Source organism: Clostridium lacusfryxellense, from assembly GCF_018861735.1.
Classification (GTDB): Bacteria; Bacillota; Clostridia; order Clostridiales; family Clostridiaceae; genus Clostridium_AD; species Clostridium_AD lacusfryxellense.
In genome coordinates this window covers 1-57,671 of the sequence record NZ_JAHLEB010000031.1, presented here as the reverse complement: position 1 = coordinate 57,671, position 57,671 = coordinate 1, and the positions used below count along the sequence as shown (strand labels likewise).

Below are 57,671 nucleotides of genomic sequence, written 5' to 3'. Positions count from 1 at the left end.
CTTTTTGTTTTTAGTTTTTTATAAAAAAAAATCGCCATCTTTAATTTGATGACGATTTTTCATATAGTTTTTCAGTGGCCTCATTAAAGGATATCTTTTTTTATGTTTTAAACTTATTTACCTGAACCTAATTCAGCAAGACAATCTTTACAAATATTTTTACCTTTGTAATTTACAACGTCTCTTGCATTTTGACAGAAAATACAAGCTGGTTCATATTTTTTAAGAATGATTTGATCACCGTCTACATAGATTTCTAAAGCGTCCTTGATATCTATATCCAAAGTTCTTCTCAATTCTATAGGAATAACAATTCTTCCAAGTTCGTCCACTTTTCTTACTATACCTGTTGATTTCATATAATTTCCTCCTCAAACATCTTTCGACTTATTTATAATTAAATTGTAGCAAATAATACATAAAACGTCAATAGGTTTATGAAAAGATTTAAGAATAAAAATAAAAATTAACAAACTTTTACGTATTATGCAAATAAAATATAATGGCATGTCACTTTAAACGTTATTATAATAGCTTCTGCATTATACATAAATTTTTAATTATTACAATATTCATAATTGTATGTAAATAGTGTAAAACATAATAATACATAAATTTCAAATTTTAGTACAAATAAAAAAGGGCTAGTATAATTAATACTAACCCTAAAAACTAAAACTACCTATAATTAGTGAATTGAAGCGCAATATCAAAATCCTTTGATTTTACAAGAGCCATTACTTCTTGTAGCGAATCAAGATCTTTGCTAGTAACTCTTAATTGATTATCCATAATTTGAGCTTGAACTTTAAGTTTACTAGATTTAATTTCAGCAATTATTTTTTTGGCTTTTTCTGTAGAAATACCTTTTATAATTTTAGCAGTTTGTCTTGCAGAACCTAATGTTGCTTCCTCTTGTTTATCAAGGTCCAATGCTTTACCAGATATACCTCTTTTAATTAACTTACTTACAAGAACTTCTACAACTGATTTTAATTTAAAGTCATCGTCTGATACAATTTTAATATCCTCTTTTACTAGTTTTATTTCAGTAATAGTATTTTTAAAATCATACCTTTGTTTGATTTCTTTTAATGCTTGGTTTATTGCATTATCTACTTCTTGTAAATCTACATCTGATACTATGTCAAACGAATGTGCACTTGCCATAATTAAAAACCTCCTCTATATTCTACTATTAATAGAATTCTCTTAATTAATAGTAGGTTAATAATTTGAAAATGTCCAGTAGTTAATGAGTAAAGAGTATAAAAACTGGTTATATTACCTGTTTTTAATGCAAATTACATTAATATTAATATTTTATACACTTTATTAGAATTTAAAACCACCTTTTACTAAGGTATCCAGGAAATCAATCGATATACATATAAGAACATAAAAATAGGATGATTCAATATTCTATTGCGATACAGTTGATTATAATGATAATAACGCATGGATGTTTAGAAGGAGAAAAAAATTGATTCTAATAGATGAAGATATTATAATAAATAAAGATATAGTAATAAATAAAGATATAGTAACAAATAAAGATCAAAAAAACCAAAGTAAACAAATTGAAACTTATATTAATCAACATTTTCTCTTTAACACCCTAAATAGTATATTGTCACTTTGTAGAGAAAATTCTGAGGAAGCTAGAAATGTTGTTTTAGAACTTAGTAGTTATTTAAGATTTAGTCTTAATGTATCAGATGAAATTGTTTTTTTGAATGAAGAAATAGATCACATAAAATCATATTTGTATATTCAAAAAGTTAGATTTGGAACAAGGTTAAATGTCAATTACATTATAGAGAAGGACTTGAATTTTTTAATACCAAAAAACTCATTATATAATTTAATAGACAACGCGGTTAACCATGGAATCTTAAAAAAGGCAATAGGTGGAACAATAACATTAATAGTTATCAGTGACAGAGAAAAGATAGTTATAGAGATTAAAGATGATGGTGTTGGTATGGAAGATGAGAAAACAATGAAGATGCTAAGCGATAATTTTGGATCTCTTTCAATTTCAAAGGGTCAATATGAGGATTTATATAAGGGGAATTTGGAAGTGATTAGCAAATCACAAATTGGTACATATATAACTATAAGTATACCAATAAAAAATATAAAATTAATTTAATAATTAAATTTAAGTATGGGCGGGGTGTATATGCTAAGAGTAGTTCTAGTAGATGATGAAAAATTGGCTTTAGACGAATTGAGTTTTATTTTAAGTAAAAACAGTGAAATAGAAATTATAGGTAAGTATGAAAGTCCTTTAGCAGCTTTAGAATTTATAAAAAAATCCGAACCCGAAATCGTCTTTCTTGATGTGAAAATGCCGGAAATTGATGGGTTTACTTTGGCAAAAGAGATAAACAAACTTGATTTTCAAGTGAATATTGTATTTGCAACAGTATTTGATAAGTATGCTATAAGGGCATTTGAAATGAATGCTATAGATTATGTTTTAAAACCTTTTTCAGAGAAAAGGCTAGATCTTACTATGGATAAAATAAATGAAAAATACAGTAATAATAAAAACGCACTTCTAAAAGAAAAATCTATTGAAGGTATGATAAAGATACCACTTTGGAAAGATGAGTGCATATATCTTGTACACCCACAGGATATATTATATTGCACTGTATTAAATAAAGAGGTGTTTGTTTTTGCTAAAGAGGCTACGTTCACAACACATGACACGCTAAATCAATTAGCCAATAAACTTATAAATCATAATTTTTTTAGGAGTCATAAAAGTTATTTAGTTAATTTAGATAGAATTTATAAAATAGTTCCGTGGTTTAACAGTACTTTTGTATTGCAAATAGAAGGATTAAAAGAGGAGGTCCCTGTAAGCAGACATTATGTTAAGGATTTTAAAAAAATACTTAATATGTGATTTTAGAAGGATAGAGAGGTATAAATGAAAAAGATATTAATAGTAGATGATGAAGTTAACAATAGATTATTACTTGAGGAGATACTTGAAGATTTTAAAGAAATAGGAGTAGAAATACTTCTGGCAAGTGATGGAAAGCAAGCTTTAGATTTAATTGAAAGCGAGAGACCGAATTTGGTATTTTTAGATATAATGATGCCTACAATAAATGGATATGAGGTATGTAACGTAGTAAAAAAAGAATTAAAGCTGATTAATATATATATAGTATTGTTAACAGCAAGAGGACAAAAAGATGACAGAGACAGAGGGTTTGAAGTTTTATGTGACAAATATATTACTAAACCTTTTTATTTTAATGAGGTTATAGGAATAGCTGAAGATGTACTAGAATTAAAAATTCATTAGTTTTATGTTTTCATAGATATACTATTTTAAAATAGTATATCTATTTTTTTTATAATTGCTATGATTTAAATCTTATAAAGTTGACGAAAATAAATAATGACACATCTTTTCCTAAGTTATAAGATGAAATATTCTCAATTTTAAACAAATATGAACTTCGTGTTATAAAGGTACAAATATTTTAAAATAATGTTATACTATTATAAGTAATTATTACGGATGAGAGGAAGAAATATATGTTGCGTGAAGCACAAGAAAAATTAAAGAAGTATTATGGATATGATGATTTTAGAAAAGGACAAGGAAGTGTAATAGAGAGTATTATGAGTGGACATGATACCTTTGCTGTAATGCCTACAGGAGCTGGAAAATCTGTGTGTTATCAAATACCTGCTCTAATGCTTAGTGGGGTAACGCTTGTTGTATCACCACTTATATCCCTTATGAAGGATCAAGTAGATACATTAAATAGTATAGGAATAGCTGCAACATATATAAATAGCTCACTCAGTATTAATGAGGTTAATGATAGAATTGATAAGGTATCTTCAGGGGAGTTTAAGCTTCTTTATGTTGCACCAGAGAGGCTAGAATCAGACTTTTTCTGCAACATGCTAAATAGATTAGAAATATCGCTATTGGCAGTGGATGAAGCACATTGTGTATCTCAATGGGGACATGATTTTAGACCTAGTTATGCAGCAATTTCTATTTTAATAGATAAATTACGGACTAGGCCAATTATAGCAGCATTTACTGCTACTGCAACGCAGGAAGTAAGAACTGACGTTATAAAGTTACTAAAATTAAGAGAGCCAGATGTTTATGTGACTGGCTTTAATAGAGAAAATTTAAGTTTTACCGTTATTCGCGGAGAGAACAAAAGAGATTTTGTTTTAAAATATATTCAAGATAATAAAGATAAAGTAGGAATAATATACACGGCTACAAGGAAGGAAACGAACAATCTTTATGAACTTCTACATAAAAAGGGATATAATGTAGGTAAATACCATGCGGGGCTTAATGATGAAGAAAGAAAACAAAACCAAGAGAAATTCTTGTTTGATGATATAAATATTATTATAGCTACAAACGCATTTGGAATGGGAATAGATAAGTCAAATGTTAGATACGTAATTCATTATAATTTGACTAAAAGCATGGAGGCTTATTATCAAGAAGCTGGGCGTGGAGGTAGGGATGGCGAACCTAGCGAATGTGTATTATTATTTTCAGCAGCAGACGTTTTGCTCCAAAAATTCTTTATAGAGCAAAGTGGCGCAATCCCCGAAAGAAAGGTAAATGAATATAAGAAACTTCAGGCAATGGTGGATTATTCACATACTACTAGATGTCTTAGAAAATTTATTTTAGAGTATTTTGGTGAAGAAAATGTAATAGATAAATGTGATAATTGTAGCACCTGCAATGATGAAAGTGAACTTGTAGATATAACTATTGAAGCACAAAAGATATTTTCTTGTATATTTAGGATGAAAGAGAGATACGGTACTTCACTAATTGCAGAAGTGCTCAGAGGATCTAAGAATAAAAAAGTTTTGGAGCTTGGATTTGATAAGTTATCAACATATGGAATAATAAAGCAATATACTGTTAAAGAAATAAGAGATCTTATAAATGTGCTTACAGCAGAAGAATATTTATCCCTTGCAGATGGCCAGTTTCCGGTTGTTCATTTGAAAGAGAAAGCAGTTGCAGTTCTCAAAAATGAAGTAAAAGTGTATCAAAAAGTTGAGAAAAAGAAAGCTAAAGTTATTAAGGATACTGGCCTATTTGAAATACTTAGATCGCTTAGAAAAGAAATATCTGAGAGAGAAAAAGTTCCACCATATATTGTGTTTGCGGATAGTGCATTAAGGGAGATGAGCGAGTATTTTCCAGTAAATGAGAAAGAAATGCTCAATATCAAAGGTGTTGGAGAATCTAAGCTTAATAAGTATGGAGAGGAATTTATTTCGGCTATTAAAAAGTATATGAAGGAAAACAATATAGAACTTAAGGAAGAAATACTATATAATGAAGGGGACGATAAAACGGAAGTGGCAGTAGAACAAGATTCTAAAAACAATGATAAGGTGCCTAGTTATATTATTACATATAATATGTATAAAGAAGGCAAAAGCATTGAGGAAATAATCAGTGAGAGACAACTTAAAAGCCTCACGGTTCAGGAACATATATTTAAATGTGCTTCTGAGGGTTTTGATGTTAATTTAGATGATTTTATTCCCAAAGATCATGAAGCGCTTATTATTGAAGTTATAGAGAAAATAGGAGCCTCAAAACTGAGACCTATTAAAGAAGCATTACCAGAAGAAATAGATTATCTAGCTATAAAAGCAACTATTTTTAAATATGCTAATACTAGAATTTCTTAGAATAAAGGAGAAAACATGGAGAAATTATTTAATGAACTAGGATTAAAAGAGAACCTTATTGAAGGTCTTATTAAGCAAGGAATTGAAAGCCCTACAGAAATTCAAGAAAAGGCTATACCAATAGGACTTGCGGGACTTGACATTATAGGAGAATCAGAAACAGGTACAGGTAAAACATTAGCTTACTTATTGCCAATATTCCAAAAGATAGACGTAACATCAAAGGATATTCAAGCAATAATACTTGCGCCTACGCACGAGCTTGCAATGCAGATACATAAGCAGATAGAATTGTTATCGGCAAACTCTGGTAGCAACGTAAAGTCTACAAGTATAATAGGAAATGTTAATATTAAAAGGCAGCTAGAATCCCTAAAGGAAAAACCACATATAGTAGTGGGATCTGCTGGAAGAATTTTAGAACTCATTACTATGAAGAAACTAAAATCTCACTTCGTTAAAACAATAGTAATAGATGAAGGCGATAGAATGATAGATGAGGATAATATAGAGGGTGTAAAATCAATAATAAAAACTACACTTAGAGATAGACAAATTATGATATTCTCAGCTACGATTTCACTTAAGGTTGTAGAGATTGCTAAAACTTTAATGAAGGACCCAGAGATTATTAAAGTGGGAGATAAAAGTGTTGTAAACCCTAATATAGAGCATATATATTTTGTAGTTGAGCAAAGAGATAAACTTACGCTACTAAGGAAACTTATAAGTGCTACTAATCCTGAAAAAGCAATAATATTTATAAACAAAAGTGATGAAGTAGAAATCACAACTTCAAAACTTAGTTATCATGGACTCAAGGTAGAGGGCATTCATGGATCCTCTGATAAAGAAAATAGAAAAAAGGCTCTTGAGGATTTTAATGAAGGTAAAATTCAACTCTTAGTGGCTTCTGATTTAGCAGCTAGAGGGCTTGATATAGCTGGAGTAACACATATATTTAATCTTGATATACCAGAAAACTCTAAGGACTATTTACATAGGGTAGGTAGAACAGCAAGGATGGGTAGACGAGGCCTTGCATTATCCATAGCAGTAGAGAGAGAACTCGATCTTATCAAAAGTTATGAAAAAGATTTTAATATAGAAATATTACAAATGGATATCGCAAGAGGTATGATTTCGCCACATAGAGAAATGCCTCAATTTGAAAAAAGAAGAGCAAAAAAGGAAAAATAAATTACATTAGCCTAGCTACATTCAGTATGGTATAATGGATGAGTGGTTTCCACTAGATGAAATTACTTAGTATATGGAGGTATTTATAAATATATGATTAGTTCAAACAATATAAGTTTAAGATATGGTGCACGTAAATTATTTGATAATGTTAATATAAAGTTTATGCCCGGTAATTGTTATGGATTAATTGGCGCTAACGGCGCTGGTAAATCAACATTTCTTAAAATATTATCAGGTGAAATTGAAGCAAATACAGGAGAAGTTTTTATAACCCCTGGAGAAAGACTAGCAGTACTTAAGCAAGATCATTTCGAATTTGATGAAAATCAAGTTCTTGAAACAGTAATGATGGGTCATGTAAGACTGTTTGAAATAATGAAAGAAAAAGATGATTTATATGCAAAACCAGATTTTACAGATGAAGATGGTATGAGAGCTTCAGAACTAGAAGGCGAATTTGCAGAACTTAATGGATGGGAAGCTGAATCTGAGGCATCAACACTACTTATGGGACTTGGAATAACTGAAGAGCTTCAAAATAAAAAAATGAAGGAACTTACAGGATCAGAAAAAGTTAAAGTGCTTCTCGCTCAAACTTTATTTGGAAAACCTGATATTCTATTACTAGATGAGCCTACAAATAATTTAGATATTAAATCTAAAAATTGGCTTGAAAGTTTCTTGCTAAACTTTGAGTCAACAGTTATTGTTGTTTCCCATGACAGACATTTTTTAAATAAAATATGTACTCATGTTGCAGATATAGATTTTAGCAAAATTCAATTATTTGTTGGAAATTATGATTTTTGGTATGAATCTAGTCAGCTAGCTCTTCAAATGGCTAAAGATCAAAATAAGAAAAAAGAAGAGAAGATTGCAGAACTTCAAAACTTTATTGCTAGATTTAGCTCTAATGCTTCAAAGGCAAAACAGGCTACTTCACGTAAAAAGCAATTAGATAAATTAACACTAGATGATATAAAACCATCTTCTCGTAAATATCCATTTGTCGGATTTAAGCCAGAAAGAGAAGCTGGAAATGATTTATTAACAGTTGATAGTCTAAATAAAACTATTGATGGTGTGAAAATTATTGATGATTTAACTTTTATAGTTACTAAGGGAGATAAAATTGCTTTCACAGGTGCAAATGAAATAGCTAAAACTACGTTATTTAAAATATTGATGGGTGAGATGGAGCCAGATAGTGGTGAGATTAAATGGGGAGTTACTACTTCAAAAGCCTACCTTCCAAAGGATAACACAGAATATTTTTATGGAGTAGAGGATACACTTGTTGATTGGCTTCGTCAATATTCAGATGATAAGGCTGAAAGCTTCATTAGAGGTTTTTTAGGCAGAATGCTTTTCTCAGGAGAAGAAGCGCTTAAAAAAGCTAGTGTATTATCTGGTGGAGAAAAAGTTAGATGTATGCTTTCTAAGATGATGCTTAGTAGTGCTAATGTACTAATTTTTGATGAGCCTACTAATCATTTAGACTTAGAGTCAATTACTGCTTTAAACAATGGATTAACTAGCTATACTGGAACAATGTTATTAACATCACATGATTCTCAGCTAATTGCAACTGTTGCAAATAGAATAATAGAAATTACTCCTAAGGGAATAATGGATAAACAAATGGGTTATGAAGAATTTATAGAAAATGATGAGATCCAAAAAGAACTAGACCTTATGTACAAATAAAAAAGAGGCGCTTCTAATAATATTATTAGAAGCGCCTTATTTAATTAATTAAAATAAGCCTCCGAAACCGCCGCCGCCGCATCCACGTCCACAACCACGACCTCCGCCAAAACCACCAACGCCTAATAGTAAAAGAATTATCCAGATACCACTTCCACCACCGCAACCGCCGAAACCGCCGCCAAATCCACTTCCACAGCTGTTTCCACAAGTAGGCTGACAACAACTAACAGGTTTACACCTAGGCTCACAACAACAATCTCTATGTCTATGACTCATATTAAGAACCTCCTTATTTGATAAGTAAAAGTTTAAAAGTACACTAAAAAAACTAAATAACAACTTTAGTGATAAATATACACTTTTACTTAAGTATCGGAGTTGGCTTGCAATATAAACACGATATATAAGTGATGAATTCCTTTTGCGTGCTAATTCAATTAAGTTGTATCTGTACTTTAATATATTCGATGATATTTTAAGTGTGAACACAGATTGAAGTAAAGTTTTAAAATAAATAAAAAAATATATATCTTCATACAATCTTCATAAGGTTTATTTATTATATAAGTAGATATTAAGAAACACATTCAGGGGGTTGTAATTATATGAAAAAAACTAAGAAGTTAGTAGCTATACTTTTGTCGTCTATATTAGTATTGTCATTTGCAGGATGTTCAAGAACGGTAACAGGAACTAAAGATGGTGATAATGCTCTTAAAGCTTTTAATGTTATTGTTAAGACATATCCTAATAATAAAGGATTCCATAAGGCACTACAGCATTGGGGATTTAAACTTCCCACTGGAGAAAAATTTGAGTGGACTAAGGATACATCAGCAAATAAGGCGGATTTTGCTATGGTAATGCTTGCGGATCCACTTATAAAGGCTGGAGTAGATGTAAGCAAATTAGATAAAAATGAGTGGTTATATGAACCAGCAGCGAAAGAAGATGGAGTAGATTTACCTAATCGTTTAATTAAAATCTACAACGTAAGTGACAAAAAAGAAGTCTCAAATGGTTCAGAAGATGCACTAAGAAGACTTTTAAAGCAAGATAAAAAGTTAGTTGCATATATTAAAGATGAGAAGCATTATATGATAATGCTTGGAGATGGTTATGCAGTACACTTTGCAGAGGTTTTAGGAGCGACAGAGGAGGATATGGAATTTGCACTTAAGGCGGAACCGCTAATTAAAGCAGGGTTAGATGTTAAAAAACTTGAAGGTTCTGGGTTTAAATTAGAGAAAGCTGGAAAAGATAATATGGAAAGTAAATATGATCAAATAGTTAAAAGGTTTAAATTAAAATAGCAAATTGAACTCTCTTGCATTATACACTTTTAAGTGTATAATGTAATTATAGGACACCCCCCCCTTGGGGGGTAATAGGGAGACGATTATATGAATGTAGAAAAGGTTAAAGCCTTACAAGCATTAAAAACCTCTAAAGGACAAATTGAGGGAATTATAAAAATGATGGAAGACGAAAGGTATTGTGTTGATATATCTAACCAAATAATAGCAGCCCAGGCACTATTAAAAAAAGCGAACATGTTAATCTTAAAACAACATATGCACCACTGTGTTAAGGATGCTATAAAGAACGATAATGGAGAGGAAAAAATAGATGAGATTATAGATATTTTATCTAAGATAATGGATAAATAAATTTAATATCGAATTATAGGAGGGGAAATTATGACAACAAAGTCATTAAAAATAGAGGGCATGACTTGTACTGCTTGTTCTAAAGCGGTAGAAAGGGTTACTAAAAAATTGGATGGAGTAATTGAGTCAAGCGTAAATTTTGCTACAGAAAAGCTTACTATAAACTATGATGAAGCAAAAATTACTTTGCCAGATATACAAGTAGCTGTAGAAAAAGCAGGATATAAAGCAATAGTTGAATCAACGAACAAGACTTTTAAAATTGAAGGTATGTCTTGCTCTGCTTGTTCTAAAGCAATAGAAAGAGTTACTAAAAAGCTAGATGGAGTAATTGAGTCAAATGTAAATTATGCAACTGAAAAACTAACTATATCATATGAACCATCAAAGGTTAGAATATCAGATATAAAAAAAGCAGTAGAAAAAGCTGGATATAAAATTGTGATGGGTGAAACTACTGTGGATGTTGATAAAGATAGGAAAGAAAAAGAAATAAAACTATTGTGGAAGAAATTTATTATTTCTGTAACGTTCACAATTCCACTATTAATTATATCTATGGGACATATGGTAGCAGAAAAATTTGGCTACCATCTTCCAAGTTTTATAGATCCTATGAGTAGTCCTAAGTTTTTTGCAATAATGCAATTGATTTTAGTAGTGCCAGTTATGATTGCAGGTAATAGATTCTTTAGGGTGGGGTTTAAGTCGTTAGTTCGCCGAAGCCCGAATATGGATACATTAATTGCGATGGGTACCTCAGCAGCATTTTTGTATGGTATATTCGCTATAGTGCAGATTTTTGGTGGAGATGTGGATTATGCATATGACTTATACTTCGAGTCAGCAGCAGTTATAATAACTCTTATTACATTAGGTAAATATTTAGAGTCAGTCACAAAAGGAAAGACATCAGAGGCTATAAAGAAGCTTATGGGACTTGCTCCTAAAACAGCTATTATCATAAGGGACGGAAAAGAAGTAGAAATGCCTATAGAGGAAGTTGAAGTAGGTGACGTAATTGTAGTAAGGCCTGGAGAAAAAATGCCTGTAGACGGAGAAGTAGTTGAAGGAATTACAGCTGTAGATGAAGCTATGATAACGGGTGAGAGTATGCCAGTCGAAAAAACTATTGGTGATAAAATCATAGGAGCTAGCATTAATAAAAATGGATCAATTAAATACAAAGCAACAAGAGTTGGAAAAGATACAGCCTTGGCTCAAATTATAAAACTTGTAGAAGATGCTCAAGGATCTAAAGCTCCAATTGCAAAAATGGCTGACATAATCTCAGGATATTTTGTTCCAGTAGTTATGGGGCTTGCACTTATATCTAGCATAAGTTGGTATATGTCAGGAGAAACAGCAATTTTTGCTCTAACTATATTTATATCAGTTCTCGTAATTGCTTGTCCTTGTGCATTAGGCCTTGCAACTCCAACGGCAATAATGGTGGGTACTGGAAAAGGCGCAGAATATGGTGTTCTAATAAAGAGTGGAGTTGCATTAGAAACTGCTCATAAAATTAAAACAATAGTGTTTGATAAAACGGGAACTATAACAGAAGGCAAACCAAAAGTTACGGACATTATTGTTACAAACAGTGTAAGTGAGGAATATTTGCTTCAATTAGCAGCTTCAGCAGAAAAGGGATCTGAACATCCTCTAGGCGAAGCGATAGTAATAGATGCTAGTGAAAAGGAAATAGAATTAAAGACACCTGACTTTTTTAAAGCAATACCAGGGCATGGAATTGAAGTTAAAATCGATGGTAAAAATGTTTTACTTGGTAACAGAAAACTTATGACAGAAAGAGATATATCTTTAGAAAATTTAGAAGAAACTTCAAATGATTTAGCTAGGCAAGGGAAAACTCCAATGTATATAGCTATAGATGCTAAAATAGCAGGAATTATAGCTGTTGCTGATACTGTAAAAGAAAGTAGTAAAAAAGCTATTGAAAAACTTCATGAAATGGGTATTGAAGTAGCGATGATAACTGGGGATAATAAGATAACTGCAAAAGCTATAGCTGCGCAAGTAGGAATAGACAAGATTCTTGCAGAAGTTCTTCCTGAGGATAAAGCAAATGAAGTTAAAAAACTTCAAGCTGCAGGCAAGAAGGTCGCTATGGTAGGTGATGGTATAAACGATGCCCCAGCACTAGCACAGGCAGATATAGGCATAGCTATAGGTTCTGGTACAGATGTTGCAATTGAATCAGCAGACATAGTTCTTATGAGAAGTGATTTAAGGGACGTTGCAACTGCAATAGAGTTAAGTAAGAAGACAATAACAAATATTAAGCAAAATCTATTCTGGGCCTTTGGATATAATACATTAGGTATCCCAGTTGCTATGGGAATTTTATATGTATTTAATGGACCATTACTTAGCCCAATAATTGCGGCTACCGCTATGAGTTTTAGTTCAGTATCAGTATTATTAAATGCATTAAGATTAAAGGGATTTAAACCTGTTAAATAATTTGATTAAGCATATATATTATTTGTAATGGTGAGGGAGGTGGTGCAATATGTATGATGCACTTGTTAAACTGGTTAGTACAGTTGGCTTCCCTATAGGTGTGAGCATATATCTGCTAGTTAAATTTGAAAAGAAAATTGAGGATCTCAATAAATCAATTTCGTTTTTAACTACAGTTATATCCACTGTTATAGGAAAATATGAAAAATAAGGATGCCGATTGGTATTCTTATTTTTTTTATGAATAATTAACGGAAAAGAATAAATCTATATCAGTAATAAAGCATAATTATGTATTTAATAACAAATATAGTAATTTATTGTGTTTTGTGGTATAATATTATACATAATAAAAAACTAATATGAAGTTTTAGTTAATACTTATGTAATAACCTGATTATTTAAATAAAGTTTTATAAAAATGGATTTTGTAAAAAAAATATAATATAATTAGGAAACATGAAAAAATTTATAAACGGGGGGAAAATGATATGGAAAAGGATAATATCATAAATTCTGATAAAGAAGTAAAGAGTGAGGATGCAGAACAGGCAATAACAATGGTATCTGACGCTACAAAAGAAAATGTTGAAAAAACTCTTAATGTGGTAAAGGACATTGCTAAAAGTGTTAAAACAAAAACTGTAAAGGTGGCAACTGCTGCAAAAAAAACAATAACTAAAAAAACAATAGCTAAGAAAGTTAATGTTGGCTTTTATGTCCAATATCAGGGAAAAGAGGTTTCCAAAGCAACGTTACTCGAAAAAGTGTATGAAGAATGGATAAAAGATCATAAGAGTTCAGAGCTAAAAACATTAGATGTATACTTTAATGTTGATGAAGATACAGCTTATTGCTTGGTAAATGGAGATATTAAAGTAGATATTAAATTATCTTAGCACGATACTTCAAATTAATTAAGAAGGCTTTTGGCCTTTTTTTATTTTGGGAAGAAAATCATTATAATATCTTAAAATAGTGTACATTGTTAAATTTTTATGGTAGATTGAAGGAGAAAATAAGATAATATATCTATTTATATTATCGTTGTATTAAATAATTATAATATTTTTGGAGGGGATTTTTAATGTTACAGAAAAGACTTAACAAAGTTCTAAAGATCATGGAAGAGAAGAAAATACCCCAAATGATTGTTTCTGATAGCGCTGCTATATTCTATCTTACAGGAAAATGGATTTTATCTGGGGAGAGAATGCTTGTACTATATATTAATTTAGATGGACATAACAAATTAGTTATTAATGAGTTGTTTCCTATAAGTGAAGATTTAGGGGTAGAAAAAATATGGTATAACGATACTCAGAGTCCAGTGGAAATCCTTGCAAAAAACATAGATAAAGATAAGGCAATGGGGATAGATAAGAACTGGCCAGCTCATTTCTTAATAAAATTAATGAAGCTTAAAGGTGGAAGTTCTTTTGTTAATGGATCTGAAATTCTTGACAGAGTAAGAATGTGCAAGGATGAAGATGAAAAAGAACTAATGAGAATAGCTTCAGCACTAAATGACACTGCAGTGGATAAAATGATAAAACTTATTCCTAAAAAACATTCTGAAAAGAAAATGGGAAAGTTATTAGGTGATATATGGGAGAAAATAGGCGCAGAGGGACATTCATTTGATCCAATCATAGGTTATGGTGCAAATGCTGCTGACCCTCATCATGAAATGGATAACTCAATAGTTAAAGAAGGGGACAGCATAGTTATTGATATTGGATGCAAAAAAGATTCATATTGCTCGGATATGACTAGGACTGTTTTTTACAAAAGTGTATCAGATCACAGTAGAGAAGTTTATGAAATTGTAAAAGAAGCAAACAAAAGAGGAATTGAGAAAGTTAAAGCGGGAGTTAGATTTTGTGATATCGATGCTGCAGCTAGGGATTATATTACAGAGAAAGGTTATGGTAAATATTTCACTCATAGATTAGGACATTCAATAGGAATAGAAGTTCATGATTTTGGGGATGTTTCTTCAGCTAATACTGATAAGGTTCAGGTAGGACAAATTTTTTCTATAGAACCAGGAATTTACCTTCCAGGTGACGTAGGAGTTCGTATTGAAGATTTAGTAATAGTTACGCAGGATGGTTGTGAGGTCTTAAACCATTATACAAAAGATTTAATTATTGTAGAATAGTATAAAAAAATTAAAAGCGCCCCTTATTTAGAAAAACAAAAAAGCAATCTTAATATAGGTTGCTTTTTTTGTGCTCAAAAATCAATAAAAATAATGTGTAATTTTGAAACTATGTAAAATTAGTATATAATGTAGTAAATAGGACAAGTTACAATAAATTATAAACTTTAGGAGGATATATAAATGAGGAGATTAAGACTAAAAACTGTAATAATACCAATAGTTTTAATATGTGCAATAGTCGGTGGGGTTGCCTATTTTACTATTGTAAATAAAATTAAGAAAGAAAATGCACTACAGGTTATACAAATTAATAAACAAAAGGCTGATGATAAGAGAGCAGAGGATAAAAGAGTAGCTGATGCAAAAGCAATAGCTGAAGCAAAGGCAATAGCCGATGCCAAAGCAGAAGAAGATGCTAGGGTTAAGCAAGAGGCTAAGGTTAAAGAAGAGGCTGATTTGAAAGCGCAAGAGGTTGAGGAGCAGCGAGTTTATATTAAAATGCATGAAATGATTAATTCTAAAATAGTAGCAGAGGATGGACTTAAATATGGTGTGCAAGACATAACTCCTGCGGATTGCGACGAACTCTTAAAAATTGTAAAAGTTAATAATTATGCTGACAAGAATACATTAACAACATATTTAAACAGTTGGAAAAAGAATGACTTCTCAAATGGCGTTGCACAACATAATTACATATGGGATAAATTAGGTAGAGGAGAAGGTAAGGCTATTGGTTTAGCTAAATAAGGTGATTATTAAATTGAAACAATTTTACACAAAAGGTAGTAATTAAAAATAGAGAGGTTAAAAAGAAATATAAAAGGAAAGAATATATAAGAGTAATAGGTAAAATTATTGTTAATGATGTTAATGGAGAGTATGATATAAAGATACTAATAAAAATGCTGACAAATTTCTACGATTTGTCAGAAAATATAATGACATTATGGAAATTAACTTAAAGATAAAATGGGTTGGTAGACTCAATGGAGGTAGATTAAATGTTAGATAACATAGGGGTTAAGACACCTAGCAACCTAAAGATAGGTTGTCATTTATCAGTATCAAAAGGATATAAAGCTATGGGAGAGGATGCCCTTAGTATAGGCGCTAATACATTTCAGTTTTTTACTCGTAATCCTAGAGGAAGTAAAGCAAAGGAAATTGATCCAGAGGATGTTGCGCAACTACTCCAAATATTAAAAGAAAATAAATTCGCTACAATTCTAGCACATGCCCCATATACATTAAATGCTTGTTCAGCTGAAGCGAAAACAAGAGAATTTGCAGTGATGATAATGGAAGATGATTTACATAGAATGGAATTTTTCCCTAATAGTTTTTATAACTTCCATCCAGGTAGCCATGTAAAACAAGGCGTTGAGGTGGGAATAGAATACATTATAAATATGTTAAATTCTATACTAAAACCAGAACAAACTACCACAGTACTTCTTGAAACAATGTCAGGTAAAGGAACGGAAGTAGGTAGGACTTTTGAAGAATTAAAACAAATCCTAGATGGCGTAAAACTCAAGGGTAAAATGGGTGTATGCGTTGATACCTGTCACATATATGATGCTGGTTATGATATTGTTAATGATTTAGATGGAGTAATAGATGAGTTTGATAGAATTATTGGGCTTGATAAGTTATATGCTATTCACTTAAATGATAGCAAAAATCCATTTGCAAGTCATAAAGATCGCCATGAAACTATAGGTGAGGGTTCTATTGGACTCGAGGTAATCACTAAAATTATTAATCATCCTAAACTGCGGCACTTACCATTTTATTTAGAAACCCCAAATGAGCTGGAAGGGCATGCAAAGGAAATTAAGATATTGCGGGATGTTTATGTGGAATAATATGCTGGAGTTTTGGGTTAACTACATCAAATGAATTATATATATGGAAAAGAGTTAAAGAGGTGCAGAAGCACCTCTTTAACTTTTGTTATTAGATATATTGTGTTGGGCCCGATCTTAGATAAACTAAAACACGAAAAATTAATTATAAATTTATACAATTAATCTATTGACAATGTAATTAGTAGGTGCTAAGATTAAACGAGAAAGTGTGAATACGTATTCACGAGTTAGGAGGGGGATTAAAATTGATTACAATGAAGGACATAGCTGAAAAAGTAGGCGTATCTCAATCTACAGTTTCAAGAGTAATAAATGGTAGTTCTTCAGTAGCTCCTGAAATAAAGATGAAGGTGATGGAGTGTGTCAGAATACTTGATTATCATCCAAACGTTATTGCTCAAAGTTTAGTTGGCAATAAAACTTTACTTATAGGAGTTATAATTACTGATATATCAAATCCATTTTTTTCAGATATAATTAAGGCGGTTGAAGCAGAGGCTTCGAAATATGGATATAGTATTATTTTATGCAATACAGGTTGGAATGCTGAAAAAGAAAAAAATTATATAAGTATATTAAAAAGTTATAAAGTGGATGGAATATTAATAGTTCCAAGCGATGTTAGAGGTAAATATTTTAGAAGCTTAAAAAATAGTGAAATACCTATTGTTGTAATTACTCAAGATGTACCTGAATTTAGTTGCATTTCTATTTCTCATTATATATCTGGAGTAGAGGTAGCTAAACATTTAATAAATATGGGATATTCTAAATTTGTTTTTGATGGTGTTGAACATGATGAAAAGGCTAAAGGATTTAAACAAGAAATAATAGATTCTGGCTTTAATATTAATACAAATCTTTTTTTCACTAATGAGGAAAAATACGATTCACCTACAGCTAATTTAAAAGAATTTATAAGTAACAATTATAAATCCGAGAGAATTGGAATATTTGCATTTAATGATATAGAAGCATTAAAAGTATTACATCTTCTAAAGGAAATGAAAGTAAAGGTTCCTGAAAATGTAGGGTTGGTGGGTTTTGATAATACTTTTATAAGCAAAGAAACCAGCCCAACTATTAGCAGCGTTGCACAACCTATTGAAGAAATTGGTAGGCAAGCTATAGAAATATTAGTTGATAAAATATGTAAAAATAATAATATGGATCAAAAACATGTAGTATTAGAACCAAGGATTGTGGTTAGAGAATCAAGTGTAAAGTCAACAATGTATTAAATATGCAAAAAAGAGTATTAAATTCAATATAAATAATAAGTAGTAGGTATATAATAAAACGACTTATTATTATGATGTTTGTGAATACGTATTCTCATATTCTTTAAATATTCCTAATGGGTATTAACCTATTTAATTTAATAGATATAGTCTAATTTCATAAAGTTAAAATGGGTATAATATTTTATGAAAAAGTACTCAAAATACAAATAAAAAGGTGAGGTGAAAATATCAAGTAATAATATGGACCTGTAATTTAGTTATTGCTTATCAAAATTTGTGTTAAGGGGGAGTTCGATGTCTTTAATTAAACTCAATAATGTAAAAACAGTAAATAACCTAAAAACAGTTAATAATCTAAGGTATATGAAAGAAAATTATCAATTGTATCTTTTTATTCTTCCGGCACTTGTGCTTACAATTATTTTTAAATATGTACCTATGTATGGTGCTTTAATAGCTTTTAAGGATTTTAATGGGTTAAGGGGTATTATGGGAAGTCCATGGATTGGGCTAGAAAATTTCCAAAGATTTTTAAATACACCGGATTTCTGGCAATTGTTAATGAATACTCTAAAGTTAAGTATTTATGGATTAATATTTGGGTTTCCCATTCCAATTATCCTAGCACTTATGATTCATCGAATTAAAAGCGCAGGATTAAAGAAAAAAGTTCAACTCATTTTATACGCACCAAATTTTATTTCAGTTGTAGTTATTGTAGGTATGATTTTTATATTTCTATCTCCAATAGGCCCAATAAATCATTTAATAAATCTCTTGGGTGGAGAGAACATTTCATTTATGACAGAGCCTCGTTATTTTAGGTCAATTTACATTGTAAGTGGTATTTGGCAAGGTGCTGGATGGTCATCAATAGTGTATCTTGCTGCACTCTCAAATGTTGGACAAGATCTCATAGATGCTGCGGTTTTAGATGGAGCAAATATATTACAAGTGATTAAACATGTGGATTTGCCAACAATTAAACCTATTATGGTTATAACATTTATTTTAGCAGCAGGAAATATTATGAGTATTGGGTTTGAAAAGGCTTTTTTGATGCAAACATCCATGAATATTCCTTCTTCAGAAATTTTACCTACTTACGTTTACAAAATAGGAATGCAACTAGGAGACTATGGTTATTCAGCAGCAGTAGGATTATTTAATTCTGTAATTAATGTGATATTACTTTTAACTGTTAATGAAATAGTAAAAAGATTAAATGAAGGAGAAGGAATATAATGACAAAAGTATTGGAGGAGAGAAATGTTTAAAAAACAATCAAAATTAGACATATTTATATTGATTTCAAGTAATATACTGCTAGGCATACTGGTTATTGCTGTTTTGATACCTTTAATATATGTAATAATAGCATCTGTCACAGAGCCAACCTCACTAGTTAATAATGGAATAAGTTTAAATCCGACTAAATGGATGCTTGATGGTTATAAACGTGTGCTTAAAGATGGATCACTTTTGCTAGGTTTCAAAAACTCATTGGTTTATTCAGTTTTATTTGCTTTTATTTCAGTTGTTGTGACCTTATTGGTTGCTTACCCACTATCAAGAGCTGGATTTGTAGGTAAAAAGTTCATTATGTCGATCTTTGTTTTTACAATGTTTTTCGGCGGAGGACTTATACCAACTTATCTTCTAGTTAAAAATCTAAATATGTTGGATACTATGTGGTCAATTGTGTTACCAGGTGCTGTTAATGTATGGAATATTATACTTTGTAGGACTTATTTTCAAGGAATACCAAAGGAGTTAAGAGAGGCAGCTATAGTTGACGGTTCTTCTGATATACAGTATTTTTTCAAAATATTATTACCTCTTTGCAAACCTATAATAGCAGTGCTAGCTTTGTGGCAATTTGTTGCCCAATGGAACTCGTTTTTCGATGCAATGATGTACCTAAAAAGTGCAACTCTACAACCATTACAAATTATACTTAGATCAATTCTAGTTCAGATGCAGCCGAACCCTGGAATGATATCAGATACTGCGCAAGATACAGCCCAAAGGCAGCAGATATCTGAACTAGTAAAATATGCATGTATTGTGATTTCAAGTTTACCATTAATGTTAATGTATCCTTTCTTTCAAAAATATTTTGAAAAAGGAGTTTTGGTGGGATCTATTAAGGGATAACAGCAGGATTTTATATGTTAATAACTTCTTTTGTAATTTTTGTACTTAGAGTGAAGCAAGAGAAGTTTTTATAAAAGCTAATGATTTTTAAATTAGCAAAATCAATAATTGTAAAACAATGATATTAATTTTAGGGGGTTTTAAAATGAAAAAGACCAGAGCATTAGTAAGTATTTTATTAATTGTAAGTGTATTATCTACAGGGTGTGGTAGTAAAAATTCATCAGGTTCTGATACCAAAGCAAAAGGAATAAATTCATCAGCGAATTATGGACTTAAAGATGTGAAGTTTCCTTTAGAAAAAAAGGAGAATTTAAAATTTATTACTCAGAGTTCCCCACTTGCTCCGAAAAATCCTAACGACAAATTAATTTTCCAGAGGTTTGAGAAGGATACTAATGTTCACATTGATTGGACAAATTATACTAATGACCAATTTGCTGAAAAGAAAAATTTAGATATTGCTAGTGGAGACCTTCCAGATGCTATTTTTGATGCTGGAATGTCTGATTATGACCTTTTGAGGTATGGTAAACAAGGAATAATTGTTCCACTTGAAGATACAATCAATCAGTATATGCCAAACCTAAAAAAAATACTTGATTCACATCCAGACTATAAAAAAATAATAACAGCTCCAGATGGACATATCTATTCATTGCCGTGGATTGAGGAACTTGGAACAGGAAAAGAAGCAATTCAAGCTCTAGATGATATACCATGGATTAATAAGAAGTGGTTAGATGAATTAGGACTTAAAATGCCAACAACTACAGATGAATTAGAAAAAGTACTTATTGCTTTTAAAAATATGAAACTAGAGGTCAAGACTGATGTAATTCCAATGTCTTTTAGGGTTAACGGTGGTGGTGAAGACTGTTCAATGCTCCTAGGATCATTTGGATTAGGTGATAACTATGATCATTATGTAGTTACAGAAGATGGAAAGGTAGTTTATACATTAGCTCAGGATGGATATAAGACTGGAGTACAATGGCTTAACAAGTTACAAAAACAAGGGTTAATAGATAAAGAAGCATTTACTCAAGATTATAATACTTATGCTGCAAAAGGTAAAAATAATCGTTATGGATTATATTTTACTTGGGATAAAGCAAATATTTCAGGAAATAATGAAGACTATGTTGCTATGCCTCCATTAAAAGGACCAGATGGAACAGTAAATGTAGCCCGAACTAATGGTATCGGTTTTGATAAAGGTAGAATGGTATTTTCAAGTTCAAATCAGAATATCGAGTTAACAGCTAAGTGGGCTGATAAGTGTTATGAAACAGTTCAATCAGTTCAAAATAATTGGGGTACTTATGGGGACACAAAGCAAGGCAATATTTTTAAACTTACAAGTGAGAAAACTTTAAAACACTTACCACTTGGAACTAATACACCTGTTGGACTAAGATCAATGACAAATACAGGTGGGCCTTTAGCTATATTGAATGAATATTATGGTAAATTTACTACAATGCCAGATGATGCAGCTTGGAGACTAGATATTTTGCATAAGACATATGTACCAGCAATGAAAGCTACTAATAATTATCCTCCAGTGTTCATGAGTGAAGAAGACCAAACTCAATTAACACAACTTGAAACAGCTGTAAAAACGTATTCAGAAAGAATGAAAGCTGAATGGATATTAAAAGGCGGAGCTGAAAGCCAATGGGATAATTATCTAAAAGAATTAGAGAAAAATGGTCTTTCTAAGCTAATTGCAATAAAGCAGAAATATTATGATGTAGTTTACAAAAAATAAAAATGTTATAGATATATCTATTTAAACTAAAAACGAGTAAGTATATAAATTTCTTTTAAAATATACTTACCCGTTTTTTAAAGGTATAAAAGCATATTAAATATATAAAATTTTTATTGCAGTGAGAAAAATAAATAATTAGGGGCGTCGACATGATTTTAGTTGCAAACAAAGAACAAAATATGAAAAAACAAGAAATAACATCAATAGAAAAATATCGCCCAGTGTATCATTACACGCCAAAGAAAAATTGGATGAATGATCCAAATGGAATGGTATATTACGATGGTGAGTATCATTTATGCTATCAGCATGATAGTAATGATATAATTTTTAGTGATATGTCCTGGGGGCATGCAATTTCAACTGACCTTGTTCAATGGGAAGAATGTGCGAAAGCGATAGTTCCAGATAACGATGGGTTAGGGATGATATTTTCTGGAAGTGCAGTGGTTGATAAAAATAATTGCGCTGGTTTTGGGGTAAATACTTTGGTAGCATTCTATACTAGTACTAAGCCAAGGCAGCAGCAGAGTATGGCATATAGCATAGATAGAGGAAGAACATGGATAAAATATATAGAAAATCCAATTATTAAAAATGAGGAGTGGGATAGCATTCCAGATGATTTTAGAGATCCAAAAGTAATATGGCATAAAGATAGTCAAAAATGGATTATGTCGCTAGCAGTAAAAGATCATATAGAATTTTGGTCATCCTGCAATTTAAAAGATTGGACAAAAGACAGTGAGTTTGGACAAGGGGTAGGATCTCATGGTGGTGTTTGGGAATGTCCTGACTTTATTGAACTATCTGTAGATAATGATCAAACCAATAAAAAATGGGTTTTATTAGTTAGTATCAATCCTGGTGGTCCAAATGGAGGTTCAGCAACCCAGTATTTTGTAGGTGAATTTAAGGATGTAGATGGTCAAATGACTTATATAAGTAGTCAAAAGGATGAAAAATGGATTGATTATGGGACTGATAACTATGCTGGAGTTACATGGTCCAATGTAGAAAATAAAGCAATAGCTATTGGATGGATGAGTAATTGGGATTATGCAGATAAGGTACCAACTAATAATTGGAGAGGTGCAATGACTATTCCAAGAGAACTTGAACTTAAAAACATTGAAGGTGAAATTTCAATTACCAGTAAGCCTGCATTCGCTTTGAAACAAATAATAGGAGCAGCAATTGCTACAATAGACGATGCTAGCATTAATAGTAATATTAATGTGGGGGAAGAATTATCATCTAGTAGAATAAAAGTTAAAATGGATATTTGTGATATAAAGGATGTTGGAATAGAGATAGGAAATAGTAAAGGTGAACATGTTAAAATTGGCTACAATAAGTTAGATACATATTTTTATGTTGATAGAAGCAACTCTGGAGAAAATAGTTTCAAATCAGGATTTGCTAAACTTCACAAGGCAAAAACAAATAGAAATCTGGAAAGCTTGGATATGGAAATATTTATAGATAAATCTTCAGTAGAAGTGTTTTTTAATAATGGGGAAAGAGTAATGACCGAGATTATTTTTCCAACAGAAGATTTTAATATGGTGAAAATATTCTGTGATAATAAGATAGAAATTAGAGAATTCGATATAAAAAGAATTAGCCTGATTTAATTTAAGAAAAGGGGTGGAGATATGTCCAATATATTTACTATAGGAGAAGCATTGATTGATTTTATCCCTGAGCAAAAGGGGGTTGGACTTAAAGATGTTGTCTCATTTGAAAAGGCTGCAGGAGGTGCTCCTGCCAATGTTGCGGCTTGTGCTGCAATACTAGGCGCACAAAGTTACTTTATCGGTAAATTAGGACGAGATGCTTTTGGTGACTTTCTTGTAGATGTTTTGCGAAATGTGGGAGTTAATACTGGTTATATTCAAAGAACGGATAAGGCAAATACTGCTCTTGCATTTGTTTCACTAAGTGAAAATGGAGATAGAGATTTTTCCTTTTACCGTAGTCCTAGCGCTGATATGCTTTTGGATGAAAAAGAGATAAATAGTAAGTGGTTTAACTTAGGTGATATTCTTCATTTTTGTTCGGTAAGCCTTATTGATGCTCCAGTTAGAAAAGCTCATATTGCAGCTATTAAAGCTGTAAAAGAGGTAGGTGGTATAATATCATTTGATCCAAATATCAGATTGCCATTATGGAAAGATCATAATGAATATAAGAAGGTAATTTGTGATTTTATTGAATACGCAGACATATTAAAAATTAGTGAAGATGAAATTGAGTTTATTACTGGAGAAAAGGATGAAGCATTAGCAATTGAATGGCTTTTATCCTTCAAAATAAAAATACTTATTATTACCAGAGGGCATAATGGAGTTAGTGCTTATTATAATAATCAGGTGATGAGAGTTCCAGGATATAGTGTGAGTGTTGTGGATACTACAGGTGCAGGTGATGCTTTTATTGGATCATTTATTTATAAGATATCAACAAGTAATCACGGCATTAGCTGTATTACTAATGAAAATATGAAAGAAATATTATCTTTTTCAAATGCAGTTGCAGCACTAACAACAACACGAAAGGGTGCAATAAATGCAATACCTTCTAGGGAAGTTGTTGAGAAATTTAGAACTAAATTTTAAATAAATATAGATTATAAAGAAATTAATAAAAAATCCTTCCTACAAGCATTAATTTGATAGATTAAGCAAAAGATATAGTATAAGTTTGCTGTAATCGTAGGAGGGATATATTTGAATAAAAATTATATATTAAAAGCAATAATACTATTTTCTTTTATTATCTTTTGTCCGTATAGAGAAGTCTTTGGAAAAGATATAACATCAGATGTAAGAGGTAATCAAAGTTATAACACTAGCCAACAAGACATAAGTGTAATTAAATTTAAAGATAATAATCTAGAAATAGGAATAAGAAAAAAATTAAATAAACCTAAAGGTGACATTACAAAAGGTGATTTAGGTAATATAGTAGAACTAACGTTAAATCATAAGTATATTTCTTCTTTGGATGGAATCCAGTATTTAACGAATCTTAAAAAATTAGATTTAGCATTCAATAAAATCAGTGACATAAGTCCTTTGAGTTCATTAACTAATATAGTGAATTTAAATTTAGGATATAACCAAATTGAGAATATTAGCATTCTAAGCAATTTAATAGATTTACAAGAATTAAATTTGCAAAGTAACAAGATAAGCAATATAAGTGCATTAAAAAATCTTATAAATTTAAAAATATTAAGTTTATATTATAATAATCTAACAGATTTGAATCCTTTAAGTGGGTTAATCAATTTAGTTGACCTCGATTTATATCTAAATAAAATAGAGGACATTAAACCCCTAAGACCTTTGGTGAATTTGACTAAACTATCACTAGGAATGAATAAGATAACAAACGTGGATTCCTTAAAAGGCCTAACAAAATTAAAAATATTAGAACTAGATGAAAACAAAATTATTGATATTAGCCCATTAAGTAAATTAACAAAGTTAAATGATTTATATTTGTATGGAAATAAAATAAAAGATGTTTATCCGTTAAAAGCACTGACAAATCTAATAAATTTGGAATTATCAAATAATGAAATTATTAATATTAAAGGATTAGGAAAACTTATAAATTTGAAAACTCTGAGTTTGGATAATAATAAAATAAATAGTCTTAAAGGGTTAGGTTCTGCAATAAATTTAGAAAGTATAAGAGTAGCATATAATGAAATTTCTACTATAGAGGATTTAAGCCTACTTAAGAAATTGAATTCTTTAAATTTAGGAAATAATAAAATAGTTGATGTAAAACCACTAAGATTATTATATAAGTTAAAATCATTAGATATTTCACATAATAAAATAAATGATATAAGTTCATTAAGAGAGTTACCTGAATTAACTTTAACAAACATCGAATTTTCTGGAAATCCATTGCCAAAATATGTTTTCATGGATAAACTTAATGAAAAATATACTTTGAGCACTCTATCACCGTATATTGAATCTGCTATAAAACAATATTATGGTGAATATAGATTATACATGAATGAAGGGATTTTAAGCATTCAACAGGTAGATGGGGATTATAAGCTTAAGATAAGAGTTGTAACATTTGTCGGACCTCATAACCCACCATATGGAATAGAAACCATAACGATAACGCAAGATATTTCGGGAATAAAAGTTGAAGATTTTAAACATGAAGATGAAAAATAAACAAACAGCCATAAAAACATCTTATGGCTGTTTGTTTTGATAACTATTAATTATAAGTATGTTTTTACTTTATCCCAAAGTTCTGAAAAGTCTTCGAATTGTATAAAATCTTTTTTTGCTTCTTTAAGAAGAGCTATTAATTTATCTTTGGCAAAAACCACATCTGACACTAAAGCAGGTTTAAGGTCCGGACCACTATCTCCAGCATAGAATATTTTTTTATAATTAACTTTTAGCTTTTCAACTACAATTAATTTATCTATGCCAGAAAGATTTGAATAAAATTCATTATGTTCATCTAAATCAAGATGAATTCCATTATCTTTAAAAACACCCTTATTTGAGTAAACATCAACTCCTTGTATATTATTCTCTTCAAGTACCTTATCTATGTAATAAGTGCTTCCTGCACTAATAATAATAAAATCTCCACCGGCAGCTTTAACCTGATCAATAAAAGTTTTAGCGTGAGGGTCAAAGGATATACTTAAAACATCCTCAAGAAGCTCAGATTCACTTCTATGAACATTACTAAAAATATAACCTAAATATTCTATATCTTGTATTTCTCCATTTTTCCATGAATTAAAAATAGGCACAAGTTCTTCTTTATAATATGTTTCAGACAATATTTTATAAAAATCTTTTTTTGTAAGAGTACCATCAAAATCAGATATAAATGCAAAATCTTTCATTATATTAATCTCCTCGTTGGTTTATTATAGATTTAGTTTGTGTAACTTTATGAATAGTATAACAAAAATATAGATATATGTAATGTTTTATTAGTAACATTTAAATAAGCTTTAATCTTAACATTTACACAAACGATTATTTTAAGTTATATTGCTATTGATAAGTTTGCATATGTTTGATAAAATAGATTTGAAGATGTATTTCAATTATTGACCCAGTGGGATTTTTTAGTACCCACTAAATATAAAACTCAAATTACAATCTACATAAGGAAGGAGATAATATTATGATTTATACAACAGAAGTTTCAGAAATGATGTGTGTTGCTAAAGGACCTAATCATGGTTCAGCACCAATTCCTGAAGAAGGAAAATGGGTACAAAGTAAAGAAATTAAAGATATCTCAGGTTTAACACACGGAATTGGTTGGTGTGCTCCTCAACAAGGTGCCTGTAAACTTACATTAAACGTTAAAGAGGGAATAATACAAGAAGCATTAGTTGAGGTAATAGGATGCTCAGGTAGTACTCACTCAGCAGCTATGGCTTCAGAAATACTTCCAGGAAAAACTATACTAGAAGCATTAAACACAGATTTAGTTTGTGATGCAATAAACACAGCTATGAGAGAGTTATTCCTTCAAATAGTATACGGAAGAACTCAAACTGCATTCTCAGAAGGTGGACTACCTATCGGCGCTGGACTTGAAGATTTAGGAAAAGGCCTTAGAAGTCAAGTTGGAACAATGTACGGATCACTTGCTAAGGGACCAAGATACTTAGAAATGGCTGAGGGTTATGTATCTAATATAGCACTTGATGAAAACAACGAAATAATAGGTTACAAATTTGTTCAACTTGGAAAAATGATGGATAGCATAAAAAAGGGTATGGATGCTAATGAAGCTATGGAAAAAGCTACTGGAACTTATGGTAGATTTGCAGAAGCAACAACAGTAATCGACCCAAGACATAAATAATATAAAAAGGAGGAATAATTAAATGGCTTTATTTGAAAGTTTTGAAAGAAGAATAGATCAAATATTACCTGTGTTAAGTAAACACGGAATAAATTCACTAGAAGAAGCAAGAACAATATGTGAAGAAAAAGGTATCGACGTTTTTGGAATAGTTAAAGGAATTCAACCAATAGCATTCGAAAATGCTTGCTGGGCATATGCAGTTGGAGCAGCAATAGCAATTAAAGAAGGATGTACTAAGGCAGCTGATGCTGCAGTATACATAGGAGAAGGTCTTCAATCTTTTTGTATACCTGGTTCTGTTGCTGATGATAGAAAAGTTGGAGTTGGTCATGGTAACTTAGCAGCTATGCTACTAAGAGAAGAAACTAAATGTTTTGCATTCCTAGCTGGACATGAATCATTTGCTGCTGCTGAGGGAGCAATTGGTCTTGCAAGAGCTGCAAACAAAGTAAGAAAGGTACCACTAAAAGTAATATTAAACGGTCTTGGAAAAGATGCCGCTTATATAATTTCAAGAATTAATGGATTCACTTATGTTCAAACTAAATTTGATTACTATACTAGTGAATTAACAGTAGTTAAAGAAACAGCTTATTCTACTGGAGAAAAAGCTAAAGTAAGATGTTACGGAGCAGATGATGTACGTGAAGGCGTTTCAATATTGCACTCTGAGGGAGTAGACGTTTCTATTACAGGAAATTCTACAAACCCAACAAGATTCCAACATCCAGTTGCTGGTACTTATAAGAAAGAATGCCTAGAACAAGGCAAGAAATTCTTCTCAGTAGCATCAGGTGGCGGTACAGGAAGAACTCTTCACCCAGATAATATGGGAGCAGGTCCTGCATCATACGGAATGACAGATACAATGGGAAGAATGCATTCAGATGCACAATTCGCAGGATCTTCATCAGTTCCAGCTCATGTTGAAATGATGGGATTAATAGGTATGGGAAATAATCCTATGGTTGGAGCTTCTGTTGCAGTTGCGGTTGCAGTAGAAGAAGCAATGGGTAAATAAGATTTATTTTTGTACCATAATAATAAAATTTTGTAAAGACTGTACAAGCAGTGAGAGTTTTTCTTTCACTAATTGTACAGTCTTTTTTTTACAATATATCCTGCTATATGAAGAGTTTAAATAGTATATTTTGATTGCATTATTCTAAAGATAAATTGAGTGGAAAATAAATAATCTTAGGATGGTGCGAGATGAAAACTACAAAAAATATTTCAATATTTATGATATTTACTCTATCCATTATGTTATTTTCCGGTTTTAATTCTACTGCTAAGAAAGCAGCGCAGAATACCAAAACTATGATTAATGATACTGAAAAAGGGATAAAAAATCCTAGTTTCGCAGAAGGAGTAGATAAACATACAAGTAATGTTACCAGTAAAACTTTTAATACATTAGGTCATAGAATGGATAATACGGATACTTCAATCATGGCTATTAATAAAACTAACACACAGACAATTGCAGATATAAAAAAGAATGTAACTGGAATAAGTGAATACTTTCCAAGATATACATTTGATGGATTTATACCAGCTTTATACGGTAATCAGTCAATGCAATCTATAATTTATATCCCAGAAGATGACGTTATTATTTCAGGATACAAATTATATTCTGGAACAGAAGGACTATGCACGTTGAGGAAATGGAATAGAAAAACTAAAAAGTTAATAGCAAATTATGATAATTTAAATCTTTATCATTGCTCCGATATGACATATAACCCAAATACAAAAGAAATATTTATATCAACAAATACTGACCCGCGAGCAAGAAATTACATATCAGTATATGATTATACAACTATGAAATTTAAACGTGAATTTCAATATACTTATAAGTCGAGAGTTTATGGAATTGCATATTCAACGTTACATAATCAATTTGTTTTCTATGATAATTCTGATATTCGTATATGTGATGTAAATATGGTTTCACAATCATTTTTTAATGTCCCAAACCTAGGTATGAATTACCAAAGTATAGAGGTTTATAAAAATTATGTTTACATTTATTATGATATAGCAATTCAAGTTTATGATTTTCAAGGTAATTATATCACAACATATAAAATTGATGTAGGCGATGAAGGAGAGGGGATTTGTTATATTGGAAATGGAAAATTTCTAATTGGTAGGGTAATAAATACTCCTATGGAAACGGCTTCTATTTCATCGAGAGTATACATATTTGATACTTTAACACTTTAAAACACACATTTCTATTTTATGAACACTTATGTATAGTTAACTATTGTATATAATGGTATAATTTATTTATTGGAAATATTTAATAACCATAAATTATATAAATAGGAGCGTTCTTTTTATGAACTTAATAGAACTGTTTACAACAATAATAATTGCGACATTGCTCCACGAATTTGGACATATGTTGGGCGCAAAAATAGTAGGGATAAAAATTAGTGAATTTTCACTTGGGTTTGGACCTACTATAACAAAATTCTCTTTTAAAGGGACAACCTATAAAATAGCTTGGATATTATTGGGGGCATATGTTAAACCGGAAAAAGATGATGATGATTATTTAACTTATTCAAGAATAAGTAGGATAATATTCACGGTATCAGGATTAGTAATGAGTATTTTTATTTTGCCTATGATATGCATTATAATACTAAGTATTTTACAGGAAAGTGAACTTAATATTTTTTATGCATATGTTAATATGTTTAGATATATGTTCCATAATCCATTAAACTATTTATATAACGGAATAATGCCATTTCCAACAGTGATATTTGCAAACAAATACTATACTTATTTAAGTTGCCTGGGTGAAGTTAGTTTATTTTTAGGAATAATAAATGCATTACCAATTCCAGTTACCGATGGTGGACAATTGTTAATGGGTCTGTTAGAAAATAAATTTGCAGACTTTAAAACTAATCCTCTAAGATATAGAAAATTGGGATATTTAGTTATACTTATTATTTTTATGTCGCCAGTAATGATAGCTTTAGCCCAAAGCATAAAAAACTCGTGGCCAATTCTACCAGTAATAGGTTATATAATATACAAGTTTATCACAGTGAAAGTATAAAACTATATCATAAAAAGAGTTTCAAATAGTTAATCGTATTAAACGTCACAAATGATAATAATTTGTGGCGTTTATATTTTGTTATGCGATAGGTGGAGTAGATAATAAAGTTTAAAATTATCCTAATGTTTATTTTAATGTTAGGTTATGGTAATATAATATCTAATTGGTATAATATTCTGAAAAGTATAATTCAAGACCTTATTTAATTGTGGTGTAAAAGTGTATTATAGGAGGAAGCAAATAATGGCGGGGAATATAAGAGTAATAGAGGTAATTCCATATAATGCAGAATGGAAAAATGAATTTGAGAAAATAAAAATAAAAATTAATGGGATTATAGGTGATTTGGTTATTAGAATAGAGCATGTTGGTAGTACATCAGTGGAAGGACTATTTGCAAAACCGATTATTGATATTGATGTAGTCATTTCAAATTATGACTGTTTACCTGAGATTATAAAACGGTTGACTAAAGTGGGGTATCAACATGAAGGGGATTTAGGAGTAGAGGGGCGTGAGGCATTTAGTAGAGCATTTAAAGATGATTTTATGGAATATCATCTTTACGTATGCCCTAAAGATGGAAAAGGGTATTTGGAGCATATCGCTTTCCGAGATTATTTGCGTAATAATGAAGTTGCGCGTAACGAATATGGAGTATTAAAATGTAAGTTGGCTGAAACATATTGCTTTGATAGAGATGGTTATTGCAACGCTAAAACAGACTTTGTAAGAGATATACTGAAAAAAAGTATTTATAGGTGATAAAAGATAGAGTAAGAGTTGGGGGATATGAATGTATATTATTCCTTTTGAAAGTAGTATAAATAAAGGAGAATTTATGCCTCATATGACTATTGGTGAATTTGCTAATAGAACTGATTTAAATAATGATTACGAAGATGTATTCAGTGTGTTAGTGGATAAAATATCTGTTGAAATTATTGATGACAATGAAGATCCAATTATAGAAATAGATGTAAATTTAAGTAAAAAGTAATTCTCAAAGGGGTAAGTCAAAAAAATCTTCGCTTTTATTGGAAAGCAAAAGATAAAGACAAAAAAAGGAGGTAAAAGCATGGAAAACGATGAAAAACTAATATTTGAACCTATAGTTGAAGAGGATATAGAGCCTTTGACTGAGATAATGACAAGGGCTTTCGATGATGATACAAAACGTCACATAGGTGATGAAAAAGGTGGCCCTGATGGATATGATAATGGGGAATTTATAAAAAAATGGGCATTAAATTCACCGTCTCAATCATTCAAGGTGTTAATGAATGATAAACTTATTGGTTCTGTAATTCTTTGGATAAACGAAGACAGAAAAAATTTCTTAGGCAATATCTTTGTGGACCCTAGTGTGCAGAATAAAGGCATAGGACTAATAATATGGAATTATATTGAAACAAAGTACCCTGATACTAGAAGGTGGATAACTGAAACACCTGGTTATTCAAAGAGAAATCATAATTTCTATGTAAATAAATGTGGATTTAAAATAGTTAAGATACTTAATGCGGGTATTTTGAGGGAAGAAAGTTATATCCTTCAAAAAAATATGATACCTGAGTAATATCGTAGTGAGAGGAAGAGTAAATGGATGGGAAAGTCGTAGAGTCAGAAAGGTTACGTCTAAAACCTTTATCTTTTAGTGAATTATTAAGTATTAGTAAAAATGAAAATATTGAAACTATAATTGAATCAGAAGCAATATCTAGTTCTGTTAAATCAGCAATATCAAAGAAGCTTGTAAAGATGAAAAGTATTAATGTTGATATTCACGAATGTTATACATACTGGATAATAATTAATAAAAATAATCAAACAGGGATAGGGTTTATTGGTTTTAAAGGCTTGCTAAATGAAAGTGGTTATTTGGAGGTTGGATACAGTATTTCACCTAATTATAAAAAGCAAAAACTTATGACAGAGGCCCTAGAAACATTATTGAAATGGGCTTATGGATTTAGAGAGTGCAAAGGTATAATTGCGATAGTTTTAAAAACAAATATAGGCTCTAATAAAGTATTAAATAATTGTAATTTCAAAGTTCATAGTTCTACTGAGCAAGAGAATAATTATATTCTTGAATTTAGATGGAGAGGAGATATATAATGAATAAAAAAGATGAGGCAGTAAATATATTTAACAATGGATTTAATTGTAGTCAAGCAGTATTAAGCGTGTTTTGTGAGGAATTAGGGTTAGACAAAGAAACTGCATTAAAAATTTCTACTGGCTTTGGTGGAGGATTACGAAAAGGTGAAGTTTGTGGAGCAGTCTCAGGAGCTATAATGACATTAGGTTTAAAAAATGGACATTTTATTGAAGGTGATACCGAATCAAAAAATAAAGCATATGCGTTAACTAAGGAATTTATTAGAAGGTTTGAAGAAAAAAACGAATCAATAATATGTAAAAAATTATTAGGTTATGATTTATCAGACGAGATGGAATGCAATATTATTAGGGAAAAAAGACTTTTCGATATTATTTGCCCTAAAGTAATAATTGATGCTATAGGCATTTTAGAAGATATGTTTCAAAATTAAGAAAATACGTTGAGAATTTCATTTGAACAGAATATTATAATAGTAGGACATGGTGGTTCTCTACAAATGTTTACTGCAGCTTGGATAAAAATAAATAACTAGAACCCTGAAGCAACTATATATGAAATAAAAGATAAGTTAGAGGTTACCACATATGAGGAAACAGAAAACTACCAGATAATGAAGAGTTTCATGAAAAATAAGAATAAGATGCTTAGTATTCTAATTGATGGGTATGAACATTAATCACCAACAAATTAGGGGAAAGAGCATAGAATATGCCGTGGAGGAGAAACAATATGGAATTTTCAAAAGCAGTTGAAGCAGACGTTAATAGTATAATGAAAATCATAAATAAGGCACAAGCTTATTTTAAGCAGCAGGATATTAATCAATGGCAGGATAATTACCCTAATTTTGAAACAGTAATAAATGATATCAACAATGGAAATGGCTATGTTTTGCTAGAAGATAATAATGTAATTGGTACTGTAGTATTCACTTTTGATGGAGAGAAAAACTATGAGGTTATTTATAATGGAAAATGGATAAATAATGATAAATATGCAGTTATTCATAGAATGGCTGTTGACTCCAATTATAAAGGAATGGGACTAGCATCTATAATTATCAAGAATATAGAGGAAATATGTTTAGATAATCAAATATACAGTATTAGAATAGACACGCATATAGAAAATATATCTATGAAGAAGATGCTTTTGAAAAATGGATTTGAGTATTGTGGCATAATTTATTTAGATGATCAAAGCAAAAGGGTTGCTTATGAGAAAACACTCTAAGAAACATTATAATAAGAACTTGGTGTGGGCTGTTATATTTAGGCTTATTTAATTAGGGGGTAAAAGATAATATGATAAATAGTGAAGAGCTAAAAAGAATTTGGCTATACCCAAAGTTATATAAATGGTGAAAAATAATCTCATTATTAACCTTTATATATGTTTATAATTGAATATTTAGAAAAATTTACATAGTTTTATATAGTATGTATATTATTAATAGTATAATAAATAAGAATGACAGAATTTATTTATAACAAGCCAGGTGGGGACCTATCGTTTGAGAATGGAAGATTTGAGTTTAAATCTGTTCCAATATATATGATTTGCAAGCTGTTATTGATAAAGCTGATGATATAAATTATCCTGCTAAGGATATAATAAAACATATTTTTTATGGGATTAGTGATTGGGGGGAGAACATATTGAATATTAAATGGGAACAAGAATGGAATAAAATATATAAGGACCAAGGAGAAGTTCAATTCGATGTATTACCAACGGTAAGAGTGGCAGCAGATGTCTTTAAAAAGAATGATTGCATGAATATAATGGATTTAGGATGTGGTACAGGCAGACATTCAATATATCTTGCTCAACAAGGCTTCAAAGTATATGCTACAGATATTTCGCTGCAAGGACTAGAAATAACTAAATCAAAGGCAGAAAAATTGAAATTGAGCAATATTGAGTTTAAACAACATGATATGAGATCTATACCTTTCGAGAATGATTCTTTAGATGGGATTTTATGTGTATGGACTACGGGACATGGTATGTTAGAGGGCTCTAGGGAAAATGTGAATGAAATATTTAGAATATTAAAACCTAATGGTGTTGTAGTTATTGATTATGTCTCAATAGATGATGAGAATTATGGTAAAGGTCAAGAGATAGAAAAAGATACTTTTATTAATAATGTTGAAGGTGAAGAAAATATTCCACATCATTATTTTAGCATGGATGAACTAAAGGAGTTATATTCAAGCTTTTTAAAGGTAAATATAACACCAATAGATTATTTCTTTGTGGATAATCAGGGTGACAAACACACAATTAAGGCTTTTGTGATAATAGGAATTAAGTAGCATGCACAATCACTGCTAACGTTATAAAAATTATATAAATGAGGAGTAATAACATATGATACTTTCAGGGAAAGAAATAAAGAAAAACTTAGGAAAGGAGATTGTAATTGAGCCTTATAATGAAAAACAACTTAATCCTAATAGTTATAATTTGAGGTTGCATAATGAATTACTTGTTTATGATGAAACAATTTTAGATATGAAAACGGAGAATAAGGTTAAAAAAATTATTATACCAGAAGAGGGATTAGTTTTAGAAACAGGTAAATTATATCTTGGAAGAACAATAGAATTCACAGGAACAGATAATTATGTGCCAATGCTTGAAGGTAGATCATCTATTGGTAGATTAGGGCTATTCATTCATGTAACAGCAGGATTTGGAGATGTTGGTTTTCAGGGATTTTGGACTTTAGAAATATTCTGCGTTCAACCAATAAGGATTTATCCTGGAGTTGAAATATGTCAAATATACTATCATAGTATTGAAGGTGATTATGATAAATATATCAGTGGAAAATATCAAAATAATCAGGGGGTTCAGCCAAGTTTATTATATAAAGATTTCGAACGTTAGATAACAATGTATCATAACATTTAGTGACATTAATACTATTTTGGGGGTGTTAATTTGGATATTATTAGAGAAGGAACATTAAATTTAAGTCAAGAAACGCAACATTTTATAATCTATTACACAGAAGTAGACAAGACATGTATAGATAAAGTTTCGGAGGTTCTTGAAAATAATTACAATAGGATTACTGTTAACTTGAATCAGCAAATTGATGAGAAACTATCTATTGAAATTCATTCAGAACTTAATCAGCTTCATAGAGCGTTAGGACTTATAAATGCACCTAATTGGATAAGAGGTGGGATTGGAGTTGGGAAAATTGTAATAGCATCTCCCTTAAATCCACCACCACGTTCAGAGTTTAATAACGTAGTAAATACAGCTGTTCATGAGTTCGTTCATATTATTGTGAATAAAATAAATGGGGATACACCAAGATGGCTGAATGAAGGAATAGCATGTTATGAAGCGAAAGATAATAATGAAGAATGGATAAGAGAAACTGTTGAAAATGGATTGGTAAATAATATAGTTCCTACACTCAATGAGTTAGATACTGGAGAAGATTTTGAAACGTTTTTTAAACGCGATGGCTATCAATACTCATATACCATAGTAGAATCAATAATTAAGGAGTTTGGTTATGATAAGTTATGTGATTTAATAAAATCTCCTAAAAGTTTTGTGGATATTTTTGAAAAAACAGAGCTGCAATTTCAAAAAAATTGGATTGAGTTTATTAAAAAGAACTATCTATTAACATAATCTTTTAGTACCTAAAGGATAAAACAATATAAACTGGGGGAGTTAAGATGATAAGTAACTGTTTTGAAAATTACCAATTAATTTTATTATCAGAGGGACATTTGAGGGAATTATATAACTGGAATATGGCAGAGGAAAATTTTGAACAATATACATGTAGACCATTAAAATTGCAAAAGCCATATGATGAATACTTTAATGAAATGCTTTATTCATTTGATAATATAAAGGAGAAAAATTATATATTAGTGCATAAAGATCACAAGGGTGTACCTTTGGGGAAAATTAGATTATTTGATTATAATGCAAGAAATCATAGTGCCGAATTTGGATATTATTTACCTGAACATAATAGAAATAAAGGTATTGGAAGTATTATGTTAGATTTATTTATAAATATATCATTTGCAGATAGTGATTATAAATTAAATAAGTTATATGCTACTACGGCTTCAAATAATAATCCTTCTATAAAGCTATTAGAGAATAATGGATTTAGAATAGATGGAAAGTTAAGAGAACATTATTGGATTAATGGAAGCAAGTATGATCAATGTGTTTATTCTATTCTAAAATCAGAATTGATAAAATAAATTCTAAGAATGTAAGGAGGACAACATGAAAAAGTCTGTAATTATAGTTTCTTTTTTAGTAATGTTAGTTTTGGTTTCCACATGCTTATCAAAATCAGCGAAAGACATAAAATCAAAGGAAAAGGTTACAATAACAGCTGCAAATGTTGCTATTGATAAAAAGTTAGATACTATTTGTGATAATCCTAAAGTTGCAGCATCTTCAAATCCCTATGATTATACAAAGGACAGCCAGGATTACAAGGATATTGTAAGTTCAGGAGATGATGCTTTAAAGTATATGTTAACAAAGTTTGATAAGAGTAAAGAAAATGGGCTAAGAGAATATGTTATGGCAATAGCATGTTCAGAAATGTTGAAAGAAAATATTGAAACTAAAAAGTGGGAGACGGGTAGAGAATGGTATGAAAACTATATTATAGCAAATAAATGAAGATTAAATGTTTTATCTGATGAAAAAAAGGAAATCTTTGAGAAAGATGTTTTTAAAAGAGTTGTAAAAGAATACCCAATACAGTTTTTAATGAAAATATGATGGTTGTTTGCGAAGAATTTGAAGTGGTGTGGAAATAAACACATAAATGTAAAGTTAGAGAAGGTCACATATACTACCATGAGTGGTAATAAATCAAATGGCTTTTTTTATTTATGTAAAAAAAAAGAATAATGCAATTAGTTAAGATTAATTATTATAAGGTTACTATGCTTAAATATTTATAGGATATAGTTTATTAACTTTATATTTTTAGAGGAGCGATAAGGTGGATATAGCAATAAAGAAAATTGATGAAAGTAATTGGAGAGAATGCATTAAATTAGAGGTGGCTGAAAGTCAAAAAAAATTTATCCCATCAAATTTATATTCTGTAGCAGAATCTAAATTTGAAAATGAAATGAAAATATTTGGAGTGTACTTAAATGATATTATGATCGGATTCGCTTCATATATTTTAGATAAGCAAGGCGATATGAATCTTTATAAACTAATGATAGATAGAGGATATCAACAAAATGGATATGGTAAAAGGGCTTTAATAATATTAATAGATATAATTAAAAATGAAACTAAGAATAAAGAAATATGGTTGAGTTTACATCCTAATAATTTTGTCGCTATAAATCTATATTGTGATTATGGGTTTAATCAAGAAATAACAGGTCTCGAGGAAGAAGATGAAATTTTTTTCAAATATAATATTTGAGATTAATTCAGCGATATTGGATTTAATTATGATTTATAAAATATATATGTTGATAAAATGAGGATAAGATTATGTTAAACAAAGTAAAAGCATTGCCACATAAGATAACATTTGACATGGTTAAGTTTGAACGAAGCGGCAGATACATTAAAAACTATTTACATATTGGAGGGGAAAAATGAACAGATTAAAATCAACCCCACAGTACCATCCATGCTATCTCCATTTTCAATAAATTCTCCAACTGAAATGTTGGCATTAGCTTTGACTGAATGTGTAAAATTAAATATTAAAAAAGTTAAATAAGTTGTTATCACGTACAAGAGATGGAGCTAAATATTGGAGGCAAGATGACAATGTTGGAGGAGATATGAGATGAGTTATAAAATTAATGCAATGTCAAAATCTGATTGGGACCAGGTATCAAATATCTATTTAGAAGGTATTAAAACAGGAATAGCAACATTTCAGTCAATCATTCCAACTTGGGAGCAGTGGAATAGTAGTCATACAAGTTCATGTAGGTTAGTAGCTCAATTAGGTGATAACATATTAGGTTGGTGCGCTTTGAGCCCAACTTCAAGTAGGTGTGTTTATGAGGGTGTAGCGGAAGTAAGTATTTATGTTAGTGAAAAATATAAAGGTCAAGGAATAGGGACGGTTCTTTTAACAAATTTAATTAAACTATCTGAAGAAAATGGATTTTGGACTTTGCATTCTGGAATTGTTAGAGAAAATGCTGCAAGTATTTTATTACATAAAAAATGTGGATTTAGAGAAATTGGAATAAGAGAAAAAGTGGCTAAAATGAACAACGAAAATTGGTTGGATGTAATTTTAATGGAGCGTAGAAGTAAGATTGTTGGAATAGATTAATAATAGTAAATTGCGATTAGATATTAATTAAAAGGGGGGTGCATCATATGCTAGAAATAGCAATCAGAGATTTTAACATTGATGATTTTAAAGGTGTTAATATTTTGATGAACCAAGTGCATAAATTACACATGGATAGCAGGGCAGATATTTATAGAAAAACAGATGAACCAATTTCTAATAAAGATTTTCTTAGAATTGCAAATGATAATAATATAATATCAATTTTAGCTGAAACTAACTCTATTATCGTGGGGTTATGTATTATTTCAATTAAACCAGTATCATCCAATATAGCTTTACTAGCAAGGAAAGTTGCTTATATGGAAGATTTATGCGTGCATCAAGATTATAGAAAACAGAGGATTGGTAAAAGACTATTTAATGAGGCCAAAGACCGCACCTTAAAGTTTAACGTAGATAGTTTAGAATTAATGGTATGGGAATTCAATAAAAATGCAATTGATTTCTACGAAAATCAAGGTATGAATACTCGAAGTAGGATTATGGAAATGAAGTTATAGAAACTGAAAGCAAAGAATGCTTTAGTAGTTAGTTTAGGCGGTCAATAAAAGAGTAAAGATAATTTGCAATTTATTTTGTGATTAGGGGTGAGAAAATGAATATTTATTTATTAAGGCACGGCCAAACCAATTTAAATAGAGATGGAAAATATCAATCGGCAGTTGATAAAGACTTAAATGAGTTTGGAATTAGTCAGGCAGAATTGCTTGGACAAAGATTAAAGAGTTATAACATAGAGGTTATTTATTCAAGCGACTTAAAAAGAGTAGTAGGAACATCTGAAATCATAAATAAGTATATTAATAAAGAGATTATTATTAAAAAAGAATTTAGAGAAATAAATATGGGCGAGTGGGATACGTTAACAATAGAGGAGCGAAATATAAGCCATAAAGAATATGCAAAAGAATGGTCTAAGCAAATAAAGGACATGCCTTATCCACAAGGTGAATGTGGCGAAGATGTATCCAAAAGGGCAATGAAAATTATAGATGAAATAGTAGAAAAGGAATATGAAAATGTTGTAATAAGCACTTCAGGAGGAACTATTTCTATAATTATAAGTCATTTTCTCGGGTTAGATCAACATAAAAGGTTTAACATGGATATTGATAATTGTAGTATAAGCATAGTGAAATATAATGTTATAAATAACAAAATGAATGTGAATTGTATTAATGATACTGGACATTTAAAGGAATTATTAACGGATATTGTTAGCTAATATATTTAATAAATATAATAGAGGTGTATATATGAAAAAGCTAATTATTATTAACGGAACGATGGGTGTAGGTAAAAGTAGCGTGTGTAACATATTACTTGATACACTAAAACCAAGTGTTTACCTAGATGGTGATTGGTGTTGGAATATGAATCCGTTCGTTGTCTCAGAAGAAAATAAAAAAATGGTTATAGGTAATATCACTCACTTGTTAAACTCTTATTTGAATAATTCAGGTTATGAGTATGTTATATTTTGCTGGGTTATTCACCAAGAATATATATTTGAACAGCTTTTGGAACAATTAAAAGATCATGACTTTGAGCTTTATAAAATTTCTTTGGTTTGCTCTGAAACAGCTCTTAAAAGTAGATTGAAAATTGATGTTGAAAATGGTGTTAGAAAAGTTGATGTAATTGATAAAAGTCTGAAAAGAATCATTCTATATAATAATATGGACACAATTAAAATTAATGTGAGTGATATTTCCTCGAAACAAACAGCTATAGAAATAATTAAATTAATTGAAAAAGGTGAAACCAAGTATATTTATTAAATGGAGGTGTTTTTATGAATTACATAGACCAAATTAAAGAATTTGTTCCAATTAATGATCAAGAAAGCCAAGATAGAAAAATAATTATAGATTATAATGAACAGTTTTCTCATAGTATATTATTGAGAGACAATGCTATAGCGCATATTACAAGTTCTGGGTTTATAATGAACAAAACATTAGATAAGGTGCTAATGGTTCATCATAATATACGTAATGTATGGTCTTGGACTGGTGGTCATGCAGATGGAGATAGAGATCTATTGAAGGTTGCTATTAAAGAAGCGAGAGAAGAAACTGGCATAATTAATGTAAAGCCGCTTACACAAAGTATTATAGCTATTGATATTCTACCTGTATATGGGCATATGAAAAAAGGTAAATATGTTAGTGGACATCTTCATCTTTCAATATCATACATCCTTACTACAAGTGAGGAAGAAAAACTTATAGTAAATGAGGATGAAAATAGTGGGGTTAGGTGGTTTGAATTGGATAAATTTAACGATAACTACTTTGATATACATGACGTTTATTTATATAATAAGTTAATTAAAAGAGCTAAACAAATAGGTAACCATGAATGAAAAAACTAATAATAGTGCTATCGCTGATTATTTTAATGGTTATTTTATTCTTATTTTTGATATCAGCTTAATTAAGTTATTGTTTCCTAAAAGGAACAACTAATTACTATTAGCATTTACATTTCAAGAGGGGGAGTATAGTGATGTTTGATTTTGGTAGTAAAGAGTTAATAATTCCTATTATAATGATTATATCTGGATTGGTTCTAAGGTTTAAACCTCCAAGTAAAATAAATATATTTTATGGTTATAGAACAAACCGCTCAATGAATTCTCAAAAAGCATGGGACTATGCACAGAGACGTATAGGGGCATTGTGGTTATATATGGGTATTTTTTTATATATAGTTTTTATACTAAGTATGTCATTTATTCCTGTAGCAAAGGAGAATTTGAGTTTTATTCATGGAGCTATTGGAATAATTACTTTAATAATTGGGATACCTTTTGTTGAGAAAGAATTAAAAGAAAAGTTTGACAAAGACGTTAAACCTAAGAATTAAGTGAATTGTTTAATTTTTACATGGTAAGTTTTAGTGGCACAGAGAATCCTCTATACTATAAGTTAGTATAGAGGATTTTTTATACCAGAGTTATATAACTATAGTAAGTAAAACATTAGAAATATTTTATTAAATCATTTTTAGTGATAAGAAGTATTTATTTATAAAAGAAATCAGAATTATAGAGGATTATAGATACATTTGTGGAAATTATAACTAATATTATAGAGGGGCAGAAAGAATTTTTAATTATGGATCCTGAGGGGGATTTATTAATATTCGCTCAGGGTTTAGGGGAAGGAGATGCAAATGGATAGAGTTGAAATAACTGTAGAAACAAAGAAAAAGTTAAATAATAATGAGTACATTATAGAAAAGGGAACAATGAAGGATATAGATGAATTAGAAAATTTATATGATGACTTAAATGAATATTTAGAAACAGGTACGAATTATCCAGGTTGGGCAAAGAGTATATATCCAATTAGAGAAACTGCTGATTGTGGCGTTAAATGTGATAATCTATTCGTTTTAAAAATTAATGGTAAAATAGCAGGTTCTATAATACTAAATCATGAGCCAGAAACAGCATACTCTCAAGTAGATTGGGGAATAGAAGCGGAATCCAAAGACAGTATTGTGATACATACACTTGTAGTTAATCCAGAGTATTTGGGGACTGGTGTTGGACGGGAATTAATGGACTTTGCTAAAACATACAGTATAACGCAAAAAATGAAAACAATTCGTTTGGATGTTTCTATTCATAATAAACCAGCAATCTCATTGTATGAAAAGTGTGGATATAAATATGTAGGAACTGTTGATTTAGGATTAAATATTCCTGAATTAGTTTGGTTTAAACTTTATGAAATAGTTTTATAGAATCATTAAGAGGGAGGTGTAATGTGAAATGGCAAAAATATTTAATGAAGAGAATATTTCTTTTGTACTTAAACAATCACCTATTCCAGAATTTTCTTGGCATACAAGTCACAAATTATCAGAAATAGCAAATTCTAAATATCTTAAATTCGAGGTAAGATCACTTGATCCAGGCAAATATTCATATCCATACCATTTTCATAGAAATGCTGAGGAGACATTTGTAATATTATCTGGAAAAGCTACACTACGAACACCAGAAGGTTTTACCCAATTAAAAGAAGGCGATATCGTTTTTTTTGAAATTGGCCCCAAAGGTGCACATCAACTTTATAACAATAACGAGTTACCGTGCAGATTTCTTGATATGAGTACAGATATGGGGCTAGATGTTTGCGAATATCCCGATTCTGGGAAGATAAATATTTTGCCTTATGAAGAAGTATACCAAAACAATGAAAAAGTTGATTATTATAAAGGTGAAGAGAATGTAAAAGAAAAATGGACGCTGAATGAATAGAAGAAATAAAGGAGGAATTAAAATGTGTAAAAAATTAGTCGATTTAAAATATGGATGTAATCCAAATCAAAAACCTGCAAAGATATATTCAAAAGAAGGTGAATTACCTTTTAAAATATTAAACGGTAATCCTGGATATATAAATTTTCTTGACGCATAGAGCTAGAGGTGCTGATAGAATTTCATCATATGGAGATTTTATAGCTTTGAGTGATACAGTTGATGTTTCCACAGCAAAATTAATAAGCAAGGAAGTTTCTGATGGAGTAATTGCGCCGGACTATAGCGATGAGGCACTAGAAATTCTTAAGAAAAAGAAAAAAGGAAATTATAATATAATTCAAATCGATCCTAATTATGAACCGTTGGATGTAGAAAGAAGGAGCGTCTATGGTATTACTTTTGAGCAAAAAAGAAATGATGTATTGCCAAGTTATACTATGCTTGAAAATATTGTAACAAATAATAAGGAAATACCTAGCTATGCAAAAATAGATCTTATTCTTTCTATGGTAACGTTAAAATATACTCAATCGAATTCAGTTTGTTTAACATATAATGGACAAGTTATTGGTTGTGGAGCGGGTCAGCAGTCTCGTATACATTGTACAAGATTAGCAGCAAACAAAGCGAAGAATTGGTATTTAAGACAACATCCAGCAGTTATTGGGTTAGTTTTTAAAAAAGGGATATCAAGGACTACACGTGACAATGCAATTGACCAATATCTTATGGATGATGTATCACCTAAGGAAATGAATGATTTGAAGAATATATTTGAGCAGATTCCTCAAAAGCTAACGGTTGATGAAAAAAGACAGTGGATGACTGGGTTAACCAATGTATCACTAGGTTCAGATGGCTTTTTCCCGTTTAGTGATAATATTGACAGAGCGGCGCAAATTGGAGTGAAATATATTATCCAACCTGGGAATTCAAAAAGGGACGATGTTGTAATAAAGGCATGCAACGAGTATGGAATAGTAATGGCATTTTCAAATATACGATTGTTTCATCATTAGAAAACTTTATATATATTATTCAAAGTATAGTTATTATAGGAAGTATATTATTGTTTGAATACATATTTAAATGGAATTAACCTTAAATAAGGAGGATTTTATGAATATCTGCTTAGTTGAGAAAGACATAAAAGAACTTGAACTTATAAAGCCGTTATGGGAACAACTTAATTCAGTTCATATCGATAAATCAATTTATTTTAAAAATAAATATGAGCAATTTACATTTGGTAAAAGAATGGAAGCTGTTTATGAGAAATCAAAAAAGGGTATTATAAAAATAGCTATGCTTTTAGACATAGATAATGAAAACTATATAGGCTATTGTTTAAGTTCAATTGAAGATAATTTAGGATCAATAGAATCTATATATATTGAAAGTAATTATCGTAAGTTTAGATTAGGTGACAAGCTTATGAAGAATGCTCTAAATTGGTTTGAATCAAATAAAACAGCGGATATAACAATTAATGTAGTTTATTCAAATGATGAGGTTTTACTATTTTATGAGTGTTATGGTTTCCATATTGGAAATTATATATTAAAAAGAAACTAATAATAAATAAAAATAATATATAAGGGGAACGGATGGATAATTTAAAAATAAGAAGATTTAATAATGATGACGCAGTAACAGTATCAAATTTAATTTGTAGAAATTTCTTCGAAGTTAACATAAAGGATTATTCCAAAGTAGAGATGGAGTCTTTAGCAGAGATTTATAGTCCAGGCAAAGTGAATATGGTAGCTGGTTATGCACATATGTATGTTGTCTGTATAGATAAGAAAATTGTTGGTTGTGGTTCTATTTCAAGTTTTTGGGGAAGCAAAGATGAAAGTATCCTTTTAACAATATTTGTTTTACCTGAATTACAGGGTAAAGGTATAGGGCGAGCAATAATAGGAAAATTGGAGCAGGATGAATACTTTTTAAGAGCGAAAAGGATTGAAATTCCATCATCAATTACTGCTCGTAAATTTTATAGAAAAATGGCATATGATTATAAGGATGGAATTGAAAAATTGGATGATGAAGGACATTATAGATTAGAAAAATTTAGAATTCTTGAACTCTTAAAATAAGGAAGGGTGGAAATAAAACATGTCAGAAAGAATATTAACAATGGAATTATTAAAAGAAAAATATGGAGTTTGTAGGTTAGATAAAAATGAGTTAATTCCAGAATGGTCAAAAGACAGCGACTTTTTTTCTATAACAAAAACATTAGATGAAATATCAATTGTGTGTTCGCAAGATAACATTCCGGGGGATGTAAAGTGTGAAAAAAATTGGAGGGTTTTAAAAGTAGATGGGCCATTGGACTTTACATTGGTTGGAATTCTTTCTTCAATAACTAATGTATTAGCACAGCAAGGAATAAGCATATTTGCTATCTCTACATATGATACAGACTATATTCTTGTAAAAGATAAAGATGTAGATAATGCGGTAGGGTCATTATGTAGTGCAGGATATGAAGTGATAAAATGTTAAAGCTTTTCTGAGGGGTTTTTTACGTTTTGACAATGGAGGTATGTTAATTTATGAGTGATTTTACATCAGCAATAAAATTAATGGAAATACAGTTGGGACATGATGTAGAAATTCCACTTACTACATGTTCTAATGGGTCTGCAAGTGTGCGAATTGTAAATGGATATTATAGTGAGGGTGTCATGAGTTACATATTAACGAAGACGATTTAAATTGTTGCATTTTAAAAATCAGTCTCACTGAAGCTATTGTTTTTAGTGAAGAATCAAAATATGTGATTGACTATATTAATAAGGTGGCAACTAGAACTCCTATGAAAGCAGATGTTATCTATTAGTAAAATATTTCCATATTTGCATAGATATCAATGAAGATTGAATCATAAGCATTTAAACAATGGTAGTTAAATGAGGAGGGAAATATTAATGGATACAGATACAAAACATAAAAAAATCATAGAAATTGTTAAAGATAAATTAACTTGTTCAGCTCATAATTTAGATCATGTATTTAGGGTGTATAAGCTTTGTTTGTCGCTTTCAAAATATGAGAAAAATGTTGATTTAGAAATTCTTATTCCAGCAGCATTGTTACATGATATAGCAAGGGTAGAAGAGAGTGAAGATAAAACTGGTAAAATTGATCATGCTGTTTTGGGTAGTAAAATTGCAGAGGGGATATTAAGAAAATTAAAATATGAGGACGACAAAATTGAGAAAATAATGCACTGCATTGTATCACATAGATTTAGAACTGGGAATTTTCCTAATACAATTGAGGCGAAAATACTTTTCGATTCAGATAAACTTGATGTTATTGGCGCCAGTGGGATTGCTCGTACTTTTATGTTAGCAGGACAATTTGGACAAAGATTAACAGTAAATGAATCACCTAATATTAATGGCTATTTAAATACCAATACTGTTGAAAATGGGAGAATAAAAGATGTTTCAAAACATACACCTTTTATTGAATACGAAATAAAGTTTAAAAGAATTCCAGATAAACTGTATACAAAAAAAGCAAAAGAAATAGGAATAAAAAGATTGGAATTTATGGGAGAATATTTTGAGAGATTGAAGTCAGAGATAGAGGGAATCGAATAAACAGTATATATACAAGGAGTTTAAAAAAAGGGGGTGTTATCAATGGAATTAACATGGAATTTAGATGTACTTTATATATCCTTTAACTCTGAAAAATTTAAAAGTGATGAGGAGATTCTTAATAAGCATATAGCAAATTTAAATGATTGGGCTATAAAAAATCTAAAGGATACACATAACGCTGCTTCTAAAATTCAAGAGTTTTTGAAGCTTTATAATGAATATAAAAGCTTATATTGTTGTTTATATTCTTATGCTGAGTTAACTTCATGTTCAGATAGCTCAAATATACAAGCAATGAATGTTTTAGATGATATTGAGGATAATGATTCATCGGCTACAGAGAGCTTTGTAAAGTTTAACAAATGGCTTAAGTCTTTAAATAATATAGAAGCATTAATAGAATCATCACCAGAACTTATTGAATATGGGTTTTATATTAAAGAACTTCTTTCACAGTCAAAATATTTATTGGGTGAAAATGAAGAATCATTAATCTCAAAAATGCAAATCACAGGCTCAAAGGCATGGCAAAGACTTTATATGGAGCTCACATCTACCTTATTAATGGATATAGACATTGACGGTGAATCAAAGAAAATATCACTTTCAGAGCTAAGAAATATGGCATATGAAGAAAATGAATCTTTAAGGAAAATAGCTTATTATGCTGAAGTCGATGCATGCAAAAGCATATCAAAATCATCAGCAGCGTGTTTAAACGGAATTAGTGGGGAAGCACTTACTATTTATGATATGAGAGGATATAAATCTCCTTTGGAAAAAGTCCTTTTGGAATCAAGAATGGATTTTGAAACTTTAAATACTATGTTATTAGCTGTAAAAGAAAGCCTGCCAATGTTTCATAAATATTATAATAAGAAATCACAGATACTAGGCCATAAAGAAAGCCTTCCATTTTATGATATTTTTGCACCAACGGGTGATGCTAATACAAAAATATCATATTTAGATGCCAGAGATTTAATTGTATCAAGTTTTAAAACTTTCAGTCAAGAACTTGCGAATTTTGCAGAAAAAGTCTTTGACAAGAGATGGATTGATGCTGAGCTAAGAACTTGAAAAGGGAATTATGGATTAACGATTGATATTTTTCCAATAGAAGAAAGTAGAATTATGACCAATTTTACTGGCAATTTTAGTGATGTTGTTGTTCTTGCCCATGAAATTGGACATGCTTATCATAGCTATTGTCTTAGAAATGAAAAGATGATAAATACGGACTATCCATCGCCTATTGCAGAAACAGCTTCAATTTTTTGTGAAACCATAGTAAACAATGCATTACTTAGTATTTTACCAAGAGATCAAGGTTTATCAATTTTAGAGAAAAGCATTTCAGATATGGGTTATTATATTGTTGATTTCTATGCTAGGTATAATTTTGAAATCAAATTATTTGAAAGAAGAAAATCAGGTCAATTGTCTGTCGAAGAGTTAAATGAATTAATGATTAATTGTATGACAGAAGCCTATGGTGATAGTATTGATTATAAAACAATTCATCCATATATGTGGATGAATAAAGTTGGATATTTTATGGCAGGAGATGAATTCTTGAATTTCCCATATTCATTTGGGGTTTTATTTTCTAAGGGGCTTTATGCTGAATATATCAAAAAAGGAGAAGAGTTTGTATCCCAATATAATGATTTTTTGAGTGCTTCAAGTAAAAATAATATTTTTGATATTGCAAAAACAATTGATATAGATGTTCACTCAATAGATTTTTGGGAAAATGCATTAAATCTTATTCAAAATGACATTGAGGAATTTATTAAAAGATCATAGAATAGTAATTTTAATATCAATTACTTATAGTAAAATTAGGAAGAAGATGATGAGTTGAACTACAAAAAAATACTTAGTGATTGGGTATTTCCAATTGTGGCAGCAGTAATTATAGCAACATTAATAAGACTATTATTATTTTACCAAATTAAAGTTCCATCTGAATCAATGTACCCTACTATAAAGATAGGTGATAAAATAGTAGTTACAAGAGTTTATAATAAGGCGAAGTTAAAAAGAGGAGATTTAATAGTTTTTAAATCTGATGAATTAAAATTAACATTGATAAAGAGATTGATAGGTGTACCAGGTGATGAAGTTATTATAAAAGATAAGGGTCAAGTTTTTATTAATGGGATCGCAATTCAAGAGCCATACGTAGTAAATAAGGAGGATTTAGATATAAAATTTAAGGTACCCCAAAATAAGTATTTGTTTTTTGGAGATAATAGAGCTAGTTCAAATGATGCAAGAAGATGGGAAAATCCATATATAGATAGTAAAGATATAAAAGGGAAAGCACGGTTTGTTACATATCCAATTAAGAGATTTGGAAAATTTGTAATTGGAAAAGATGCACTTAATTAGCTCATTATTAAAACTAGGAGTAATTTAATCCTAAACAAGCTAGCGTAGCAAATTAGATAATAAGGGTATATGAAGTACAGCAAATATGATACAATTGTCGCAAATGATTAGTGCTGAAGGAACAGATATCAAGAGTATAAATTAAATACTTACATCGGAGGAAACATTATGAAAAAGTACTATTATTATTTATTACAGCTAATCTGGTACTGCTTGATTAGTTTTATAGCATTAACATACTGGAGAAAATTAGGATTTGGATTTGCAGTGGTTTGTTTCATTGTCCTGTATGTAGGGGATAAATTAATAACAAAATATTTTAAGCCGAAAAATTAGAAAAAATTAAATTGTATAATAATTTAAAAAGCCTGTATTTAGTATTAATAGTCTAAATACAGGCTTTTATTGTGTTTAATATAATTGTATTAGATATAAAATTTATTACTGTTGTCTCTATTTTTTCTGTGCCACAAGCATAAAAAAATTAAATTACTTCTAAAAATAAAGAAATTAGGATATAATAATTACAGAACGTATGTTCTAAAATTAAAAAAGCAAGGTTATTATGAGTAGATTAATATTTTCATATTGATGTTAATTTAGCGTACTGGATTCGGTAATATTATATCTAGGTGATATTTAGAGGAGGGATAAGTAGAAGATGAAGGTTCTAGCTCAACCAATAGAAATGGTTTCTTACACAGATAATAAAGGTGGAATAAATCCTATCAGGTTTAGATTGCAAGTAGATAATGATCCTATGCAAGTTATAAAAATTGATAAAGTTATAACAAAAGGGGTTGAGAAATTTGAAGGTAACATTATGATTGTTTATAAGTGTCAAAGCTTAATTGATGATGTTGTAAAATTATTTGAGATTAAGTATGAAATTGCAACTTGTAAATGGATATTATATAAAATTTAGCACTAAAGTATGAATAATAAAAAGATGGCAGGCATAAGAGATATCTAGTGCATGTCATTTTTGCAACCTAGAATTCATAGAATTGTAAACATAGTGGACAGTATTTACAACTTATAGGTAAAAAATTGCATTATGTTCCTCGTGCAGAGCATATTTAAGACTCTTATATGATAAATGTTCATATTTTGTACATTATCTGTATAATTTTAAAAATATATAGAATGATTTCTCAAATAAATTAGCATGATTTGAAATTTTATTAAAGCCTATTGTATGGCGGAGTAGAAGGTGACAACAGAGAATGTCTTATGAGGTAAATATTGGCATAAATATTGCTTGTATATAATTATAAATGAAAGCATTTTAGTGTATTTAATTAAAAAGGAGGAAATGTTCACCATATTATATTTTACAAAGGTAATAAAAAACGTAGAAAGGATGTAATAACAATGAAACAAAGCAAAACAAATCGTTGGATAGTACTACTAGCAAGTATTTTCATGAATTTATGTATTGGTTCTGCTTATGCCTGGAGTGTATTCCAAAAACCTTTAATAGAAATATTTGGATGGCAAACTACACAAGCATCTCTTGCGTTTACGCTTAACCTATGTTTGGTACCTTTTGCAATGATTGTAGCTGGAAGAATTCAGGATAAAAGTGGACCAAAGAAGGTAACATTAGTAGGCGGATTGATTTTTGGAGCAGGAATAATATTATCTGGATTTACAAGGTCATTAACGGCTCTTTATCTTACTTATGGAGTATTAGGTGGATTTGGAATAGGTACAGTTTATGCATGTACAGTTGGAAATACTGTAAAATGGTTTCCAGATAAACGAGGACTAGCTGGAGGACTTGTAGCGGCCGGATTTGGTTCTGGGGCAGTTGTATTTGCGCCAATATCTGTTTCTTTAATTGAAAAATTAGGAGTGCTTTCGACATTTAAATTATTAGGATTTGTTTTTATGGTAGGTATCGTTGCATGTTCATTTGTTATAAAGGCTCCAGAAGCAGGATGGAAACCAGAAGGCTGGAGGCCAAAGGCATTAAGCCCAGCAGCAACAGTAACTGTTGATATTACTCCTGGTAAAATGGTGAAAGATGCTAAGTTTTATGTCTTATGGATTATGTATACAATTGGATGTATTTCAGGACTAATGATCATAGGCCACGCGTCCCCAATAGCTCAAGAAAAAATCGGATTAACACCTCAAGTAGCAGCAGTAATAGTAAGTGTATTAGCATTTGCAAACAGCGGTGGAAGAATATTCTGGGGATCAGTTTCTGATAAAATTGGAAGATATAACGCAATTTTATGTATGTATATTTTAAGTAGTGGAATGCTTATTTTGTTGTCTGGAGCAAAAACCACTGGCGTCTTTGTTGTAGCAGTATGTGGTATAGCGTTAAGTTTTGGAGGGTTTATGGGTATATTTCCATCGGTAACAGCAGATAATTTTGGATCTAAAAATATAGGTGTGAATTATGGAGTGATGTTTACGGCATTTGGTTTGGCAGCATTTGTTGGGCCTAGACTTGCAGCTATGGTGAAAGAGTCAAGCGGTGGAGAATATGGAGCAGCATTCCTAATAGTTGCTATTATGAATATTGTAGGTATTATTTTTACATTTGTTATTAAAAAACTATTAAAGAAACAAAGTGTATTAAAACAATAGCACAAGGATTTGAAGATAAAATTGTTATTAATTTTAGATTTGGTATGCCTACAGAGGCAGCAAATTTTATTCCACAGGGGGTCTTCCTTGAGGAAGTACTAAGTTGTACTGATGTAGAATTAATTATACCTGAGAATGTGGTGACTAAGAAGATTTAGATAAATAATTATTTAAAAAAAGTAAATTAAAAACCAAATCATTAATAATTTTAATTATTAATGATTTGGTTTCTGTTGTGTTAAATTAGAGATAGATTGACATAAATATCTTATAGATTATAAAGTTTGATCTTTTGATAAAGACTTGTTCTGCTTATATCAAGTTTATTTGCGACTCTTAATTTATTCCCATTAAACTCCACTAAGGCCGCTTTTATTGCTTTTTTTCTATCTCTTTATACATATCCTTTAATGTACCATAAATTTTAATTGGAACAGTTTTTACATTGTTAATCGCTGGATTAGTTAATAGTAGCTTTGTCATATAAAATGGAAGATGAATAATTTCAATAATTGATTCTTTATCAACAAGATTTAACGCTCTTTCTATTGAATTTTCCAGTTCACGAATATTACCAGGCCAATCATATAATGATAATACCATTATCGCCTCATCTGATATATTAGTTACAGGTATACCCATTTCTAATGATATTTTTTTCATTAAGTACTTAGCAAGGGAGGGAATATCATCTCTTCTTTCTCGTAAAGAAGGGACACGTATATTTATAACATTTAGCCTGTAATATAAGTCTTCTCTAAAAGTTTTTTGTTTAATCATTTCCTCAAGATTTTTGTTAGTAGCAGCTATTATTCTCACATCTATTTTCTGGCTTCTAATGGAGCCAATTCTTTCAATCTCTTTCTCTTGTATAACTCTGAGAAGTTTTACCTGCATTGAAAGCGGAAGGTCACCAATTTCATCTAGAAAGATAGTACTTCTATTAGCAAGCTCAAATTTTCCAGGTTTACCATTTTTTTTAGCTCCCGTAAAGGCTCCAGATTCATAGCCGAAAAGCTCTGATTCAAACAGTTCTGATGGTATAGAACCACAGTTTATTTTAATTATAGGTGAGTGTTTTCTGTCACTTTCATTGTGAATAGCATGAGCAAAAAGTTCTTTCCCTGTACCGCTTTCACCAAGGAGAAGAACATTAGATTTTGATGAACTAACTTTAAGTGCCATATGCTTAGCTTTCTTTATGGCTTGGCTTTCACCTACTATATTATTAAATGTATATTTTCCACAAAAAACTTTTGGAAGTTCTTTTTTATAAGAGTTAAGATGATTTTCTGTATGCTGTGCATTATTATTATTATTATTGTTATTGGAAGAATTAAATTCATTTAAAAAATTATCTTTTTTGATAGGTATCACATAGTCACCTCGCTTTTGAATAAATCAATGTATAACAAATTATTTCTTTATTTCATAATATTATTAAACATAAGGAATTAGAAGGCATAAAAAATATTCTAAATGAAAGGCTAGTGTTTTTTATGAATAAAATATCGCTCATAATTTTAGGAATTCATATATATTAATTGGAAACGAAAATGGAGGTGTGATTAACATGGCTAGATTATGTTTTGATTATGGACATGGAGGACAAGATGGTGGGGCTTGTTATAAGGGTAGAAAAGAAAGCAATGATGTACTAAGTTTAGGAAAGGCTGTAGCAGTAGAGGTTAGAAGACATGGAATTACTGTAAATGAAACAAGAACTGGAGATAGCACAGTTGGCCTTGGGGAAAGAAGTAAGTTTGAAAATAAAAATGCCTATAATTATTTTATATCATTTCATAGAAATGCTTTTGAAGCAGAGAAAGCTAAAGGTGTTGAAACGTATACTTATTTAAATGCAGGAGTTAAAGCTAAAGAATTAGCAAAACGAGTGCAATGTGGTCTTGTAGCATTGGGTTTTGTAGACAGAGGGGTAAAGTCGGCTAATTTTCATGTGTTAAGAGAAACCAAAGCGCCAGCAGTGCTTATTGAACTTGGTTTCATAGATAATACGGGGGATAATAGTTTATTTCATCAAAAGAAGAATGAAATTATAAAGGCATTAGCAAAATCAATTTTGGAAGTCTTAGGAGTTATATATGTGGAAACATTAATACCAAAACAAGCACAAAATGGACAAACCATTTATAGGGTTATGCAAGGATCATATACAGTAAAAGAAAATGCTGAAAATCAAGTTCTAAAGTTAAGGGAAATGGGAATTGATGCAACGATTATAGTAATAGATAAGTAGATGTGCTTAAGCTTTATGAGAGATTTATAGTGAACATGAATTGAAAAATATAAATATACAGTATATGAAAACACCTGATATATAGTTTTAATAACTATTTATTGGGTGTTTATATTTGCATTTTATAGGATTAAATAAATTACAAACTCCCAAATTATATTTGTAATAAAGTATCAACAAATTAACAGGGATATTAATTATGTAGCAATACACCTTTATGTGAATAAAATAGAGTAGCAGTATATAAAATGAAAACTGCTAGGAGGTTAAGTATGCATAAAGATGAATTTAATTATATTAATCAGTTAGATTATATTGAAGCTAAGAAGAAATATTATTGGAGTGCTAATCATAGGAGCGAATCTTATGACTATTGCGGTAGAGATAAAGATGATTGTAATTCACAATGTGACTGCGATAATGATTGCTGCAAATCACCATGTAAAGTCTGTCCCATTTGCCCTACTGGAGCTACAGGAAGTACTGGGGCTACAGGAAGTACTGGAGCTACAGGTTCAGGTACAGGAGTAACAGGAGCAACTGGGGTTACTGGTCCAACCGGTCCAACAGGAGCAACGGGAGACATTGGTGCCACTGGAGTTACTGGCCCAGGTACTGGTGCTACCGGAGCAACGGGAGTAACAGGAAATACTGGAGTTACAGGTCCAGGGGTTGGACCGACTGGTCCTACAGGAGCAACAGGACCTGCTGGTCCTACAGGAGCAACAGGACCTGCTGGAGCTGACGGAGTCAATGGAGCAACAGGAGCTGCTGGAGCAACTGGCCCTACAGGAGCTACTGGTCCTGCTGGAGCTGACGGAGCCGATGGAGCAACTGGCCCTACAGGAGCTACTGGTGCTGGTGGAAGTGGAACAACAGGAGCAACAGGACCTGCTGGATCACTGGCATCAGTATTCGGATATATCTATAATGAAGGCGCTCATGTTGTACCTTTAGAAACGGATATAATCTTTGATAGTAACGGAATACTTTCAAATGTTGCTCATGTTCCTGGAACATCTCAAGTGGTTATTCTTATTGCTGGTATTTATTTTGTATCGTTTATTGTGTCAAGTGTGGAACCAAATCAGTTTACCGTATATCTAAATGCTGCACCAGTTGTTGGAGGTACTTTTGGTTCTGGCGCTGGAACTCAACAAAACCCAGGAGGCGTAATTCTTACTGCTGGTGTCGGTGATGTGATAACTTTAAGAAATCATACTAGCGCAGCGGCAGTTACCCTACAAACACTGGCAGGTGGTACTCAAGTTAACTCAAATGCTTCAATTACGCTTTTCTTAATAGGTGTATGACAAATTAATTAAGTTCACTTAAGTAGTGATTTAAATACAACAGGATTACTATTGTAATACCTATATTTTTAAACATTAGGTATACAGACTAATCAAAATATTATAAAGGTAATAAGCATAGTACCAAAGGTATTAGCTAATTACATTTATAGTTTCACAACACTAAATAATAGTTTTAAACCAAATTTATATGTAGCAGTCTAATTTTAGTAGAATATCATATACAAGCGGCTATATATAATGTAACTGCTAGGAGGTTAAATTATGAAAAAAAATGAAAATTATGAAAGAGATTATATTGAAGGTAAAAAGAATTATTATTGGCATGCACCTGATGAACGTGACTCTGAATACTATTATAGTAAAGAGCGTAACTCAAATAAATGTGACAGAGATAATTGCAACACGAAATGTGAATGCGATAAACAATGTTGTAATGATTGTGAGAAACCGCATTGTAAAGTATGCCCAACAGGAGCAACAGGTCCAACTGGAGCAACAGGACCAACAGGTCCAACCGGAGCAACGGGAGCCACTGGAGCAACAGGACCAACAGGTCCAACCGGAGCAACGGGAGCCACTGGAGCAACAGGTCCAACAGGTCCAACTGGAGCAACTGGTGATCCAGGAATAACAGGAGCAACAGGTGACACCGGAGCAACTGGAGTAACGGGACCAGGAACAGGAGCAACAGGTCCAACTGGTCCAACTGGGGCGACAGGTGATACCGGGGCGACAGGAGTAACAGGTTCAACTGGGGCAACAGGTGACACAGGGGCAACCGGAGCAATAGGTCCAACAGGTCCAACTGGGGCAACAGGTGACACAGGGGCAACCGGAGTAACAGGTCCAACTGGAGCTACAGGCGACACAGGAGCCACAGGAGCCACAGGAGCTACTGGTGTAACTGGAGCAACAGGCGACACAGGAGCCACTGGATTAAGCGGTGCACCTGGTTTTACAACTCAGCTTAGAGGATTGCAGGTTCAGCTACAAGATCCGGATACAGTATCTGTTGGTCCTGGAGCACCAGTCATATTTGATACAGTTATAAATGATTTATCAGCATTTCTTTCTTATAATGCTGGAACAGGTGAGATAACAATTTCACAAACAGGAGTATTTTATATTAATTGGTGGGTATCTACAGATGGTATAGGTGGTGGTGCGGATATAGTAATTACATTCTCAATTACTACTTCTCAGGGTGATGATATACAAGCGTCAACCCCTCTCCAAACTGGACCAATTAGTGGAAATGCCTTAATTGAGGTTCTTGCAAGTCCAGTAACCTTACAACTTGTAAATGTAACTGATGGTACAATAGGCTTTGGTGCAACTCCAATTAGAGCAGATTTAACAATTATTAATGTAACATTTTAATTTTGACCCATAGACGAATGAGTCATATTCGTCTATGGGCCTTTATTATCATGTGATTTTCATTGATTAAATTTATAGCATAATATAAATGAGCAATAAGACTTAAAGTTATGAACACAAGGAGGAAATAAATTGGACACGATAGGACTTCAAATTCAAAGACAATTAGCTGGATCAGTAAATACAAATTCTAATGTAATATTTGAAACGGTTGTTAATAGTTATGGAGCTGTTGTTTATAACTCATTAACTGGTGAAATAGTAATAAATAAAGCAGGAAGATATTTTATCAATTGGTGGGTAGCAACTCAGTCATCTATAGGAGCAAGT

65 protein-coding genes and 2 pseudogenes are annotated in these 57,671 nt (G+C 30.7%); 61 read left to right on the top strand and 6 right to left on the bottom strand.

Going from position 1 to position 57,671, the window contains the following annotated elements:
- Positions 1 to 113 precede the first annotated feature (113 nt).
- Positions 114 to 359 carry an AbrB/MazE/SpoVT family DNA-binding domain-containing protein gene (locus tag KPL55_RS16405; protein WP_071614011.1) on the bottom strand — a complete coding sequence of 82 codons (246 nt, stop codon included), beginning with the start codon at positions 357 to 359 and terminating at the stop codon, positions 114 to 116.
- A gap of 319 nt (positions 360 to 678) precedes the next feature.
- The gene (locus KPL55_RS16400; RefSeq protein ID WP_216307823.1) at positions 679 to 1,170 is read right to left on the bottom strand and encodes a YajQ family cyclic di-GMP-binding protein; all 492 of its coding nucleotides are present in this window, start codon (positions 1,168 to 1,170) and stop codon (positions 679 to 681) included.
- Positions 1,171 to 1,462: 292 nt separating this feature from the next.
- On the opposite strand from KPL55_RS16400, the gene KPL55_RS16395 reads away from it, so the two are divergent.
- From KPL55_RS16395 to KPL55_RS16370, 6 genes are all read left to right on the top strand, one after another.
- Positions 1,463 to 2,155 carry a sensor histidine kinase gene (locus KPL55_RS16395; protein ID WP_216307822.1) on the top strand — a complete coding sequence of 231 codons (693 nt, stop codon included), beginning with the start codon at positions 1,463 to 1,465 and terminating at the stop codon, positions 2,153 to 2,155.
- A gap of 30 nt (positions 2,156 to 2,185) precedes the next feature.
- Complete coding sequence (locus KPL55_RS16390) at positions 2,186 to 2,920, top strand: LytR/AlgR family response regulator transcription factor (protein WP_216307821.1); 735 nt, start codon at positions 2,186 to 2,188, stop codon at positions 2,918 to 2,920.
- Positions 2,921 to 2,944: 24 nt separating this feature from the next.
- On the top strand, positions 2,945 to 3,328 hold the full coding sequence (locus KPL55_RS16385; protein WP_216307820.1) for a response regulator: 384 nt from the start codon (positions 2,945 to 2,947) through the stop codon (positions 3,326 to 3,328).
- Between the two features lie 236 nt (positions 3,329 to 3,564).
- Positions 3,565 to 5,730: a DNA helicase RecQ gene (gene recQ, locus KPL55_RS16380; protein WP_216307819.1), complete on the top strand. Its 2,166-nt coding sequence runs from the start codon at positions 3,565 to 3,567 to the stop codon at positions 5,728 to 5,730.
- A gap of 15 nt (positions 5,731 to 5,745) precedes the next feature.
- Positions 5,746 to 6,930 carry a DEAD/DEAH box helicase gene (locus KPL55_RS16375; protein ID WP_216307818.1) on the top strand — a complete coding sequence of 395 codons (1,185 nt, stop codon included), beginning with the start codon at positions 5,746 to 5,748 and terminating at the stop codon, positions 6,928 to 6,930.
- Between the two features lie 93 nt (positions 6,931 to 7,023).
- Entirely contained in the window at positions 7,024 to 8,640 is a 1,617-nt protein-coding gene (locus tag KPL55_RS16370) for an ABC-F family ATP-binding cassette domain-containing protein (RefSeq protein WP_216307817.1), read from the top strand.
- A 48-nt stretch (positions 8,641 to 8,688) separates the two neighbouring features.
- Here the strand turns inward: KPL55_RS16370 and KPL55_RS16365 are convergent, their stop codons facing one another.
- A complete protein-coding gene (locus tag KPL55_RS16365) occupies positions 8,689 to 8,919 on the bottom strand; it encodes a ground-like protein (protein ID WP_216307816.1) in 231 nt (76 codons plus the stop codon).
- Positions 8,920 to 9,248: 329 nt separating this feature from the next.
- Here KPL55_RS16365 and KPL55_RS16360 point away from each other — a divergent pair, with 329 nt between their 5' ends.
- The 15 genes from KPL55_RS16360 to KPL55_RS16290 all read left to right on the top strand — a co-directional run bounded on the left by KPL55_RS16360 (position 9,249) and on the right by KPL55_RS16290 (position 26,230).
- The gene (locus tag KPL55_RS16360) at positions 9,249 to 9,956 is read left to right on the top strand and encodes a hypothetical protein (protein ID WP_216307815.1); all 708 of its coding nucleotides are present in this window, start codon (positions 9,249 to 9,251) and stop codon (positions 9,954 to 9,956) included.
- Positions 9,957 to 10,046: 90 nt separating this feature from the next.
- Positions 10,047 to 10,313 (top strand): metal-sensing transcriptional repressor, encoded by a 267-nt coding sequence (locus KPL55_RS16355; RefSeq protein ID WP_216307814.1) that lies wholly within the window; start codon positions 10,047 to 10,049, stop codon positions 10,311 to 10,313.
- 30 nt (positions 10,314 to 10,343) lie between these two features.
- Positions 10,344 to 12,800: a heavy metal translocating P-type ATPase gene (locus KPL55_RS16350; RefSeq protein ID WP_216307813.1), complete on the top strand. Its 2,457-nt coding sequence runs from the start codon at positions 10,344 to 10,346 to the stop codon at positions 12,798 to 12,800.
- 49 nt (positions 12,801 to 12,849) lie between these two features.
- Complete coding sequence (locus KPL55_RS16345) at positions 12,850 to 13,011, top strand: YvrJ family protein (RefSeq protein ID WP_216307812.1); 162 nt, start codon at positions 12,850 to 12,852, stop codon at positions 13,009 to 13,011.
- A gap of 280 nt (positions 13,012 to 13,291) precedes the next feature.
- Complete coding sequence (locus KPL55_RS16340; RefSeq protein WP_216307811.1) at positions 13,292 to 13,699, top strand: DUF6465 family protein; 408 nt, start codon at positions 13,292 to 13,294, stop codon at positions 13,697 to 13,699.
- A 188-nt stretch (positions 13,700 to 13,887) separates the two neighbouring features.
- Positions 13,888 to 14,964 (top strand): M24 family metallopeptidase, encoded by a 1,077-nt coding sequence (locus KPL55_RS16335; RefSeq protein WP_216307810.1) that lies wholly within the window; start codon positions 13,888 to 13,890, stop codon positions 14,962 to 14,964.
- 183 nt (positions 14,965 to 15,147) lie between these two features.
- Positions 15,148 to 15,717, top strand: a complete 570-nt coding sequence (locus KPL55_RS16330; RefSeq protein WP_216307809.1) for a DUF6241 domain-containing protein — start codon at positions 15,148 to 15,150, stop codon at positions 15,715 to 15,717.
- Positions 15,718 to 15,971: 254 nt separating this feature from the next.
- Positions 15,972 to 16,838: a deoxyribonuclease IV gene (locus KPL55_RS16325; protein ID WP_216307808.1), complete on the top strand. Its 867-nt coding sequence runs from the start codon at positions 15,972 to 15,974 to the stop codon at positions 16,836 to 16,838.
- A gap of 257 nt (positions 16,839 to 17,095) precedes the next feature.
- The gene (locus KPL55_RS16320) at positions 17,096 to 18,082 is read left to right on the top strand and encodes a LacI family DNA-binding transcriptional regulator (RefSeq protein WP_246599565.1); all 987 of its coding nucleotides are present in this window, start codon (positions 17,096 to 17,098) and stop codon (positions 18,080 to 18,082) included.
- A 297-nt stretch (positions 18,083 to 18,379) separates the two neighbouring features.
- Positions 18,380 to 19,330: an ABC transporter permease gene (locus KPL55_RS16315; RefSeq protein WP_216307806.1), complete on the top strand. Its 951-nt coding sequence runs from the start codon at positions 18,380 to 18,382 to the stop codon at positions 19,328 to 19,330.
- Between the two features lie 24 nt (positions 19,331 to 19,354).
- Positions 19,355 to 20,242: a carbohydrate ABC transporter permease gene (locus KPL55_RS16310; protein ID WP_216307805.1), complete on the top strand. Its 888-nt coding sequence runs from the start codon at positions 19,355 to 19,357 to the stop codon at positions 20,240 to 20,242.
- A gap of 145 nt (positions 20,243 to 20,387) precedes the next feature.
- Positions 20,388 to 22,016: an extracellular solute-binding protein gene (locus KPL55_RS16305; protein ID WP_216307804.1), complete on the top strand. Its 1,629-nt coding sequence runs from the start codon at positions 20,388 to 20,390 to the stop codon at positions 22,014 to 22,016.
- Positions 22,017 to 22,168: 152 nt separating this feature from the next.
- Positions 22,169 to 23,656: a glycoside hydrolase family 32 protein gene (locus KPL55_RS16300; protein ID WP_216307803.1), complete on the top strand. Its 1,488-nt coding sequence runs from the start codon at positions 22,169 to 22,171 to the stop codon at positions 23,654 to 23,656.
- A 21-nt stretch (positions 23,657 to 23,677) separates the two neighbouring features.
- A complete protein-coding gene (locus KPL55_RS16295; RefSeq protein WP_216307802.1) occupies positions 23,678 to 24,640 on the top strand; it encodes a carbohydrate kinase family protein in 963 nt (320 codons plus the stop codon).
- Positions 24,641 to 24,751: 111 nt separating this feature from the next.
- Entirely contained in the window at positions 24,752 to 26,230 is a 1,479-nt protein-coding gene (locus KPL55_RS16290) for a leucine-rich repeat domain-containing protein (protein ID WP_216307801.1), read from the top strand.
- 50 nt (positions 26,231 to 26,280) lie between these two features.
- Here the strand turns inward: KPL55_RS16290 and KPL55_RS16285 are convergent, their stop codons facing one another.
- Positions 26,281 to 26,925, bottom strand: a complete 645-nt coding sequence (locus KPL55_RS16285) for an MtnX-like HAD-IB family phosphatase (RefSeq protein ID WP_216307800.1) — start codon at positions 26,923 to 26,925, stop codon at positions 26,281 to 26,283.
- Between the two features lie 287 nt (positions 26,926 to 27,212).
- On the opposite strand from KPL55_RS16285, the gene KPL55_RS16280 reads away from it, so the two are divergent.
- The 36 genes and pseudogenes from KPL55_RS16280 to KPL55_RS16105 all read left to right on the top strand — a co-directional run bounded on the left by KPL55_RS16280 (position 27,213) and on the right by KPL55_RS16105 (position 52,388).
- Positions 27,213 to 27,905, top strand: a complete 693-nt coding sequence (locus KPL55_RS16280; RefSeq protein ID WP_216307799.1) for an iron-sulfur cluster assembly scaffold protein — start codon at positions 27,213 to 27,215, stop codon at positions 27,903 to 27,905.
- A 22-nt stretch (positions 27,906 to 27,927) separates the two neighbouring features.
- The gene (locus KPL55_RS16275; RefSeq protein WP_216307798.1) at positions 27,928 to 28,929 is read left to right on the top strand and encodes a GGGtGRT protein; all 1,002 of its coding nucleotides are present in this window, start codon (positions 27,928 to 27,930) and stop codon (positions 28,927 to 28,929) included.
- Between the two features lie 191 nt (positions 28,930 to 29,120).
- Entirely contained in the window at positions 29,121 to 30,143 is a 1,023-nt protein-coding gene (locus KPL55_RS16270; protein WP_216307797.1) for a hypothetical protein, read from the top strand.
- A 118-nt stretch (positions 30,144 to 30,261) separates the two neighbouring features.
- Positions 30,262 to 30,996 carry a site-2 protease family protein gene (locus tag KPL55_RS16265; protein ID WP_216307796.1) on the top strand — a complete coding sequence of 245 codons (735 nt, stop codon included), beginning with the start codon at positions 30,262 to 30,264 and terminating at the stop codon, positions 30,994 to 30,996.
- Positions 30,997 to 31,242: 246 nt separating this feature from the next.
- A complete protein-coding gene (locus KPL55_RS16260) occupies positions 31,243 to 31,764 on the top strand; it encodes a GrpB family protein (RefSeq protein WP_216307795.1) in 522 nt (173 codons plus the stop codon).
- A gap of 31 nt (positions 31,765 to 31,795) precedes the next feature.
- A complete protein-coding gene (locus tag KPL55_RS16255; protein WP_216307794.1) occupies positions 31,796 to 31,999 on the top strand; it encodes a hypothetical protein in 204 nt (67 codons plus the stop codon).
- A gap of 78 nt (positions 32,000 to 32,077) precedes the next feature.
- Positions 32,078 to 32,578: a GNAT family N-acetyltransferase gene (locus tag KPL55_RS16250; protein WP_216307793.1), complete on the top strand. Its 501-nt coding sequence runs from the start codon at positions 32,078 to 32,080 to the stop codon at positions 32,576 to 32,578.
- 23 nt (positions 32,579 to 32,601) lie between these two features.
- Entirely contained in the window at positions 32,602 to 33,120 is a 519-nt protein-coding gene (locus KPL55_RS16245) for a GNAT family N-acetyltransferase (RefSeq protein ID WP_216307792.1), read from the top strand.
- Positions 33,120 to 33,557 (top strand): C-GCAxxG-C-C family protein, encoded by a 438-nt coding sequence (locus tag KPL55_RS16240; protein ID WP_216307791.1) that lies wholly within the window; start codon positions 33,120 to 33,122, stop codon positions 33,555 to 33,557. Before KPL55_RS16245 ends, KPL55_RS16240 begins: the two co-directional genes overlap by 1 nt.
- 299 nt (positions 33,558 to 33,856) lie before the next feature.
- Positions 33,857 to 34,360, top strand: coding sequence for a GNAT family N-acetyltransferase (locus tag KPL55_RS16235; protein WP_216307790.1), 504 nt, complete (start codon positions 33,857 to 33,859; stop codon positions 34,358 to 34,360).
- 425 nt (positions 34,361 to 34,785) lie between these two features.
- Positions 34,786 to 35,448 (top strand): class I SAM-dependent methyltransferase, encoded by a 663-nt coding sequence (locus tag KPL55_RS16230; RefSeq protein ID WP_216307789.1) that lies wholly within the window; start codon positions 34,786 to 34,788, stop codon positions 35,446 to 35,448.
- 55 nt (positions 35,449 to 35,503) lie between these two features.
- On the top strand, positions 35,504 to 36,025 hold the full coding sequence (gene dcd, locus KPL55_RS16225) for a dCTP deaminase (protein WP_216307788.1): 522 nt from the start codon (positions 35,504 to 35,506) through the stop codon (positions 36,023 to 36,025).
- 54 nt (positions 36,026 to 36,079) lie between these two features.
- Positions 36,080 to 36,790, top strand: coding sequence for a peptidase MA family metallohydrolase (locus KPL55_RS16220; RefSeq protein ID WP_216307787.1), 711 nt, complete (start codon positions 36,080 to 36,082; stop codon positions 36,788 to 36,790).
- A 47-nt stretch (positions 36,791 to 36,837) separates the two neighbouring features.
- Positions 36,838 to 37,383, top strand: a complete 546-nt coding sequence (locus KPL55_RS16215; RefSeq protein ID WP_216307786.1) for a GNAT family N-acetyltransferase — start codon at positions 36,838 to 36,840, stop codon at positions 37,381 to 37,383.
- Between the two features lie 25 nt (positions 37,384 to 37,408).
- On the top strand, positions 37,409 to 37,816 hold the full coding sequence (locus tag KPL55_RS16210) for a hypothetical protein (RefSeq protein WP_216307785.1): 408 nt from the start codon (positions 37,409 to 37,411) through the stop codon (positions 37,814 to 37,816).
- Positions 37,817 to 38,144: 328 nt separating this feature from the next.
- Positions 38,145 to 38,585, top strand: coding sequence for a GNAT family N-acetyltransferase (locus KPL55_RS16205; RefSeq protein WP_216307784.1), 441 nt, complete (start codon positions 38,145 to 38,147; stop codon positions 38,583 to 38,585).
- 375 nt (positions 38,586 to 38,960) lie between these two features.
- Positions 38,961 to 39,461 carry a GNAT family N-acetyltransferase gene (locus KPL55_RS16200; RefSeq protein ID WP_216307783.1) on the top strand — a complete coding sequence of 167 codons (501 nt, stop codon included), beginning with the start codon at positions 38,961 to 38,963 and terminating at the stop codon, positions 39,459 to 39,461.
- Between the two features lie 47 nt (positions 39,462 to 39,508).
- Positions 39,509 to 39,985, top strand: coding sequence for a GNAT family N-acetyltransferase (locus KPL55_RS16195; protein WP_216307782.1), 477 nt, complete (start codon positions 39,509 to 39,511; stop codon positions 39,983 to 39,985).
- Positions 39,986 to 40,080: 95 nt separating this feature from the next.
- Positions 40,081 to 40,710 (top strand): histidine phosphatase family protein, encoded by a 630-nt coding sequence (locus KPL55_RS16190; RefSeq protein WP_216307781.1) that lies wholly within the window; start codon positions 40,081 to 40,083, stop codon positions 40,708 to 40,710.
- A gap of 31 nt (positions 40,711 to 40,741) precedes the next feature.
- Positions 40,742 to 41,266 carry an ATP-binding protein gene (locus KPL55_RS16185; RefSeq protein WP_216307780.1) on the top strand — a complete coding sequence of 175 codons (525 nt, stop codon included), beginning with the start codon at positions 40,742 to 40,744 and terminating at the stop codon, positions 41,264 to 41,266.
- A 14-nt stretch (positions 41,267 to 41,280) separates the two neighbouring features.
- Positions 41,281 to 41,853: an NUDIX hydrolase gene (locus KPL55_RS16180; RefSeq protein WP_216307779.1), complete on the top strand. Its 573-nt coding sequence runs from the start codon at positions 41,281 to 41,283 to the stop codon at positions 41,851 to 41,853.
- 143 nt (positions 41,854 to 41,996) lie between these two features.
- Positions 41,997 to 42,356: an SdpI family protein gene (locus tag KPL55_RS16175; RefSeq protein WP_216307778.1), complete on the top strand. Its 360-nt coding sequence runs from the start codon at positions 41,997 to 41,999 to the stop codon at positions 42,354 to 42,356.
- 309 nt (positions 42,357 to 42,665) lie between these two features.
- Positions 42,666 to 43,241: a GNAT family N-acetyltransferase gene (locus KPL55_RS16170; protein WP_216307777.1), complete on the top strand. Its 576-nt coding sequence runs from the start codon at positions 42,666 to 42,668 to the stop codon at positions 43,239 to 43,241.
- Positions 43,242 to 43,269: 28 nt separating this feature from the next.
- Positions 43,270 to 43,761: a cupin domain-containing protein gene (locus KPL55_RS16165; RefSeq protein WP_216307776.1), complete on the top strand. Its 492-nt coding sequence runs from the start codon at positions 43,270 to 43,272 to the stop codon at positions 43,759 to 43,761.
- Positions 43,762 to 43,783: 22 nt separating this feature from the next.
- Positions 43,784 to 44,783 (top strand): annotated as a pseudogene (locus KPL55_RS16160) (phosphoribosylaminoimidazolecarboxamide formyltransferase).
- A gap of 100 nt (positions 44,784 to 44,883) precedes the next feature.
- A complete protein-coding gene (locus KPL55_RS16155; RefSeq protein ID WP_216307775.1) occupies positions 44,884 to 45,339 on the top strand; it encodes a GNAT family N-acetyltransferase in 456 nt (151 codons plus the stop codon).
- A 32-nt stretch (positions 45,340 to 45,371) separates the two neighbouring features.
- A complete protein-coding gene (locus KPL55_RS16150; protein WP_216307774.1) occupies positions 45,372 to 45,866 on the top strand; it encodes a GNAT family N-acetyltransferase in 495 nt (164 codons plus the stop codon).
- A gap of 19 nt (positions 45,867 to 45,885) precedes the next feature.
- Positions 45,886 to 46,278, top strand: coding sequence for an ACT domain-containing protein (locus tag KPL55_RS16145; RefSeq protein WP_216307773.1), 393 nt, complete (start codon positions 45,886 to 45,888; stop codon positions 46,276 to 46,278).
- Positions 46,279 to 46,328: 50 nt separating this feature from the next.
- Entirely contained in the window at positions 46,329 to 46,490 is a 162-nt protein-coding gene (locus KPL55_RS16140; protein ID WP_216307772.1) for a hypothetical protein, read from the top strand.
- Between the two features lie 213 nt (positions 46,491 to 46,703).
- On the top strand, positions 46,704 to 47,384 hold the full coding sequence (locus tag KPL55_RS16135) for an HD domain-containing protein (protein WP_216307771.1): 681 nt from the start codon (positions 46,704 to 46,706) through the stop codon (positions 47,382 to 47,384).
- 42 nt (positions 47,385 to 47,426) lie between these two features.
- The gene (locus tag KPL55_RS16130; protein WP_216307770.1) at positions 47,427 to 48,467 is read left to right on the top strand and encodes a gluzincin family metallopeptidase; all 1,041 of its coding nucleotides are present in this window, start codon (positions 47,427 to 47,429) and stop codon (positions 48,465 to 48,467) included.
- 54 nt (positions 48,468 to 48,521) lie between these two features.
- A complete protein-coding gene (locus tag KPL55_RS16125; protein ID WP_216307769.1) occupies positions 48,522 to 49,196 on the top strand; it encodes a M3 family metallopeptidase in 675 nt (224 codons plus the stop codon).
- 54 nt (positions 49,197 to 49,250) lie between these two features.
- Positions 49,251 to 49,784 (top strand): signal peptidase I, encoded by a 534-nt coding sequence (gene lepB, locus KPL55_RS16120; RefSeq protein ID WP_216307768.1) that lies wholly within the window; start codon positions 49,251 to 49,253, stop codon positions 49,782 to 49,784.
- A gap of 168 nt (positions 49,785 to 49,952) precedes the next feature.
- The gene (locus KPL55_RS16115) at positions 49,953 to 50,120 is read left to right on the top strand and encodes a hypothetical protein (protein WP_216307767.1); all 168 of its coding nucleotides are present in this window, start codon (positions 49,953 to 49,955) and stop codon (positions 50,118 to 50,120) included.
- 325 nt (positions 50,121 to 50,445) lie between these two features.
- Positions 50,446 to 50,709, top strand: a complete 264-nt coding sequence (locus KPL55_RS16110; RefSeq protein WP_216307766.1) for a hypothetical protein — start codon at positions 50,446 to 50,448, stop codon at positions 50,707 to 50,709.
- A gap of 449 nt (positions 50,710 to 51,158) precedes the next feature.
- Positions 51,159 to 52,388: an L-lactate MFS transporter gene (locus tag KPL55_RS16105; protein ID WP_216307765.1), complete on the top strand. Its 1,230-nt coding sequence runs from the start codon at positions 51,159 to 51,161 to the stop codon at positions 52,386 to 52,388.
- Positions 52,389 to 52,656: 268 nt separating this feature from the next.
- Here the strand turns inward: KPL55_RS16105 and KPL55_RS26595 are convergent, their stop codons facing one another.
- Complete coding sequence (locus KPL55_RS26595; protein WP_216307764.1) at positions 52,657 to 52,749, bottom strand: helix-turn-helix domain-containing protein; 93 nt, start codon at positions 52,747 to 52,749, stop codon at positions 52,657 to 52,659.
- A gap of 11 nt (positions 52,750 to 52,760) precedes the next feature.
- The gene (locus tag KPL55_RS16095; protein ID WP_312887320.1) at positions 52,761 to 53,765 is read right to left on the bottom strand and encodes a sigma-54 interaction domain-containing protein; all 1,005 of its coding nucleotides are present in this window, start codon (positions 53,763 to 53,765) and stop codon (positions 52,761 to 52,763) included.
- 196 nt (positions 53,766 to 53,961) lie between these two features.
- Here KPL55_RS16095 and KPL55_RS16090 point away from each other — a divergent pair, with 196 nt between their 5' ends.
- From KPL55_RS16090 to KPL55_RS16075, 4 genes and pseudogenes are all read left to right on the top strand, one after another.
- Positions 53,962 to 54,645 carry an N-acetylmuramoyl-L-alanine amidase gene (locus KPL55_RS16090; protein WP_216307763.1) on the top strand — a complete coding sequence of 228 codons (684 nt, stop codon included), beginning with the start codon at positions 53,962 to 53,964 and terminating at the stop codon, positions 54,643 to 54,645.
- A gap of 272 nt (positions 54,646 to 54,917) precedes the next feature.
- On the top strand, positions 54,918 to 55,958 hold the full coding sequence (locus KPL55_RS16085; protein ID WP_216307762.1) for a collagen-like protein: 1,041 nt from the start codon (positions 54,918 to 54,920) through the stop codon (positions 55,956 to 55,958).
- Positions 55,959 to 56,222: 264 nt separating this feature from the next.
- Positions 56,223 to 57,341: a collagen-like protein gene (locus KPL55_RS26065; protein ID WP_246599559.1), complete on the top strand. Its 1,119-nt coding sequence runs from the start codon at positions 56,223 to 56,225 to the stop codon at positions 57,339 to 57,341.
- Positions 57,342 to 57,473: 132 nt separating this feature from the next.
- A pseudogene (locus tag KPL55_RS16075) lies at positions 57,474 to 57,671 on the top strand (hypothetical protein); the annotation flags it as partial.

Excerpts from the sequence above, each read along its gene's own strand:
- KPL55_RS16275 (WP_216307798.1), top strand. The coding sequence starts at position 27,928 with ATGGCTTTATTTGAAAGTTTTGAAAGAAGAATAGATCAAATATTACCT.
- KPL55_RS16325 (WP_216307808.1), top strand. The coding sequence starts at position 15,972 with ATGTTAGATAACATAGGGGTTAAGACACCTAGCAACCTAAAGATAGGT.
- KPL55_RS16320 (WP_246599565.1), top strand. The coding sequence starts at position 17,096 with ATGAAGGACATAGCTGAAAAAGTAGGCGTATCTCAATCTACAGTTTCA.
- KPL55_RS16235 (WP_216307790.1), top strand. The coding sequence starts at position 33,857 with ATGGAATTTTCAAAAGCAGTTGAAGCAGACGTTAATAGTATAATGAAA.
- recQ (WP_216307819.1), top strand. The coding sequence starts at position 3,565 with ATGTTGCGTGAAGCACAAGAAAAATTAAAGAAGTATTATGGATATGAT.
- KPL55_RS16155 (WP_216307775.1), top strand. The coding sequence starts at position 44,884 with ATGAATATCTGCTTAGTTGAGAAAGACATAAAAGAACTTGAACTTATA.
- KPL55_RS16270 (WP_216307797.1), top strand. The coding sequence starts at position 29,121 with ATGAAAACTACAAAAAATATTTCAATATTTATGATATTTACTCTATCC.
- KPL55_RS16250 (WP_216307793.1), top strand. The coding sequence starts at position 32,078 with ATGGAAAACGATGAAAAACTAATATTTGAACCTATAGTTGAAGAGGAT.
- KPL55_RS16145 (WP_216307773.1), top strand. The coding sequence starts at position 45,886 with ATGTCAGAAAGAATATTAACAATGGAATTATTAAAAGAAAAATATGGA.
- KPL55_RS16260 (WP_216307795.1), top strand. The coding sequence starts at position 31,243 with ATGGCGGGGAATATAAGAGTAATAGAGGTAATTCCATATAATGCAGAA.
- KPL55_RS16350 (WP_216307813.1), top strand. The coding sequence starts at position 10,344 with ATGACAACAAAGTCATTAAAAATAGAGGGCATGACTTGTACTGCTTGT.
- KPL55_RS16245 (WP_216307792.1), top strand. The coding sequence starts at position 32,602 with ATGGATGGGAAAGTCGTAGAGTCAGAAAGGTTACGTCTAAAACCTTTA.
- KPL55_RS16135 (WP_216307771.1), top strand. The coding sequence starts at position 46,704 with ATGGATACAGATACAAAACATAAAAAAATCATAGAAATTGTTAAAGAT.
- KPL55_RS16400 (WP_216307823.1), bottom strand. The coding sequence starts at position 1,170 with ATGGCAAGTGCACATTCGTTTGACATAGTATCAGATGTAGATTTACAA.
- KPL55_RS16315 (WP_216307806.1), top strand. The coding sequence starts at position 18,380 with ATGTCTTTAATTAAACTCAATAATGTAAAAACAGTAAATAACCTAAAA.
- KPL55_RS16370 (WP_216307817.1), top strand. The coding sequence starts at position 7,024 with ATGATTAGTTCAAACAATATAAGTTTAAGATATGGTGCACGTAAATTA.
- KPL55_RS16090 (WP_216307763.1), top strand. The coding sequence starts at position 53,962 with ATGGCTAGATTATGTTTTGATTATGGACATGGAGGACAAGATGGTGGG.
- KPL55_RS16255 (WP_216307794.1), top strand. The coding sequence starts at position 31,796 with ATGTATATTATTCCTTTTGAAAGTAGTATAAATAAAGGAGAATTTATG.
- KPL55_RS16085 (WP_216307762.1), top strand. The coding sequence starts at position 54,918 with ATGCATAAAGATGAATTTAATTATATTAATCAGTTAGATTATATTGAA.
- KPL55_RS16115 (WP_216307767.1), top strand. The coding sequence starts at position 49,953 with ATGAAAAAGTACTATTATTATTTATTACAGCTAATCTGGTACTGCTTG.
- KPL55_RS16405 (WP_071614011.1), bottom strand. The coding sequence starts at position 359 with ATGAAATCAACAGGTATAGTAAGAAAAGTGGACGAACTTGGAAGAATT.
- KPL55_RS16360 (WP_216307815.1), top strand. The coding sequence starts at position 9,249 with ATGAAAAAAACTAAGAAGTTAGTAGCTATACTTTTGTCGTCTATATTA.
- KPL55_RS16300 (WP_216307803.1), top strand. The coding sequence starts at position 22,169 with ATGATTTTAGTTGCAAACAAAGAACAAAATATGAAAAAACAAGAAATA.
- KPL55_RS16395 (WP_216307822.1), top strand. The coding sequence starts at position 1,463 with ATGTTTAGAAGGAGAAAAAAATTGATTCTAATAGATGAAGATATTATA.
- KPL55_RS16185 (WP_216307780.1), top strand. The coding sequence starts at position 40,742 with ATGAAAAAGCTAATTATTATTAACGGAACGATGGGTGTAGGTAAAAGT.
- KPL55_RS16190 (WP_216307781.1), top strand. The coding sequence starts at position 40,081 with ATGAATATTTATTTATTAAGGCACGGCCAAACCAATTTAAATAGAGAT.
- KPL55_RS16150 (WP_216307774.1), top strand. The coding sequence starts at position 45,372 with ATGGATAATTTAAAAATAAGAAGATTTAATAATGATGACGCAGTAACA.
- KPL55_RS16140 (WP_216307772.1), top strand. The coding sequence starts at position 46,329 with ATGAGTGATTTTACATCAGCAATAAAATTAATGGAAATACAGTTGGGA.
- KPL55_RS16295 (WP_216307802.1), top strand. The coding sequence starts at position 23,678 with ATGTCCAATATATTTACTATAGGAGAAGCATTGATTGATTTTATCCCT.
- KPL55_RS16345 (WP_216307812.1), top strand. The coding sequence starts at position 12,850 with ATGTATGATGCACTTGTTAAACTGGTTAGTACAGTTGGCTTCCCTATA.
- KPL55_RS16105 (WP_216307765.1), top strand. The coding sequence starts at position 51,159 with ATGAAACAAAGCAAAACAAATCGTTGGATAGTACTACTAGCAAGTATT.
- KPL55_RS16280 (WP_216307799.1), top strand. The coding sequence starts at position 27,213 with ATGATTTATACAACAGAAGTTTCAGAAATGATGTGTGTTGCTAAAGGA.
- dcd (WP_216307788.1), top strand. The coding sequence starts at position 35,504 with ATGATACTTTCAGGGAAAGAAATAAAGAAAAACTTAGGAAAGGAGATT.
- KPL55_RS16195 (WP_216307782.1), top strand. The coding sequence starts at position 39,509 with ATGCTAGAAATAGCAATCAGAGATTTTAACATTGATGATTTTAAAGGT.
- KPL55_RS16125 (WP_216307769.1), top strand. The coding sequence starts at position 48,522 with ATGACCAATTTTACTGGCAATTTTAGTGATGTTGTTGTTCTTGCCCAT.
- KPL55_RS16240 (WP_216307791.1), top strand. The coding sequence starts at position 33,120 with ATGAATAAAAAAGATGAGGCAGTAAATATATTTAACAATGGATTTAAT.
- KPL55_RS16330 (WP_216307809.1), top strand. The coding sequence starts at position 15,148 with ATGAGGAGATTAAGACTAAAAACTGTAATAATACCAATAGTTTTAATA.
- KPL55_RS16335 (WP_216307810.1), top strand. The coding sequence starts at position 13,888 with ATGTTACAGAAAAGACTTAACAAAGTTCTAAAGATCATGGAAGAGAAG.
- KPL55_RS16265 (WP_216307796.1), top strand. The coding sequence starts at position 30,262 with ATGAACTTAATAGAACTGTTTACAACAATAATAATTGCGACATTGCTC.
- KPL55_RS16200 (WP_216307783.1), top strand. The coding sequence starts at position 38,961 with ATGAGTTATAAAATTAATGCAATGTCAAAATCTGATTGGGACCAGGTA.
- KPL55_RS16310 (WP_216307805.1), top strand. The coding sequence starts at position 19,355 with ATGTTTAAAAAACAATCAAAATTAGACATATTTATATTGATTTCAAGT.
- KPL55_RS16180 (WP_216307779.1), top strand. The coding sequence starts at position 41,281 with ATGAATTACATAGACCAAATTAAAGAATTTGTTCCAATTAATGATCAA.
- KPL55_RS16210 (WP_216307785.1), top strand. The coding sequence starts at position 37,409 with ATGAAAAAGTCTGTAATTATAGTTTCTTTTTTAGTAATGTTAGTTTTG.
- KPL55_RS16285 (WP_216307800.1), bottom strand. The coding sequence starts at position 26,925 with ATGAAAGATTTTGCATTTATATCTGATTTTGATGGTACTCTTACAAAA.
- KPL55_RS16215 (WP_216307786.1), top strand. The coding sequence starts at position 36,838 with ATGATAAGTAACTGTTTTGAAAATTACCAATTAATTTTATTATCAGAG.
- KPL55_RS26065 (WP_246599559.1), top strand. The coding sequence starts at position 56,223 with ATGAAAAAAAATGAAAATTATGAAAGAGATTATATTGAAGGTAAAAAG.
- KPL55_RS16170 (WP_216307777.1), top strand. The coding sequence starts at position 42,666 with ATGGATAGAGTTGAAATAACTGTAGAAACAAAGAAAAAGTTAAATAAT.
- KPL55_RS16365 (WP_216307816.1), bottom strand. The coding sequence starts at position 8,919 with ATGAGTCATAGACATAGAGATTGTTGTTGTGAGCCTAGGTGTAAACCT.
- KPL55_RS16375 (WP_216307818.1), top strand. The coding sequence starts at position 5,746 with ATGGAGAAATTATTTAATGAACTAGGATTAAAAGAGAACCTTATTGAA.
- KPL55_RS16130 (WP_216307770.1), top strand. The coding sequence starts at position 47,427 with ATGGAATTAACATGGAATTTAGATGTACTTTATATATCCTTTAACTCT.
- KPL55_RS16340 (WP_216307811.1), top strand. The coding sequence starts at position 13,292 with ATGGAAAAGGATAATATCATAAATTCTGATAAAGAAGTAAAGAGTGAG.
- KPL55_RS16385 (WP_216307820.1), top strand. The coding sequence starts at position 2,945 with ATGAAAAAGATATTAATAGTAGATGATGAAGTTAACAATAGATTATTA.
- KPL55_RS16175 (WP_216307778.1), top strand. The coding sequence starts at position 41,997 with ATGTTTGATTTTGGTAGTAAAGAGTTAATAATTCCTATTATAATGATT.
- KPL55_RS16355 (WP_216307814.1), top strand. The coding sequence starts at position 10,047 with ATGAATGTAGAAAAGGTTAAAGCCTTACAAGCATTAAAAACCTCTAAA.
- KPL55_RS16110 (WP_216307766.1), top strand. The coding sequence starts at position 50,446 with ATGAAGGTTCTAGCTCAACCAATAGAAATGGTTTCTTACACAGATAAT.
- KPL55_RS16390 (WP_216307821.1), top strand. The coding sequence starts at position 2,186 with ATGCTAAGAGTAGTTCTAGTAGATGATGAAAAATTGGCTTTAGACGAA.
- KPL55_RS16165 (WP_216307776.1), top strand. The coding sequence starts at position 43,270 with ATGGCAAAAATATTTAATGAAGAGAATATTTCTTTTGTACTTAAACAA.
- KPL55_RS16305 (WP_216307804.1), top strand. The coding sequence starts at position 20,388 with ATGAAAAAGACCAGAGCATTAGTAAGTATTTTATTAATTGTAAGTGTA.